This window comes from Nannocystis pusilla (assembly GCF_020073745.1).
Lineage (GTDB): Bacteria > Myxococcota_A > Polyangia > Nannocystales > Nannocystaceae > Nannocystis > Nannocystis radixulma.
This window is the reverse complement of the sequence record NZ_JAIRAU010000023.1, coordinates 115,344-171,697: the sequence shown is the minus strand read 5'-3', so window position 1 is coordinate 171,697 and position 56,354 is coordinate 115,344. Positions and strand designations below refer to the sequence as shown.

Below are 56,354 nucleotides of genomic sequence, written 5' to 3'. Positions count from 1 at the left end.
CACGTGCAGCGGGTGCAGATCCCCGGCGGCGTGTTCGTGATGGGCAACGTGCCCGAGCACTTCAACTCGTCGCCGTCGCGCGAGCTGCCGGCGGTGCGCTGGTCGGGCAACCCGCCGCGGCACGAGATGGTGCGCAGCTTCTGGATGGACCTCCACGAGGTCACCCGCGCCGCCTACGCGGCCTGCGTCGCGGCCGGCGCCTGCACGCCCAGCCAGTGTCCCGAAGGACAGGTCGATCCGGGGCGCGACGTCGAGCCGCACGTGGCCGACTCGCTGCCGCAGACGTGCGTCAGCCACAAGCAGGCCGAGGACTACTGCCGCCACGCCGGCGGCCGCCTGCCGAGCGAGGCCGAGTGGGAGTACGCGGGCCGCGGGCCCGACGCGCGCGTGTGGCCGTGGGGCAACCAGATCAAGGACGACATCCCGCAGGGCCTCTATCCCGCGGGACATGTCCGTGAGGACAGCTCATACTTCGGCCTGCGCGGGATGGGCAGCAACGCGATCGAGTGGACGGCCGACGTGTACGAGGGCGACGCGGCGCTGAAGCCGTTCGTCGCCGAGGCGTTCCGCGCCGCCGACGGGCCGCTGGCGGTCGCGCGGGCGGTGTTCGAGCAGGCGGCGTTCTGCGGCGACAAGCCCGGCTGCGAGGCGCCGAAGGGCGAGCCGCTGCGCCACGTGTACAAGTACGGCAACCTCGGCCAGCGCCGCGGCGCCCGCGAGTCGCGGCCGCCGAGGTTCCCCGGGGTCGAGCTCGAGGGCTGGGACGTCGTCGGCGCCGACCACCGCCTCGGCTTCCGCTGCGCCGCCGACCTGCGCGAGGCGGACAAGCCGCTGCAGGTGCCGGCCGCCGTCGCGCCGATCCCCATCGTCCGCTCCGAGGGCGCGCTCGAGCTGTTCGGCGGGGTGGTCGAGGCGGTCAACCAGGAAGAGGCGCGCCGCTTCTGCGCCGGCCTGCGCGTGCCCTACGGCGCCGAGGCGCTGACCGGCTTCCGCCTGCCGCGGCTGGCCGAGGTCGAGCAGCTGACGGCCGTGTTCCGCGGACCCGGGCCGTTCTGGGCCGAGGACGGCGCCGCCGTCCAGATGGCCGAGACGACGCCGCCCGACCCGGACGAGCCGTGGAGGATGCTGATGGTCGGGTCCGAGACGGCGCTGGCGGCCCGCTGCGTCCGCGACGTGCAGCAGTAGCGCTTTCGGGCATGTCCCTGGGGGCATGCCCTCTGGGGCATGTTCATACGGACATGTCCCATCGAAGGGGCAGGTGAGCCCCAACCTTTAGCGCCGGCGCCGGCGCCAGGGGACGAGCAGGGCGGCGAGGGCGAGGCCGAGGATGTCCGGGCCGGTCGCGCCCGCGGTGCAGCCGCAGCCCTTGTCGCCCTCGAGCGGGTCGCCGGACGAGTCGGGCGCCTCGCCGGTGGTCGAGCCGCTCGAGTCACCGCCGGGCTGCTCGCCGGTCGCGGAGCTGGTCGGGGCCGTGTCGGTCGCGCCGCCGCTCTCGGTCTCGCCCTCGGTCGCGCCGCCCGGGCCCTCGGTCGCGCCGTCCGAGCTCTCGGTCTCGCCGGCGTCGGTGTCGGTCGCCGCGGCGTCGACGACCTCGATGCCGATGACGTCGGACTCGGTGGCGCCGCCGGGGCCCTCGGCCCAGGCGTAGAGCATGTACGTGTCCGGCGACAGGGTGAGCTGGATCGTGCAGGGCGAGGGCCCGGCGGGACACACGTCCTCCTTCACGGTGGTCCACGGGCCGTCGCCGTCGAGCCGGGTCCGGCTGTCGAGGTGGATCTCCTTGCCGTCGAAGATGTCCTCGAACTCGATGGTCACCGAAACGGCGGCGTCGGGCGTCCCCGAGAACACGTCGCCCGTGGCCGGCTCGACGATGGTGATGAGCATCGAGCCTTCGCCGGTGTCGGGGTCCGGGAAGGTGTCGGAGTCGGTCTCGCCGGTGGTGACGGGGATCGAGGCCGCCGCCGCCGGGACGACGCCGAGCAGCGAGATCGTGAGGGCAGAGATGCGCAGGCCGAGCGAGGACATGCCGGTGGAGTAGCAGCGCGCCGGCGGCTGGTCCACCGCGACGAGGCTGTCGCGCTCACGACCGCCGTGTCACGGTGGCCCTTGTTATATTGGACATGTCTTGATGGACATGTCCCGAGCGACGGGCCGACTCAGCCGGTGTACTCGACGAACAGCGCGGTGATGTTGTCGCGGCCGCCGTTGGCGTTGGCGTGGCGCACGGCCTCGCGGGCGGCGGTGGCGAGGTCGGCGGTGAACAGGCGGGCGAGCACGCCGGGCTCGTCGAGGTACTCGTGCAGGCCGTCGCTGCACAGCAGCAGCTTGTCGCCGGGGCTCAGCTCGAGCTGGCGGACGTCGACCTCGACGAATTCGCGGTGGCCGACGGCGCGGGTGATCACGTGCTTGAGGTGCGACAGCTTGGCCGCCTCGGGCGTCAGCCTGCCTTGACGGATCTGCACGTTCACCAGCGTGTGGTCGTCGGTCAGCTGGACGTGCTCGCCGGCGTGCCACAGGTACACCCGCGAGTCGCCGACCCACGCGACGGTGGCGATCGAGCCGGCGACCAATACCACCGAGGCGGTGGTCGACATGCCCCTTCGGTCAGGGTCCATCTCGCCCATGGTGTGGACCATGTAGCAGGCGCTCTGGATCGCCCCGCGCACCAGGCTGGCGAGGCGCTGACGGGCGGCCGAGTCGACGCCGCCGCCGATCCGCGCGATCTCGATGTCGGTCGCGTCGCCCTTGACGAAGTCGACGATGAACTCGACCGTCTCCTGGCTGGCGATCTCGCCGCGAGCCCGGCCGCCGACGCCGTCGCAGACGATGAAGAGGCCGAGGTGGGCGTCGGCGAGGAAGGCGTCCTCGTTGCGGCTGCGCACCCGACCGATGTCGGTGTAGCCGTAGTGCCGCGTCCCCATGGCGGCGGGACAGTAGCACGGGGCTCGCTGGGATCGCGGCGCGGCTTGGCGTATCCTGGCGCGGATCTGACCTGGAGCGCCGATGACCTCGCGTGGATGCAGCCGGATTTTCGCCCTGTCCAGCCTCACCCTCGGCGGCTGCCTCGACCCCACCGCCGGCGGCGACGACGCGTCAGACTCGGCGAACACCGTCGGGACGACCGAGCCCGCGGCGACGGCCGGGCCCACCACCGACACGGCGCCGACGACGACGGGCACGGCGACAACCCCGACGACGACCGGTGATTCGAGCACGAGCGAGGGCACGACCGGCGAGCCGCCCGGCGAGCCGCCCGACCTGTTCTGCCCCGATGGTCCGCAGGGCGGGTGCGAGGCGCAGCCCGGCGCGCCGCTCGAGGCGGGCGCGGCGGTGCTGTCGCTGGTGCCGAACTGCTGGGAGAAGTGGGTCGATGTCGACATGGACAACCGCTGGAAGCCGGCGGACGACATGCTGCTCGACTGCGGCTGCGACCAGAAGTGCCCCGGCGACCCCGGCTACACCGCGCCGGACATGGGCGAGGGCGACGGCGAGCTGCAGCCGCTGTTCATGGCCGGGTTCGGCCACAACCGGCCGGCCCTGGGGGTCCGCGACGCGACGCAGGGGCTCGTGGGCGAGGGCGACGGGCTGTGGGCGCGGGCGATCGGGCTGCGCCAGGGCGAGTCGACGCTGGCGATCGTGGCGATCGACACCGTCGGCTACTTCAACAACGACGTGCAGGTGGTCCGCGACATGCTGGCCGACGAGGGCGTCGAGGTCGACTACCTGATCGTGCACGCGACGCACAACCACGAGGGCCCGGACACGATGGGCCTGTGGGGCGTCGACCTGTTCACGTCGGGCTACGACCCGGGCTACCGCCAGCAGGTGCGCGAGACCATCGTCGCGGCGGTCAAGGGCGCGTTCGCGGACATCCGCGAGGTCGGGTCGATGCGCGTCGGCGAGGTCGACGTGTCGACGTACCACGACAACGGCATGGCCAACGTCCTCCGCGACTCCCGCGACCCGTGGGTGGCCGACGAGACGCTGTCGGCGGCGCACCTGGTCGACACCGAGGGCCTGCCGATCGCCACGCTCGTCAATTACGGCTGTCACCCGGAGACGCTGGCCAACGACAACTTGCTGGTGACGTCGGACTTCGTGCACGCGCTGCGCCGCACGGTCGAGCAGGGCTCGACGTGGCAGACGGCGGCGGGCAAGCCGGGGCTCGGCGGGCCGGCGATCTACATCAACGGGGCCGTCGGCGGGATGATGACGACGCTCGGCGTCAAGGTCGAGAACCCCGACGGCGAGACGCACCAGGCGGCCAGCTTCGAGAAGGCCGACTCGGTCGGACAGATGCTCGGCGAGATGGCGCTCGACGCGGTCGAGCTGGGCGAGGAGATCACGGGCCCGACGCTGCGCTTCGCGGCCAAGCGGTTCCGCGCCCCGGTCACCAACACCAACTTCAAGCTGTTCTTCGACCTCATGGTGCTCGAGCGCGAGGTGTTCAACGCCGACATGCCGGGCAAGGCGGAGATCGAGACCGAGATGGGCCTGGTCGAGCTCGGCCCGATCCAGATGCTGACGGTGCCCGGCGAGCTGCTGCCCGAGCTGCAGGTCGGCGGCTACGACGGCTCGCACATCAACGCCCCGGGGGTGCCGCTGATCAAGCCCGACAACGTCAACCCGCCCGACCTCGACGCGGCGCCGAAGGGGCCGTACATCGAGGACCGCATGGGCCTGCAGTACCGCTGGATCATCGGCCTGGGCAACGACGAGCTCGGCTACATCATCCCCGAGTACGACTTCGTGCTGGCCGACGTGATGCCGTGGGTGACCGAGGCCGAGGGCAATCACTACGAGGAGACCAACTCGCTCGGGCCCGCCATGGCCGGCCTGGTCGATCAGTTCGCCGACCTGCTGATCGCGTGGTCGAAGCAGTAGCGCCGGCTCGGCGGCGGAGCCGGCCTCCCGGCCGCGAGCGCGCCCGACTACGCAAATTGACGCTCGTCGCCGAGGGGGCCCTCCGCACGGTGATCGATGCCGGCGATCGTCGGCCCGGGGTATGGGGTCACGCCATGTCCGAGAGCACCACCGAGCCGACGATCCACCCCCTCCGGCGCGCGGCCAGCGGCGCAGCCGCGGCGCTCCTGCTGCTCGTCACGGCCTGCGGCGACGACGTCGCCGGCAGCGCGACGACGGACGAGACGACGACGACGACCGGCGCGACGACCACCACGGCGACCGAGACGACCGCGGAGCCCACGGCCTCCGGCGACCCCGAGAGCGGGAGCACCAGCACGTCGGCGCCGACCACCTCGATGCCGGTGAGCTCGACGACGGACGACGACACCACCACCGGCACCTCGATGCCGGTGAGCTCGACGACGGGCGACACCACCACCGACACCGCCGACACCACCACCACGAGCGACACCGACGGCGTGTGCGAGCCGGGGGCCAGCGAGGACTGCTACAGCGGCCCGGACGGCACCCGCGACGTCGGCGTGTGCAAGGCGGGGGTTCGCACCTGCGCCGACGACGGCAGCGGCTTCGGGCCCTGTGTCGGCGAGGTGACCCCGAGCCCGGAGGACTGCAGCACGCCGGCCGACGACAATTGCCTCGGCGATGTCCCCGAGTGCGGCGCGGCGCTGTGGGTCGAGCAATTCGGCGGCCCGCTGGAGAACGAGACCAGCAGCCTCGTCGTCGGCCCTGACGACGCCATCGCCATCACCGGCAGGTTCTACGGCGCCCTCGACTTCGGCGGCGGGGCGCTCGTCAGCGCCGGCCTGTACGACGGCTACCTCGCCAGCTTCGACGGCGACGGCCACCATGTCTGGAGCCGTCGCTTCGGCAGCGCCGGCCAGGAGTACGGCCGCGAGGTCGCCTTCGACGCGGCCGGCGGCGTCGTCCTCTCCGCCAACATCGAAGGCGCCGGCGACCTCGGCGGCGGGACGCTCGCCAGCACCGGCGCGCAGGACATCGCCGTCGCTCGCTACGACGCCGGCGGGGCGCACGAGTGGAGCGCGATCTACCACGGTCCCGACAACCAGATCGGTGTGAGCTGCGCGATCGACAGCCACGACGACGTGATCCTCGGCGGGGTCTTCAACGCGAACTTCGAGCTGGGCCCCGCGACCCTGACCAGCGCGGGTGATGTCGACATCTACCTCGCCAGGCTCGACGGCGGCGGCGGGTACCAGTGGGCCGAGAGCTTCGGCAGCGCCGATCATCAGTACGCCCTCACCACGGTCGACGGCGACGACGACCTCCTCCAGGCCGGGTACTTCGTCGGTCAGCTCGACTACGGAGGCGGGCCGATGCTCGCCAACGGCCGCGACGTGTTCCTCGCCAAGCTCGACGGCGACGGCGGGCACGTGTGGAGCCAGCGCTTCGGCGACGCCGGCGATCAGCGGATCCAGACGCTCGCCACCGACGCTGCGGGGCGCGTGCTGGTCGGCGGGCACTTCGACGGCGTCCTCGACTTCGGCGGCGGTCCCCTGATGCACGAGGGCAACTTCGACGGCTTCGTCGCGGTCTTCGCCGCCGACGGCGACCACCTGTGGAGCCGTCGCCTCGGCGGACCGGGCACCTCGCGGATCGACGCCATCACCGCCGACGCCGCGGGCAACGTCATCGTCGGCGGCATCTTCAACCAGACCGTCGACCTCGGCGGCGGCGCCGAACTGACGGCGGGCCCGAACACCTCCGCGTTCCTCGCCAAGTACGATCCCGCCGGCGAGCTCCTCCACGCCGTCAGCCTCGGCGCCGGCGCCGGCTACCACTGGCTCGCGGGCGTCGCCACCGACTCCGCCGATCACGTGGTCGTCCTCGGCTCCTTCAGCGAGAACATCGACATCGCCGGCGAGGTCCTGACGACCGCCGGCAAGACCGACATCTTCCTGGCCAAGCTCGCGCTCTGAGCCCCTCTCGCCAGTCAACCCTCGGCGAGCGCGACGATCGTGCCGTAGTCGCCGAAGCCGACGATGTCGAGGAGGCCGTCGCCGTTGACGTCGGCGAGGACGCGCAGGTGGACGTCGACGCGCCAGCCCTGGGCCTGGCCGAATTCGTCGACCTCGCGCTTCGGCTCGCGGAACGAGTCCTTCTTCGCGGTGGCGACGATCACGCCCTTCTGGCCGAAGCCGACGATGTCGACGCGGTCGTCGTCGTCGACCCTGGCGAGCACGCGCACGTGCCTGTCGACGCGCCAGCCCTGGTCGACGCCGAAGTCGTCGAGGACGCGCTTGGCGCCGGAGAACTTGCCGGACCTGGCCAGCGCCAGCAGGGTGCCCTTGTCGCCGAAGCCGACGATGTCCTCGCGGCCGTCGCCGTCGACGTCGCCGAGCATGCGCACGTGCTTGTCGGCGCGCCAGCCCTGGTCGTAGCCGAAGTCGTCGAGCCACAGCTTGGCCCTGGCGAACGAGCCGTCGCCGGCGCGGGCGACGTAGACGCCGTCGTTGCCGAAGCCGACGATGTCGGCCTTCTTGTCGCCGTCGACGCGGCCGACGAGGCGTGGGGTGCGATCGACGCGCCAGCCCTGGTCGTAGCCGAAGTCGTCGAGCCACAGCTTGGGGCTGGTGAACTTCGTGCCGGTCGACCGCGACACGTACACGCCCGAGGCGCCGAAGCCGACGATGTCGGGCAGCTCGTCGCCGGTGACGTCGACGAGGACGCGCGGGTGCCGGTCCATGCGCCAGCCGGTGGAGATCGAGTAGTCCTTGACCCACAGCTTGGGCGGGCGGAACTTCGAGCCGGTCGACTGCGACACGAACACGCCGTCGTTGCCGAAGCCGACGACGTCCATCTTCCCGTCGCCGTCGACGTCGGCGAGGAAGCGCGGGTGCTTGTCGACCCGCCAGCCGTTGCTGTACGAGTAGTTGTCGACCCACGTCCTCGGCTCGGCGAAGCAGTCCCCGGTCGACAGGGCGACGACGACGCCCTGCTCGCCGAAGCCGACGATGTCGGCCCGGCCGTCGCCGTCGACGTCGGCGAGGAAGCGCGGGTGCCGGTCGAGGCGCCAGCCGCTGCTGACGCCGAAGTCCTCGATCCACATCTCGGGCTCGGAGAAATCGGCGGCCCGCACCTCGGGCGCGCCGGTGAGCGGCATCATCAGGCCGGCGAACATGCCGACCTCGGTCAACTTCGTCATGGCGAGCTCTCCTGGAGGAGGCCGATCGCGCATGTCTCGAGAGACATGTCGGCGAGCGGCAGATCGGGCGATCGTCGGCTTTGTGTGCGCCGGCCCGCGGCCACGCAAGCGGCAGGGCAGGCGGGCCGCAGCGGCGGATCCACGCGGTCGGTCGCGGGCCGGCCGCGTGGATCCGCCCGGGGCCGCGGCGACGGTTGCTCAGGGCGCTCCCCGGCCGCGAGCCGGCGGGCCGGGATGGCGCGCTCGGGGTGTCGCGCGCAGGCCTCGCGACGCGGGCGCTCGCCCGTGTCGCGGGGCCGGCGCGGCGTCGACGTCGCGCTCGCGTGGTCGTGGTAGGGTCCGCTCATGCGCGGCGCTTCACTCCTCGGGATGCTCGTGTTCGTCACCTCGATCGCCCTCGGGGCCTGCGGCGGCCCGCCTCCGCCCGGCCACTGCGCGGGCCCGACGTGCGGCTGCCAGGGCGGCGACAACTGCGTGCTCGACTGCCCGGCCGCCGGCTGCGACGCCGAGTGCTCCAGCGTCAGCAACTGCGACGCCGGCTGCGGCGACATGTGCAACCTGTCGTGCCACGACAACTCGAACTGCGACCTCGAGTGCCTCGACGCCTGCACGGTGCAGTGCGAGTCGGTGAGCAACTGCGATGTCGCGTGCGGGGCCGACTGCGCGGTCGACTGTCGCAACCTGTCGAGCTGCGAGGTGGTGATGATCAGCGGCGAGGTGGTGTGCGAGAGCGTCAGCAGCTGCGATGTCCGCTGCGCCCTGCCCGACGGCCGGACGGAGCCGGCGTCGGACTGCGGCGACGGCCGGCACAGCTGCCCGGTCGGTTCGTGCTAGGGCCGCGATTCATTGCGAGTGGATCCGGCGGAACGCCGTGAACCCGGGCGCGATTGCGCGGTCCCAGGCGACCTGCAACACTCGCGGCCATGCCGCAGACCTCGCGCGTCCTCCCCGTGACCTTCGCCGCGGCCGTCGTCGCCGGCGCGTGCAACTTCCTGTCCTCGGGGGCAGGTCAGACGACGTCCAACCTGGCGAACGTGGCCGGCGGGATCGCCTGCCCGGCGCTGTCGAGCGGCGGCGACGCGCTCGGGGTCCGGTACACCGCCAGGGCCGAGCTCAACGCGAAGGTCGGGGCGTTCGTGCAGGCGGCGAAGGACCTGCAGCGGCTGGCGGTCAAGTGGGACGCGGAGGTCACGTCGGCGTGTCGCAAGATCGGCGCCGACATCGGGGTGGCGGCGGCGGCGATGCAGCCGAACCAGAACGCAACCGCGTCGCAGGCCGCGTGCGGGGCGGTGACGGCCAAGGTGCAGGGGCTGCTCAAGGGCGGGGTGAAGATCGAGGCCGCCTACACGCCGCCGAAGTGCGAGGTCGACGCGTCGGCGCGGGCCCGCTGCGACGGCCGCTGCAAGGTCGAGGTCGAGCCGGCGCAGATCGTGGCCCAGTGCACGCCGGCCAAGCTGTCGGGGCGCTGCCAGGGCACCTGCAAGGGCCAGTGCGACGGCCGCTGCTCGGGCCAGTGCCAGGGCGACTGCGCGGTGAAGGACGCGCAGGGCCGCTGCGCCGGCAAGTGCGACGGCACCTGCCAGGGCCAGTGCGACGCGACCTGCCACGCCTCGTGCGAGGGCACCTGGCAGGCGCCGAAGTGCGAGGGCAAGGTGACGCCGCCGAAGGTCGACGCCGACTGCAAGGCCTCGTGCGAGGCGAGCGTGAAGTTCTCGGCCCAGTGCTCGCGGCCGCAGCTCGAGGTCAAGACGTCGAGCGACGCCCAGGCGCTGGCCAGGCTGGTGACGTCGCTGTCGGCCAACCTGCCGGTCCTCATCGCCGCGCAGGTCAAGCTGGGGCGCGAGATCGCCGGCGAGGTGCAGACGCTGGTGCGCCTCGGCGGCGAGCTGCGCGGCAAGCTCCAGGGCGCCGGCGAGCAGGCGATCGCGTGCGTGACCGCGGCGGCGTCGGCGGTGGCGACGGCGTCGGTCAGCATCAACGTGTCGTTCAAGGCCAGCGCGTCGGTCTCGGGGGCGGTCGGTGCCAGCGGTCGGGCCGGCTGAGGCGATGAGCGCCTGGCACTGGGCCGGCCTGTTCGCCGCCGGCGGCTGCGGCGTGTGCCTGCGCTTCGCCCTCGCGCTCAGGGTCGACCGCTGGGCCGAGGCGACGCTGCCGCACGTCGGCACGCTGGCGGTCAACCTGCTCGGCTGCCTGGCGATCGGGGTGCTGGCGCCGCTGCTGTCCCAGGGGCCAGGTCGCGCGATCGTGGTCGCCGGGCTGCTCGGCGGGTTCACGACCTACAGCACGTTCGCGCTGGTCACCGTCGAGCTGGCCGGCGCCGCCCGCTGGACGCCGCTCGCCGTGCAGCTCGCGCTCCACGTCGGCGGCGGGGCGCTCATGGTGGCGCTCGGCTCGTGGCTGGCAGGCCGCTTCGTCACCCCCTGAGCGCGCTGAAAGCGCGGCGGGAGTGGTTGAAATTTTTCTTGAATTAATCATGTACGTCGTATAGTTTTTACGTCGTACGGGAAATGCGGCGAGGCGCCGTCGGTCCCGCCGACAAGAGGAGTACTGCGTGCAGATCACCGGCTGTGCCGTGTCGCTGACGGTCGACGACGTCGCTGCGTCGAGCGCCTTCTTCATCAAACATCTCGGGTTTCACGAGGCGATGGCGGCCGATGGGTTCGCGTCGCTGAAGCGCGACGACGCCGGCATGAACGTCGTGCTGCTGCGCCGCGGGATCGAGGTGCTGCCGCCGGGCTTCCGCGACCAGCGGGCGGCCGGGGTGATCGTCGCGTTCGTCGTCACCGACCTGGCGGGCGAGGAGCGGCGGCTGCAGGCCGAGGGCGTGGCGATCACGATGCCGCTGCGCGAGGAGCCGTGGGGCGAGCGGCTGTTCCAGATCACCGATCCGAACGGGGTGGTGATCGAGCTGGTCGAGTGGGCCGCGCCGCCGCCGGCGTGAGCGTCACTGCGGCGGCTTCGCCTCGTAGATCGGGGCGCCCTTGTGGTAGGTGGCGAGCGGGCGGATGTCCTTGAGGTCAGCTGTCCGAACGGACAGGGGGTTGCGGTCGAGGATCACGAGGTCGGCGACGCGGCCGACGGTCAGCTCGCCCTTCCTGTCGCCGTCGAACAGCTGATGCGCGCCGCTGCTGGTGAGGCCGCGCAGGCCGTCGAACACGGGGATCCGCTGCGGCGGGCCGAGGACCTTGCCGCCGGCGGTGGTGCGGACCACCGCGGCGGCGAGCAGCTGCATGGGGTCGAGCGGGAGCCGCGGTGCGTCGGTCTGCAGGGTGAACAGGAGGCCGCGGTCGAGCGCGGACCGGGCCGGGTCGAGCCGCGCGGCGCGGGTCGGGCCGAGCGCGGTGTCGCGATAAAAGTCGCCGAGGTGGAAGATCTGCGCGCTGGCGAACGACGGCACCATGCCGAGGTCGCGCATGCGGTCGAGCTGATCCTCGCGCACGGTCTGGGCCCGCAGCAGCACCGGGCGCTGATCCTTGACGCGGCGGCGCTCGAGCACCCGCTCCCAGGCGTCGAGGAGCTGATCGGCCGCGGCGTCGCCGTCGGCGTGGGCGACGACCTGCCACTTCTGATCGAGCGCGAGCTCGAGGATCTGCTCGACCTCGGTCGCCGCCATGACGGCCTCGCCGCGCCAGCCGCGAGGCTTGCCGGGCGGCGGGGTGGCATAGGGCGTGGACAGCCAGGCGGTGCGCGTGTCGAGGGTGCCGTCGAGGTCCAGCTCGATGCCGCCGAGCTTGAGGCCGCGCTCGTAGGCGCCGAAGCGCTGGCCGACCCATTGCTCGGCGTCGGCGACGCTGGTGACGACGGGATAGGCGACGACGTCGACCACGTGCTTGCCGGCGCGCGCGAGCCGGCGCAACGCCTCGAGTTCGTCGGGCGCGGCGGGGCCGTCCTGCACGGTGGTGAAGCCGCGGCGCGCGTACTGGCGCTCGGCCATGATCAGCCGCCGCGCCTGCTCCTCGTCGCCCTGCCGCGGCAACGCGCGGGTGACGAGGAGGACGGCGCTGTCCTCGAGCACGCCGCTGGGCTCGCGCGACCGGGTCTTGCGGCCGATCAGGCCGCCCGGCGGATCGGCGGTGCCGGCGTCGATGCCGAGCAGGCGCAGGGCGGGCGTGTTGACGACCGCGAGCTGACCCGAGCGGTGATAGACGACGATCGGGTGCATGTTCGAGACGGCGTCGAGGTCGGCGCGGGTGAGCTGTCGGGCCCCGGGCAGCCGCGATTCGTCGTAGTTCCAGCCGACCACCCACTGGCCGCCGACGAGCTTGCGCCGCTTGATGTCGGCCCGCAGCGCCCGCTGGAGCGCGGCGGGCGTGCGGATCGTGCCGAGCGGCGGCGGGGCCAGCTGGACTTGCTCGCTGCGCGTGGCGACGGCGCCGAGGTGCCCGTGACCGTCGATGAACCCGGGCAACAAGGCCTTGCCGGCGAGGTCGATCGTCTCGGTGCGCTCGCCGACGAGCGCCATGACGTCGTCCTGCGCGCCGACGGCGACGATCTCGCCGTCGCGGACCGCGAGCGCCTCGGCGACGATCGGGTTGCCCGCGTCGTCGACGCGCATGGTGATCACCGGGCCGCCGTGGAACACGCGGTCGACGTCCGTCGCGCTCGCGCGGGCCGGTCCGACCGGTCGGGTCGGTGGCCGCGGCGTGGTCGTCGGCGGCCGCTTGTCGGGCGCCGGCGGCTGGACCGCGGCCGAGCGCGCGGGCTTGCCGGTGCTGGGCTGCCGCGCGGGCTTGCCGGCGGTCGGCAGGCCGCGGCTCGGCTGATTCGGGGCGCCCGAGCTGTAGCTGTAGCTGCACGAGAGGAGCGCGGCGGTGATCGTGGTGAGCGAGACGAGGCGAATCATCGTGCGTGCGGCCTTGTCCGCGAATCGATAGCACCGGGCCGTCTGCTGTCGAGACGGCCGGACGCACCACCGTCGCGGCCCGCCGGGTGCTCACGAGCCGGCGGGCAGGCGGAAGGTGCTGGCGATCCACGAGGTGCGGTCGCCCTCGAAGCTCAGCTCGGTGGTGGCGGTCATGATCGCCATGTGCGAGCCGTCGGGGCTGGTGAACACGAGGCCGCGGTCGAGGTCGTAATTCCAGATGTACGGACGCAGGCGCACGCCCGGCTCGATCTGCACGGTGGTGTGATCGGGGAGGGTGAGGTCGAGCTTGAAGGCCGCGCCCTTGCCCTCGTAAGCGCGCTCGCGGTCGCCGCCGAGGACCTCGAGGGTGGCGGTGGCGGTCTGGCCCGAGGGCAGGAGGATGGCGTAGGCCTTGACGCCCGGGCGCGGCGCGGCGGCCTCCTGCGGCTCGGCCGGGGTGAGCAAATAGCCGGGCTCGATGGCGTACCTTTCGAGCAGCGCGGTGCGCCGGGGCGCCAGCGCGGCGCGCAGGTCGGGCGGATCGCAGGGCTGCGAGTCGGGCGAATTGTGCCGCACCTCGACGTAGCCGCCGTCGACGAGGATGTTGCTGTCGGTGTCGACGACGAACAGCCGCGCTGCCCCCTCGCACAGGGCCGCGCCGGGCCCGGCGTCGAAGGTCTCGAACGCGAAATAGCGGCCGTCGCGCGACCATCCCCAGACGGTGAGTTGATCGATTTGCTGGCGTGGATCGCCCGCTCGCTCGTACGGAGCGCCGAGCGTCGCGGAGGCCGAACTCCCGGCGGCCGGCGGTGTGGGAGCCGCGGATGCCTCGGTTTGCGGGGTGGCCGGACGGGCGGCGGTGGTGGTGGGGCCATTCGACGCGGTGCAGGCGCTGGCGAGCAGGACGGCGCAGACGAGGCGGGAGCGCATGGGGGAGGGTTTAACAGGGGAGGGGGGCGGGCGCCAGTTCTTGCGGGGGGCGAGGTGTTCGAGCAGGTGCCATGCGGGCAGGCGAGGATGCTCCTGCTCGCACTCGTACGAATCTGCCCGCCGAGGTCGCCGCGCAGACGACCCGAGAGGATGGGGCGGATTCCGGGTGTGTATTCCGATTAGAGCAGGTCGCGCTCCTCGGCGGTGGAATCATCTGTGAATATTGCGTCCGTCGGCGGGCTAGCGATCGATGCGTCGTGCATCGGCGATACCGGCGAGACGGTGTATCGCGGCGTCGACCGGCAGACCGAGCTGAGGGGCGAGCTCGCGGCCGATTTCGGGCGAGATGGACGGGGATGCGAATCACCCGCGCTGGTGGCGGGAGCGGCTGACGCTCATGAGGATGCCGATGCCGAGCATCATCGCCAGGGCGTTGGAGCCGCCGAGGCTGAAGAAGGGGATCGTGATGCCGGTGACGGGGAGGAGCTGGAGGACCATGCCCACGTTGATGATGACGTGGAAGAAGAACAGCGACGAGACGCCGACGCACAGCAATGCGCCGAAGCGGTCGCGGGCCTGGGAGGCGAGGCTGAGGCCCCACAGGACCAGGGCGACGAACATGACGAGGACCATGGCGGCGCCGAGGAAGCCCCACTCCTCGGCGTAGACGGCGAACGGGAAGTCGGTGTCGCCGTAGGGCAGGAAGTCGAGGGTGTTCTGGGTGCCCTGGCGGACGCCGCGGCCGAAGAAGCCGCCGTTGCCGACGCCGATCATGGCCTGGATGGTCTGGTAGCCCTCGTTGTCGGCGTAGGCCTCGGGGTTCAGCCACACGTCGATGCGCGAGCGCTGGTACTTGTGCATGAAGAAGGCCCAGCCGAGCATGAAGAGGGTCACGCCGGTGGTCATCAGCGCGAGGATGCTCTTCAGCGAGAGCTCGGTCAGGGCCAGGATCGTGATGGAGACGAGGCTGCAGATGATGCCGGTGCTGAGGTCGGGCTGATTGACGATCAGCGCCACCGGGATCAAGAACATGATGAACGGGACGATCAGGTGCCGGACCTTGCGCGGGGCCTTGCTCGGCCGGTCGCTGAGGTAGCGCGCGAGGGCGGCGATCAGGAGGATCTTCATCAGCTCCGAGGGCTGGAACTGATAGTCGCCGAGCTCGAGCCAGCGCCGCGCGTCGTTGCGCATGACGCCGATCAGGGGGACGAGCCCCAAAAGGCCGAGGCCGAACACGTAGGCGGCGTAGGCGAGCCGGTGCAGGACCCGGTAGTCGAGCGCGGCGACGATCAGCGCGGCGATCGTGCCGAGGCCGAGCCAGCGGATCTGGACCTGGATCTTGCCGCTCCAGTCGCCGGCGCCGGCGCTGTTGAGGTTGATCAGCGCGAGCGCGACGATGCCGGCGACGAGGGTGACGATCACCCAGTCGATCGACTGCACGGCGCGGCGCACGACCGAGCGCGGACGGCCGATCGCGGTCACGGCAGGTCCTCCAGCGTCCGACTGCGGCCGAGCGCGGTCACGGCAGGACCTCCTGCTTCTTGCTCGCCGGCTTCTTGCTCGCCTGCTTCTTGCTCGCCTGCTTCTTGCTCGGCTTCTTCTTGCCGCCGCGGGGGCCCGGCGAGGGGCTGGTCTTTGCGACATGTCCCGAGGAGCCTGTCTCTTCGGGCTTGGGCGGCGGGGGGCCGAGCGGGCGGTCGCCGGGCAGGCGGGCGCCGGTGAGGGCGACGGCGCGGTCGGGGCCGGGGGCGCTGTCGCCGAGGGGGTCCTTGTTGCGCTGGCCGGGCAGCGGCGGGGGCACGCCGCCGGCGCGGCGCGGCTGGGGGGTCTCGGAGCGGCTGCCGAGGTAGCTCTCGATGACCTTCATGACGATCGGCGCGGCGGCGTCGGCACCGACGCCGCCATGCTCGACGAAGGCGACGACGACGATCTTGGGCGCGTCGGCGGGGGCGTAGCCGGCGAACCAGGCGTGGTCCTGGGTGAAGTCGAAGCCGGGGATCGGGCCGACCTTGGGGGTCCTGGTCTTCTTGTCGAGGGCGCCGACCTGGGCGGTGCCGGTCTTGCCGGCGACGACGACGGTGCCGAGCCGCTCGCTGTAGGCGGTGCCGAGCTCGTTGTTGACGACGCCGGTGAGGCCGGCGTGGATCCGGTCGCGGTCGGCGGGCAGGACCGGCTCGAGGTCGCGGCGCACCTGCGGCTTGTTCTGCAGCACGAGCCGGCGGTCGGGGGTCTCGATGCGGTCGACGATGTACGGGGTCATGACGCGGCCGCCGTTGGCGATCGCGGCGTAGAGCACCGCGACCTGCAGGACGGTGGCGGTGACGTTGCCCTGACCGATGGCGCTGTTGAGGCGGACGCCGCGCTGGTAGGTGCCCTCGCGCGCCTCGAACGCCTCGGTCGGGATGCGCCCCTTGGCCTCGCTGTTGATGCCGATGCCGGTGCGCTCACCGAGGCCGAGCCGGCGCGCGAACAGCTCCATGCGCTCGAGGCTCAGGACGGTGTCGATCGCCAGGGTGTAGAAGTAGACGTTGCACGACTGGACGATCGCCTGCTCGAGGTTGACCGGGCCGTGCTTGTGCGTGCACTTGAAGCGGCGGCCGCCGTAATTGACGTAGCCGTCGCAGGTGATGGTCTTCTCGGGGTCGAAGGTGGGGTCGTCGAGGGCGGCGAGCGCCGAGACGACCTTGTAGGTCGAGCCGGGGAAGTAGTGCTCCTGGACGGTGCGATCGATGAAGGGCTTGAGCGGGCTCTCGCTCCAGGCCTTGTACTGATCGCGGCCGATCGGCTGCTGCCAGCGGTTGGGATCGATCGCGGGCACGCTGAGCATGGCGACGATCCGGCCGGTGTCGGGCTCGATGGCGACGAGCGCCCCGGCGGGCTTGTCGGCGAACGCCTCGGCGGTGACGCGCTGCAGGTCGAGGTCGAGGGTGAGGTAGACGTCCTGGCCGGGGATCGGGTCCTCGTCGGGCGGCAGCGCGGCGAGGGCGTCGCGCGGCGGATCCTTGACCGGGTGGTGGTGGACGTCGACGACGCGCGAGCGCTTGCCGGGGCGGCCGCGCAGGTAGTTCTCCCACTGCCGCTCCATGCCGGTCTTGCCGACGCGGTCGCCCGGGCGGTACGAGCCGCCGGAGTGGGCGAGGCCCTCGGGCGTGATCTCGCCGACGTAGCCGGTGACGAAGGCGGTGAGCTCGCCGGCGGGGTAGAAGCGGCGCGCGGACTCGCGGATCTCCAGCCAGTCGCCGAGGGCGTCCTTGCGGGTCTGGATCCGCGCGAACTCCTGCCAGGTGAGGTTGCCGCGCACGGCGAACGGGTAGATGCCCTCGTCGCGGTCGCGCCGGCGGACGATCGCGGCGACGAACTGCTCGCGGTCGGCGGCGTCGACGAAGTCGACGAGGTCGGCGAGCGCGTCGATCTGGGCGTCGCTCAGCGGGACACGCGAGCCGGTCTGCGAGCGCGCCTTGGGGTCGTCGGTCTCGACGACGACGCGCGGCCGGGCGGTGACGTAGAGGGTGTAGGCCGGGCGGTTGCTGGCCAGCGGGCGGCCCTGGGCGTCGAAGATCCGCCCGCGCAGCGCCGGGGCCTCGATGGTGTCGATGAAGTTGCGCTCGGCCCGGCGCACGTAGTGCTCGCCCTCGAGCACCTGCAGCTGGCACAGGCGGCCGAGCAGGACCAAAAACGCGAGCAGGACCACGACGACCATCGCCTGCAGCCGGGGCCGCAGGGCGCGCAGGTCGTCGGGCTCGCGTAAGCTGGTCATCGGGTCATGTCCACAGGGTCATGTCCAATCGGACTGGCCCTCGCCCTCGAGGGTGGAGCCGCTGCCGCGGGCCTGCAGCGGGGAGCGGCGGGCCGGCCGGGGGCGGCGGCCGAAGGCGCGATCGCCGGCGCCGAGGGCCAGCTCGGCGAGGAGGAACACGCCGGGGGCGGCGAGCACGGTGGCGAGGGCGTGCCAGCGGGCCTGCACGAGGCCGGCGATCAGCGCCTCGCCCTCGACGCCGAGGCGGCGGCGGACGAAGAACAGGATGGCGAAGGTGACGAGGTCGACGAGCGCGGCGGCGACCCCGGCCGCGAGCGCGCGGGCGACCGGACCCTCGACGGCGAGGCGCCGGCTCGACCACACGAGGGCGCAGCAGCACAGGCCGTGGGCCAGCGACAGGAGGCCGGCGGGGGTGCCCTGGTGCATGTCCTCGAGGTAGCCGAGCGCGACGGCGACGAGCAGGCAGGAGGGCAGCGAGAGGTCGCGCCCGAACACGACGTGGGCGACCAGCGCGGCCGAGGTGGCCGGCAGCATGACCGTGAGCCCGAGGGTCTGCCCGAGGCCGCCGACCGCGGCCAGGAGCAGCCATCCGAGGGCGATGTAGATCAGCGGGCGCATGAACCTTGGGACATGTCCTATTGCAGGGGTCCGAGGCCGTGGGCGGCGGCCGGCGGGCGGCCGGAGCCCTCGGGGTCGGGCGCGGGGGCGCTGGCGAGCACGACCCACACCATGTCGAGGCGGTCGAAGCGGGCCGAGGGGACGACGTGGACGCGCTGCTGGGCGCCGACGACGTCGTCGACGCGCACGACCTGGCCGACCGGCTGGCCGCGCGGGAACAGCTCGTCGACGCCGCTGGTCTGCACGAGGTCGCCGACGCTGACGCCGAGGTCGGCGGCGATGTGGACGACGCAGCGGTCCTCGCCGATGCCCTCGAGGATGCCGGGCGCGCGGGTGCTGGCGATCTCGACCGCGACCTTGCTGCGCGGGTCGGTGATCAGCATGACGTCGCTGTGGTCGTCGGCGGCGCGGTCGATGCGGCCGACCACGCCGGCGTCGGCGATCACGGCCATGCCCGGGCGCACGACCCGGTCGCCGCGGTCGAGCCGGAGCTTGACGACGCGGAAGAACGGCGACTGCTCGACGCCCGCGACCTCGGCGGCGATCATGTCCTCGGCGACCTTGTCGCGCATCTGCAGCGAACGCCTGAGCTCGCGGTTCTCTTCCTCGACCTGCTGCAGGCCGCGCAGGTCGAGCCGCAGCTTACGGTTCTCGGCCGCGAGCGCCTCGTTGTCGTCCTGCAGGCGGGCCTGCAGCAGCCAGCGCTCGAAGAACCGGCCGGCGTTGCCGGCGGCGTAGCTGACCCCGGCCTCGAGCGGGGCGCCGACCTTGACGACCACGCGGTCGAAGCCGGACAGGGTGCGCGGGTCCTGCAGGCTGGCGCGCAAGAGCAGCGCCGGGACGCCGAGCAGGAGCGCGACCAGGACCGCGTTCTTGGCGCTGCGGAGGCCGGCCATCCTCCGGGGCTCCCTACTGGAGCGCGACCTCGCGGAGGAGGTCGAGCTCGTCGAGGACCGCGCCGGTGCCGAGCACGACCGCGAACTCGGGCTCGTCGCACACGAAGCACGGCAGACCTGTCTCGTCGGACAGGAGGACGTCGAGGTTGCGCAGCTGCGAGCCGCCGCCGGTGAGGACGATGCCCTTGTCGACGATGTCGGCGCACAGCTCGGGCGGGGCCGCCTCGAGCACCAGGCGCACGGCCTCGACGATCGCCGCCACCGGCTCGCTGACGGCCTCGCGGATCTCCTCGCTGTCGACGACGATCGTCTTGGGGATCCCGCCGACCAGGTCGCGGCCCTTGACCTCCATCGTCATGAAGTTGCGCATCGGCGCGGCGGTGCCGATCTGGATCTTGATGCGCTCGGCGGTCCGCTCGCCGATCAGGAGGTTGTACTTGCGCTTGACGTGCTGGACGATCGCCTCGTCGATCTTGTCGCCGCCGACGCGGATGCTCTTGCACGCGACGATGCCGGCGAGCGAGATCACCGCGACCTCGGCCGTGCCGCCGCCGATGTCGACGACCATGTTGCCGCCCGGCTCGGTGATCGGCAGGCCGGCGCCGATCGCCGCGGCCATCGGCTCCTCGATGAGGAACACCTCGCGGGCCCCGGCCGCCAGCGCCGAGTCCTTGACCGCGCGCTTCTCGACCTCGGTGATGCCCGAGGGCACGCAGATGACGATCCGCGGCTTGACCAGGGTCTGGCGGTTGTGCGCCCGGTTGATGAAGTGCCGCATCATCGCCTCGGTCACCTCGAAGTCGGCGATGACGCCCTCCTTCATCGGCCGGATGGCGGTGATGCTGCCGGGCGTGCGCCCGAGCATCTCCTTGGCCTCCTTGCCGACGGCGACGACCCGCTTGGTGCTGCCCTTCTTCTGCACGGCGACCACGCTGGGCTCGTGGGCGACGATCCCCCTGCCCTTGACGTACGTCAGGGTCGTGGCGGTCCCGAGGTCGATGGCCATGTCGTTGGAGAACAGGCCGTATACCCAGTCAAAGAGCATGCTGCGCGCGGCGTTCGGTGATACCTGCCGGAGCACTCGGCGGCAAGTCAGCGGCGTTGTGCGTGAGGCTTGCGGCTTTTCTCACAATAAACGGCCGGGCGCCGCGACCGGGCCCAGGAGCGCGGAGCGCCGGCTCCGCGGCGGCCAACGCGGCAGCCGCCCCGCATATTCCGCGGGCCCGCAGGCGGGCTGTGGTTTCCCGGGGGCCGTCTTACCGCTAGCTTCGCGGGGACATGACGGACGAGACGGACGCGGCCCCACGGGGCACCGCGATGAAGACCATCGGCGCATGGATCCTGCTCGGGATGCTGGCGCTCGCCTTCGGGCTCAGCTTCGGCCTGCCGAGCGACGCGATCACTTGCGGCCTCGAACCGCTGGCCAAGACCTACGGCAGCAACGTGGTGGACGAGGACTTCCAGTACGAGTTCCGCGCCATCTCGCTGACCACGCGGATCCCCGAGGACGCCAAGTTCCAGGAGATGCTCGGCCTGCGCGAAGAGGTGCTCGACGCGATCGTCGAGCGCCGCGTGCTCGGCGAGATCGGGCGCAGGATGGGCCTCGTCGCCGACCTGAACGACGCCGAGGACCTCACGGCCGACGGCCACCTCATCGTGCTCGGCAAGACGTGGGACTGGCTCGCCGGTCAGGCCTTCAACTACCAGGCGTTCGAGCGCAACTGGCTGCCGCGCTTCGGCGTCGGCGAGCGCCGCTACCTCGAGTACCAGCGCGAGGAGGTGCTCGCGCGCACCGTGCGTGACGTGCTCGCCAGCGTGATCACCGTGTCGGAGGCCGAGGTGCGCGACGCCTACGACCAGCGGCAGAACCAGCTGTCGCTGCGCTACGCCCGCTTCGATGCCGGTCGCTACGCGGATCTCGTCGACCCGTCGAAGGCCGACCTCGAGGCGTACGCGGCCGAGCACAAGGACGAGCTGGCCAAGCAGTTCGAGGCCCAGGGCACGCGCTTCCTCAAGCTGCCGAAGCAGATCCGCCTGCGCTTCATCTCGGTGAGGAAGCCGCAGCCGCCGGCGGTCGACGCCGACAAGGACACGCAGAAGAAGTACGAGGCCGAGCTCGCGGAGGCGAAGGCGAAGATCGGCGAGGCCGCGAAGAAGCTGCAGGCCGGCGAGGACTTCCGCGCGGTCGCGCGGGCGACCTCGGAGGACGCGGACACGTCGCGGCGCGGCGGCGACTACGGGTGGGTGACGCTCGAGGGCACCGGCACGGGGCTCGACCCGGCGGTCGACGAGGCGGCGCGCAAGCTGCAGGTCGGCGAGCGCTCCGAGGTGGTCGAGAGCGACGAGGCGCTCTACATCGTCAAGGTCGAGGGGCAGCGCGAGGGCGACGTGCCGCAGGACGAGGCGATCCTCGAGCTGGCCGAGGAGGCGCTGATGCGCGAGCGCGGCAAGGCGCTGGCCAAGCAGGCCGCCGCCGAGGCGCTGCAGGCGCTCAAGGACGGCGCGACGATGACGCAGCTGTTCCGCTCGCCCGACGCGCTCGCAGGGGCGCCGGGCGCGGGCATCGACCAGCTCGAGGTGCCGACCGAGCCGCCGCCGGCGCCCAAGCCCGGCGACGACAAGCCGGAGCTGCGGGTCACCGGCCTGTTCAGCAAGGAGAAGCCGATCCCCGGGCTCGGCGTGAACCCCGAGATCACCAGGGCCGCGTGGGCCGCCGACCCCAAGGCGGAGTTCATCGACTCGGTGTTCGAGACGCCCGACGGCTTCGTCCTCGCCGCGGTCGAGCGCAAGGAGACCGCCACCGACGAGGGCTTCGCGGCCGCCCGCGCCGACCTCTACCGCGAGCTGTCCGAGGCCAAGGCGGCCAAGGTCACGGCCCGCTTCGCCTACCACACCTGCCTCGGCGACAAGGCCCGCGGCGACATCGTGCCCTACGAGCAGCGCGTGTCGCGGCTGATGACCTACGACACCAAGGAGGCCTTCGACGAGAAGGGCAACCGGGTGCTGCGGCCGTACGTGATGTGCGACCGCGTCGGCAACCGCGGCGGCATGCTCAACCTGGCGGCGCTGACCGGCGGCGGCGGGGGCCAGCGCTGAGCTGAATGAAGGGACAGGTCGCAGGGGCCATGGCGTCGGCGACCGGTCGTGACGGACAGGCGAGCGGCCTCGGCCTCCGCCTCGAGCTGGCCCAGGGGCCCGGCGGCCCGCAGGTCCGGATGCACGCCGGACCCGCCGAGCTGGCCCCGGGCCTGCGCCTGGCCGCGCTGACCGCGGAGCCGATCGGCGCGGCGAGGCCGCGCTCGACGGCCGCGCTGCGCGAGGGCGGCTGGCGCGCGCTCGAGGCGCGGCTCGAGGTCGGCGCCGACGCGCTCGAACGGGCGGCGCAGCCGCTCCGCGGGCTGGCGATCGGCAGCTGGCCGATCGGCCAGGTCGCGGTCGACCTGGCCGGCGCGGCGATCGTGCTGACGCTGACCGGCCCGCGCGACGACGGCTGGCCGGCGCTGGCGCAGCTCGAGCTCGCGGTCGAGATCGCGGCCGGCGCGCTGCAGGTGCGGGCGCGCCGGGTGTGGGCGACGGGCCCGCTGGCGCCCTCGGGGGCGGCGCTGTGGCGAGCGGTCGCGCGCGGGCTGGCCCGCGGGCGCGAGGGCGTGGTGAGCCTCACGGCCGAGGCGCTGCGGGTGACGCCGGAGTGGCTGCTGCGCCGGGCCTTCCGCGCGGCCGGGGCGACCCCGCCGCGCACCCGCGGACTGCAGGCGCGGCGCGTGCGCGCGGAGGGGCGCGGGCTGCGGATCGTGCTTGTCTCCGGGGACATGTCGCAAGAGGAAGGTTTGAAAGGGCATGTCCTGGAGGGCATGTCCGAAGAGCCCGACGATCCGCTGGCCGGGCTGCGGGCGGCCCTGCGCGCGGGCGACCGGGCGGCGGCGCTGACGGCCCTGGCGCGCGCGCCGGCGCCGACGCACCCGGGCGGGCGCCGGCTGACCCGGGCGCTGGCGCAGGTGCGGGCCGAGCTGCTGCGCTTCCGCGACCCCCCGGCGGCGGCCCAGGCGGTGCGGGCGTGGCTGGCGGCGGCCCCCGACGATCCGGAGGCGTGGTGGCGGCTGGTGGTGACGCACGCCCGCGCCGGCGAGGCCGAGGGCCTCACGCGCGGGCTGGCGGCGCTCGCCCGCATGCCGGGCCCGCCGGCGGTGCAGCTGCGCCGCCGCGTGGCCCAGGCGCTGGTCGAGGCGGAGCGCGCGGGGTCGGGCGGCCGGGCACGAGCTGTCCTCGAGGACAGGGCGTGGACCGGCGGCCCGGAGGCGCAGGCGGCGGCATGGCGAGCGCTGGCGATCGCGCAGGCGGGAGATCCCGAGGTCGCGGGCGAGACGGTCGAGGCGACGGTGGCGGCGGCGCTGGCGGCGGCGGCGAAGTGCGAGCGGCGCTGGTGCGAGGACGAGGAGCTGCACGCGCAGGTGGCCGCGGCCGGCCGCCGCTGCGGCCGCGACGTGATCGAGGCCGAACGGGCGGCGACCGAGCTGGCCGAGGCCGCGCTGGCGCTGGCGCGGGCGAGTGAAGCGCAAGGACTGGCGCCGGTGATCGCAGGGCGGACGGGGCGGGTCGATCGCAAGCGCGTGCGCGTCGAGCTGCAGACCCGGGCGGCCCGCTCGCTCGAGCCCGGGGCGCTGCTGGCCCTGGCGGAGATGGTCGAAGAGACAGGTGAGGTCGGGCGCGCGCAGGCGCTGCGCGAGCTGGCGTGGTTCCTGCTGCCGGGGTGCGATCCGGGCGAGGCGAACGCGGCGAGCGAGGGCTGGCGCGCCGGCGCGGCGGAGGCCGTGAGCGACCACGGGCCGTGGAACGACCCCGGTGAGCCGCGGGGTGCCATCCTTGAAACGTTGCGCGCGGTGGTGGCGGAGACGGCGGGGATCCGCGCGGCCTCCGAGCTGGCGCCGGTGGACCCGGGCGAGGCGGCGTCGTTGCTCGCGCTGGTCGAGCCGGAGCTGCCGGGCCTGCGCGCGGCGACCGGGCTGAAATTGCCGGTCCGCGTCGGCCGCGGGGGGCCGGAGGGCGGTGTGGCCGTTCGCAACGAGCGCGAGCCTGCCATCGTGGTGCACCCGGGGCTGGCGCGGCTCGATCGACGCGAGCGCCGGTTCCGGCTGGCCCTGGCGGCGGCGCTGATCCGCGGCGGGCTGGCGATCGTGCTCGACCCCGCGGGCGCGTCGCTGCGCGAATTGCTGGCCGCGCTGGCGTGGCTGGGGGAGCCGTCGCTGGTGCCGACATTGCCGGGGGCGCAGACGATCGTGCGACTGTGGCAGAAGCGGGGTCTGACGCCGCAGCGATTCGCGCAGCCGCAGCGCGCCGCGCTGGCCGAGCAGCTGCAGGCGTGGCGCGCCGACCCGGCCCGGGTGGCTCGCCTGGCGGCGCTGCTGCGCGGCGATCACTGCCTGCTGGCGACCCGCTGGACGGGCGCGCTGAGCGGGGCGCTGCTGGCGATCGGCCGCGACGCCCGCTTGCCGGCGGTCGTCGACGAGGCCAGCGCGCGGCGGGTGTGCGCCAGCGAAGAGGCGCGCCGGCTGCTCCGCGGCGTCGGGCTGTTCCTCGACCGGGGTCAAGAACATGACTGAAGAGACAGGTTGTTTCATCCGCACCGGGCGCCTGCAGATCCGTAAGTTCCGCCCCGACGACGCGCCGGTCCTGGCCGCCTACCGCAGCGACCCCGAGGTGGCCCGCTACCAGGGATGGACGGAGTTCGACGAGGCCAAGGCGCGCGAGTTCATCGCCGGGCTGCAGGCGGCCCGGCCGGGGGTGCCGGGCGAGTGGTATCAGTTCGCGCTGGCGCTGCTGTCCGAAGGGACATTGATCGGAGACATCGGATTGCGCGTCCACGCGGACGACCCGGCCGCGGCCGACATCGGCTACACGTTGATGACGAGCCAGCAGGGCCGCGGGCTGGCCAGCGAGGCGGTGCGCGCGGTCAGCGAGTACGCGTTCTCGCGGCTCGGGGTGCGGCGGATCCAGGCGACGATCGACGACCGCAACCTGCCCTCCCTGGCGCTGGCGCGGCGACTGGGGATGGTCGAGGAGGCCGCGGTCGAGACGGTGTGGCGCGGCGAGCCGTGCGTCGACCGGATCTTCGTGCTCCGGCGCTGAGCCGACGCGGCGCTCGGGGAACACGCGAGGCGCGAGCAATCACCGGCTCCCGGGACTGGACGGCTCGGCTCCTGCACGGGCGGGAGGTCGACCTGGCCGGCGACGCTTGCTCACGGTGCGCGCGCTGTTCGGGGCGCATCTTGCGAGCGGGTGGGGCGTTACGATGCCGATTCACGCCATGCCCATTCGCGTCCGAGAGCTGCTGCGCGCGTTCGTCTGGTCATCGCTGCTCGGTTGCAGCGCCGCACCCGCTTCGCAGGCCGCGCGAGCGACGGTGCCGCCGGGCGCCGGGGCGGCGGAGGAAGTGCGGGGCGGCTCGACGGTCGTCGCCACGGGCTCGTCGGAGAGGCTCCCGCGACTCGCCGACCCGGCGCGGCCCCGGGCCGGCGAGGTCGTGCTCGAGCGCGGCACCGTGCGCGACGAGACCGGCGCGGAGGTGGCGTACGAGATCGGCACGCTGTACGTGCCGGAGAATCGGCGCAAGAGCGACAGTCGTTTGATCGGCGTCGGCTTCGCGCGCATCCATTCAGCCCGCCCGACCGGCGCGCCGCCGGTGTTCTGGCTGCCGGGCGGCCCCGGGCTGAGCGTGCTCGGGGCGTTCGCCACGAACGACATGGGCAGGTTGCGGACGTGGCTGGGCTTGAGCGCCGTCGGTGACCTGGTCGTGCTCGAGCAGCGCGGCTACACCGCGCGCGGCGAGATGCTCACGGTCAGGAGAGAGGCGCGGCCGCTGGACAAGCCCGCCTCGGTGCGCGCCGACGCGGAGGCGATGCGCGCGCAGGCCAGAGCGGCGGTGGTCGCGAATCCCGACAAGGACCTGTCCGGCTACGACATCGCCGAGTTCGCCGCCGACGTCGACGACCTGCGCCGGGCGCTCGGCTACGACAAGATCAGCCTGTTCGGCGGCAGCTTCGGCTCGCAATGGAGCCTGGCGGTGATGCGACTCCACCCGCAGATCGTCGCGCGCGCGGTGCTGTCGTCGGTGGAGCCGCTCGACAACGGCTACGACATGCCTTCGCACATCCACGCGTCGCTGCAGCGGATCGCTCACGACGCCGACCGCGACCCGGGGCTCATGCCGTATCTGCCGCCGGGAGGGGTGATGGCGGCCGTACGCGCCCTGAACGCGCGCTTTGCCAGGGGGCCGGTGAGGGCGCCGGTGCGCGACGAGAGCGGCCGCACTCGCACGGTGGTGCTCGGCGCGGAGGATCTGCAGCAGGCGTTGCTGTCACACACGCAGGAGGGCGAGCGCTGGCCGGCCTTCATCCTGTCGCTCTACCACGGGCACTACGACGAATGGGCGCGCGAGACGCTCGCCGAGCGGCAGGCGGACGAGACGATCTTGATCGGCCCGCTGGTGGACAGCAGCCTCGGCGTGAGCGCCGAGCGCGAGCACCTGCTGCGGACCGACCCGGCGGTGGCGACGCTCGGCACCTGGAACTTCGCGGCGAACATCGCCTCGGCGCCCGACTGGCCCACCCGCGACATGGGCGACGAGCTGCGCAAGCCGGTCCCGAGCGACATCCCGGTGGTCTTCGTGCACGGCGACTGGGACACCTCGACGCCGATCAACAACTCCCTCGGCCTGCTGCCGTACTTCCGCGACGGGCACCTGATCCAGGTCCACCGCGGCGGGCACGACGGCGCGTTCTACCAGCTCAGGACCGAGCCGGCCGCGAAACAGGCGATCTACGAGTTCCTGAGGAGCGGTCGCCGGGAGGGGCTGCCGATCGAGGTGGTCCTGCCGGTGCCGCGATTCGAGCTGCCTGCCTTCCCGCCGCCGCGACCGGCGCGCTGACATGTCCCTGGGGACATGTCACGCTATTCGAAGGCGTACCACCACAGCGGGACGTGGTCGCCCTCGCTGAACGTGTAATAGCCGGAGCGGTCGTGGGCGATCGTGAGGGTCTCGCCCTGGGGCTCGATGGCGAGCGGCAGGGTGCACGGCTCGCCGGCGAGGGCGTCGGCGAGGCTGGTGCCGGGCGGGCGCAGCCACAGGAACGCCTGGGCGTAGGTGCGGACGGCGATGAAGTCGCCGGTCGGCGAGATGTCGCCGCCGGTCGCCACGGTCGCGGGGAACTGGATCGGCGCGATCTCCTCGAGCGTGTAGGGGCCGCCGGCGGCGACGGGCCCGGGGGCGCGGAAGATCCGGGTCGGATCGCCCTTCGCCACGATCACCAGATCGCCGGTCTGCGGGTCGACCATCAGGGTCTCGGCGTTGTGCGGCTCGTCGGGGTAGACGAGTTCGATCGCCTCGACGGCGCTGATGACGACGAGGTCGTCGGCGGCGGCGGCGACGTCGGGCTCGGGCACGCGGTAGACGGTGATGAACGGTCGCGTCTCGCTGTTGTCGCCGATGTCGCCGAAGTAGAGCCACTCGCCCGCGGTCGGACCTGGTCCCGCGGACATGTCCTCCCAGTCGATGGCGACGGCGCCGTCGACCTCGAAGCTGCCGAGCAGCGCGCCGGCGGCGTCGAAGGCGAAGAAGCGCGGCTCGTCGCCGGAGTCGTTGTGCACCCAGAACACGCCGGGCTGGCTGCGGCTCTCGACCAGGCCCGAGGCCTCGTGGACCTCGTCGAGGTCGACGATCGTGACCTGCGCGGGCGGGCCGACCAGCGGACATTCGAGGAGGGCGCCGGTGTCGCTGTCGTCGCCGGTGGTCGTGGTGGTCGTCGTCGTCGAGCTGTCGCCGGTGGTGGGGCCGCCGGTGGCGGTGCCGCCGGTGGTGTCGGGCGCGCCGGTGGTGACGGGATCGCCGGCGCTGGTCGAGGTCGAGGTCGAGGTCGAGGTCGCGTCGCCGGTGCTGCTGGCGGAGGCGCCGGCGGGTCCGGCGTCGTTGCAGGCGATCACGAGGCAGGCGGCGGCGAGGACGAGGCGAGGTGCAGCCATTCGCTCGAAGATAACATCACCGATCGAATTCCTCGCGACGTGGCCGTCACACGCGTGGGTGGACCTTTCGGCGGAAAGACCCTACGCACGCGGCAATGGTGCCGGGATTTTCCCGTCACGCGGTGTCCGCCGGGATGCTGCCGTGACCGGGCTGGATCGGCGCGCTCGCAGCGAGGAGCGGCGCGCGGACTTCGTGCCGCCGTCGCCGCCGATCCACCCGTATCGCGGCGGGGAATCTCTCCGCCCCGATCGCCCTCACAGGGGAGCTCGATCGCGTCGAGGTCGGGACGGTGATGGCGGAGCTCGCGGGCGCGCTGCCGACAAGCTGGCGCGCGAGCCGGCGCTGCGGCCTCTGCGCTGAGGGGACGAGTCTCCACCCGGACTGGAGGGTCGGGCGCGGGCCGGGGTGCGGGGTCACCAGGCGACCGCGTGGTGTCGCGGCATTGCAGCTGGCGCGCGGCTTGGAAGGGGGTGGGCATGCATGCCTTCATCGCCAGCGCGCACACGTTCGTCGGTCGTCGCAAGCACAATGAGGACGCCTACCTGCTCGACCCGGAGGAGGGGGTGTTCGCGGTCGCCGACGGGATGGGCGGCTACGCCGGCGGCGAGGTGGCGAGCCGGCTGGCCGTCGAGTCGCTGGCGGAGTTTTTCCAGCACGTCACGGCCGACGCCGACGCGACCTGGCCGTACGGGCTCGACCCGGCGCTGAGTCTGGCGGAGAACCGGGTCGACGCGGCGGTCCGGCTGGCGAACCGGCGGATCTGCCAGGGCCGCCAGGGAGAGCTGCGCGACATGGGTTCGACGATCGCGCTGGTGTCGCTGCTCGGCAGCTCGGCGATCGTGGCCCACCTCGGCGACAGCCGGGTGTACCGCCTGCGCGAAGGGACAGATGGTCCGGCGCTCGAGCAGCTGACCCGCGATCACTCGCTGTACGAACAGCTGCGCGCCGGCGGGGTGGCGATGCCGCCGCTGGCGGAGTTTTCATATGCCAACGTGATCACGCGCGCGCTCGGGCCGCAGGAGGAGGAGCGGCCGGAGCTGCACCGGATCGAGCTGCGCGCGGGCGACCGCCTGCTGCTGTGCACCGACGGGCTGACCGGTCCGCTGGCGCCCGAGACGATCGCGGCGCTGCTCGCCGCCGGGCCGGTCGAGGAGGTGTGCGAGCGGCTGGTGCACGAGGCGTTCCTCGCCGGGTCGCGCGACAACATCACGGCGATCGTGGTCGCGGTGGTGGATTGAGATGGCCGAATGGACATGTCCTGATAGACACTTTGATGAGTGCATCTCGGGACATGTCCTGAGGTTCAGGGTGCGGCGGCACGGACGGTAGATGTCTCTTCGGACATGTCCTGAGTCGTCAGCCGTCGTCGCCGTCGGGCACGAGGCCGTGCTTGCGCAGCAGGGTGCGCAGGTGCTTGCGATCGACCTCGGCGGTGCGGGCGGCGGCGGAGATGTTGCCGTCGCTGCGGGCCATCAGGTCGCGCAGGTAGCTGCGCTCGAACGCGTGCAGCAGCCGCTGCTTGGCCTCGGCGTAGGGGAGGTCGGCGCGGACGGACAGCTCGTCGTCGGCGGTCGAGCTGTCCCCGGGGACATCCAGGCGCAGGTCGGCGAAGGTGCGCGCGCCGGGCGAGAGGGCGACGGCGCGGTCGAGGGTGTTGCGCAGCTCGCGGACGTTGCCGGGCCAGTCGTGGGCGGCGAGGCGGGCGAGGCCCGGTCCGTCGATCTCGCCGACGTCGAGGCCGCGGGCGGTCAGGAGGGCGCGGGCGGTGATCGACAGGTCCTCCCGGCGGGCGCGCAGCGGCGGGAGGGCGACGCGGAGGACGCTGAGCCGATAGTAAAGGTCGGGCCGGAAGGTGCCCGCGGCGACGGCGGCCGCGAGGTCGCGCTGGCTGGCCGCGACGACCCGGACGTCGACGGCGACCTCGTCGTCACCGCCGACGGGACGGACGGTGCGGGCCTCGAGCGCCCGCAACAGGCGCGACTGCAGGGCCAGCGGCAAACTGTCGAGCTCGTCGAGGAACAGGGTGCCGCCGTGGGCGCGGGCGAAGGCGCCGCGGCGGGCCTGCATCGCCCCGGTGAAGGCGCCCTTGACGTGGCCGAACAGCTCGCTCTCGACGAGCGACTCGGGCAGGGCGCCGCAGTCGAGGGCGACGAAGGGGGCGCGGGCGCGCCCGCTGGCGCCGTGGATCGCCCGCGCGGCGACCTCCTTGCCGGTGCCGGTCTCGCCCTCGAGCAAGATGGCGACGTCGCTGGCGGCGGCCAGCTCGAGCACCGCGAACACCTCGCGCATCACCAGGCTCTCGCCGACCAGCTCGCCGAAGCGGCGGCTGCGGCTGGGCTCGATCGCCAGCGCCGCCGGCTCCGGCTGGATCCGCAGGGTCGTGTGGCCGAGCCGCAGCACCCCGCCCGCGGGGACCGCGAGCTGGCCGAGCGCGGCGCCCTGGTAGAGGGTGCCGTTCTTGCTGCCGAGGTCGACGATCGTGAACTGTCCTTCGGGACCTGTCTCGATGCGCAGGTGCTTGCGCGACACCCGGGGGTCGCGCAGCACGAGGTCGCAGGTCGGGTCGGTGCCGACGAGCACCGGCGCGCCGGCGATCGCGGCGGCGCGGCCCATGTCGGGGCCGTCGACGACGACGATCTGACAGCGCGCGCGGCGGGCGTCGCCGGCCGGGAAGTCGGGGTGGCCGAGGGCGACGGTGGCGACGGTCGAGCTCACCGCGGCAGCATAGCGGGGTCCGGGCGGCCAGTGCCGCGACCGGGTCATTTCGAGTAGTCCTCGCGCCGCGCTCCGGACAGGCTGGCAAGGCGCGAGGCGGGAGCATATCGGACCCGGAGACAGGGCGCGCGAGTTCGCGTAGGCTGCTTTCTCGTGAGCGAGCCGCTCCCCGCGACCCTCGGGCCGTATCGCGTCGTGCGCCGGCTCGGCCAGGGCGGGATGGCGGAGGTGCTGCTCGGCCTGCGCTACGGGGCGAGCGGGTTCGAGAAGCAGGTGGCGCTCAAGCTGCTGCGCCCGGAGCACCGCGGCCGCGGGGAGATCGAGCGCCTGCTGATCGCGGAGGCGAAGATCGGGGCGCGCTTCAGCCACCCGGGGCTGGTCCACGTGCACGACCTCGGGCTGCACGACGGGGCCTACTTCGTGGTCATGGACTACGTCGACGGCGCCGACCTGGCGGCGCTTCTGGCCCGCCGGCCGTTGCCGCTGGCGCTGGCGCTGGCGCTGGCGGAGCAGGTCGCGCACGCGCTGGCCCACGTGCACGCGTTGACCGACGAGCTCGGCCGGCCGCTGGGGCTCGTGCACCGCGACGTCAGCCCGGGCAACATCCTGGTCTCGAGGACAGGTGACATCAAGCTCGCCGACTTCGGGATCGCCAAGGCGACGGCGCTGCGTGACATCACCTGGGGGCGCATGGTCAAGGGCAAGTTCGCGTACATGTCGCCCGAGCAGGTCGCCGGCGAGGCCGTGACCGCGGCGTCGGACCAGTTCGCGCTCGGCGTGACGCTCCACGAGCTGCTGCTCGGCCGGCGCCCGTTCGACGGCGCCGGGCCGCTGGCGACGATGGAGAACATCCGCCGCATGCCGCTGCCCGACGACCCCGAGCTGGCGGCGCTGCCGGGGCCGCTGCCGCAACTGCTGCGCCGCAGCATGGCCAAACAGCCAGCCGAGCGGTTCGTCGACCTGGCGGCGCTGTCCTTGCAACTGCACGAAGCACGTCGCGGACTTGTACCCGTGAGCCCGGGCGACGTCGGACGCTGGGTGCGCGAGGCCCTGGTCGCTCCGGGCACGCCCGAGACATCGGCCGGCGGACCGCCGACAGTGGGACTCGACACACAAGGTTGAGTCTGTCGCAGTGACTTTCCCCTGTCGTTGTCGCCAGGGGGTCCGACCATGGACATGACGACCTGGCTCGTCTGACATCAATCGTCGCCGACCTCGTTGTGACGTCGATCGCATGCGGTGCAGCCGGCGGTCTCGCGCGCCGCAACGCGTTGGATTAGCGTCCAGACACTTCCATGAGAAAGCCAAGAGTCATCGTCGTCGGCGCTGGTCCTGCGGGAGGCGCCTGTTCTCTGTCGCTCGCTCGCTCCGGCGCGTTCGAGGTGCTCGTGCTCGACAAGTCGCATTACCCGCGGGTCAAGGTGTGCGGCAGCGGGCTGTCGCCGCACGCGCTCGACGTGCTCGATCGACTCAAGCTGCGCGAGCGGTTCAGGCCGCTCCACGGCGTGATCGACACGATGGTGGTCCGCGGGCCCGAGGGCGGCGAGCAGAACCTGCACGCGGGGATCGAGGCGTGGGTGGTGCCCCGCGTCGAGCTCGACCACGGGATCGTGCGCGCGGCGATCGAGCACGGGGCGGAGCTCCGCGAGGGCGTGAAGGTGCTGGAGCTGCTGCGCGACCCGGCCGGCGAGGTCCGCGGGGTCAAGACCGAGGCCGGCGAGTTCGAGGCCGACCTCGTGGTCTGCGCCGACGGCTCGCCGTCGCGGTTCTCCCGCGACGAGCAGCCGAAGACGACGATCCGCACGATCATGGGCTGGTGGCGCGGCACACCCTACAATGGCCGCACAGCCCACATGATCTGGGACCGCCGGCTGGCCGGGTACTACGCGTGGATGTTCCCCGAGCCCGGCGACGTGGTGAACATCGGCCTCACGATCCCCGAGACCGCGCCCGAGGCCGGACGGCTCAAGGGGCTGTTCCAGGACCTGCTCGACGAGCACTGGGCCGAGGGCGTCCGCGACGCCGAGCAGGTCGGCAAGTGGATGGGGCACCCGGCGGTGATCACCAACCGCGTCGGACCGGTCGCCGAGGCGCACGCGATGTGGGTCGGCGAGGCGGCGCGGCTGGTCTCGCCCGGGACGGTCGAGGGCATCGGCTTCGCGCTCGAGAGCGGCAGCATCGCCGCCGACGTGGTCGTGCGCCACTTCCAGCGCGATCGCGGGCTGTCGATGCTGGCCAGCGGCAGCTACCGCGCGCGCCTGGCCGCGGCGATGCTGCCGAAGTTCTGGGCCGGCGAGGCGTTCGCGCGCGGGGTGCAGATCCCGCGGCTGCGCCGGCTCGCCGATCGACTGGTGCACGGGCCCGCGGGCGCGTGGCTCGATCGCACGATCTCGACGGTGCTCGGCGACAACCGCCGCGAGGTGAATGCCGCGCGCCAGGCGAGCTGACGCGACCCAAGAGCGACGCCCGCGAGCCAGGTGGCGCGCGGGCGTCGGGTGAGAGCACGGCGGCGATCAGGGGGGACGAACGCCGCGCGTGCGGTTGGAAAAAAATTCAGCCTCACTCGGTCTTCGCGACCGCGAAGGTGCGCAGCACCTCACGGTGGAGCCGGTTGCTCTCGATCCGGTCGCGAACCTCGCTGGTCGCGGCGGCGACGGCGGGAAGGATGAGGCCGAAGAGGGCGATAAAGGCGAGTGCGTCCATGACAGGGCTCCTTCTTACTTGTTGACTCTTCGACTAGCGAAGCATGTGCCAGGTTTCGCGACCGGCAACGTTTCGAAATTACATGTGTTGTGACGAGCGGCAGGAGAGGTGGCTACTCGAGTTGCTGGCGACCGCTACGGCCGTGGCCAGACGCGACAACCAGCAGGTTTGCCACGTGTCGCACGCCTGAGCCGCGGCGAGCGCCGACGTTCAAGCCGCCGAAGATGGATCGGGCGCGGGCGCCGGCAACCCCCGAATGTGCGCGGCGGTGCGATTCGAACGACACGACGATCGAGGCCAGCGCGTGGTTTCATCGACCTGTCCGAAGGGGCAGTCGACGGGGCCGCCGAGGTGCGTGGCGCGAGGCGATCGGGAGCGAGTCGCCGGCGCGAGGCGGACGCCGTCGGCGTGCCGGGGCCGAAGTGAAGTGCGCCGGGCGGGGCGACTCGAGTAACCCCGCTTGCCACGCGCTCTTGCACGCGGCCGGCGGGACCTGGAGCGACCGGCTGGCCGCGACGGGCTGCAGGTCCTGGTTTTCTCGCGAATCCGCGCAGAAATCGCGGCCTGGGCCGGGCCGGGCGCCGGGGCTCCGGCGGTTTCGCGGCTGCGATCGGGGACCTCGTGGGGACGGTAGCGCCGGCTCGTGGTCGGCGATCCTCGCCGAGGAGCCCTTGCTCGGGCCCGGGGCAGGGACTGGAGAAATTTCGCGCGCCGCGGGCTTGTGATAAAAGGCAGGGATGCTCTCCCGCCTGCATACCTCCTTGCTTTCCTCGTTGATCCTCGCCGGGGCCGCGTGCGGTGACAACGGCAACAACACCAGCGCGACCGAGTCGACGTCGAGCACCACGGACGCGGCGACGGCGACCGAACCGACGACGTCGACGACGACCTCGGGCACGCCGACGACCTCGACGACCTCGCCGGACGAGACGACGACCACTTCCACGGAAGAGCCGACGACCTCCACCACGAGTACGACGACGGGGGTGACGCCGGGTGACTGTGCGGCGCCGGCGGACGACGCCGACGAGGACGGCGACAGCATCGCCAACAAGGACGACAACTGTCGCTGCGACGCGAACCCGAACCAGCTCGACTTCGACGGCAACAGCGTCGGCAACGTGTGCGACGCGCCGCTCGTGTTCTCCATCGCCGACGGCGCGCCGCCGGAGTTCAACAAGCTCGACTCGGAGGCGAGCGCGAGCATGGGCCCGATCGGGTGCCAGTTCCCGGTCAGCCTGATCGGGACCGGCGGCGACGTCGAGGTCATGCTGGACGACGAGGGCACCGGCAAGGTCTACGCGGCCACCGTCAACATCGCCGACACCCCGCAGCTCGAGTGCAACATCCTGGCCATCGTCAACGTCAAGCTGGTGATCAAGAACCTGGTGATCACCGGGCCGGACGCGTTCACGGTCGGCTTCCCGTTCACCGTCGCCGACCACAACAGCGGCACGGTCACGGGCATGATGGACATGATCCACAACATCGTCGTCAACGGCGTCATCGACGTGCAGGAGTCGTCGAACGAGCAGCTGGCGATGACGGGCGAGTCGCCGCTGGAGGACGTGCCGGGCTCGTTCCCGGTCGGCACGGTCACGGTGGTCAACGACGGCGGCCAGGTCACGCTCGACTTCGACAACGACAACCACGTGGTTTTCATGCAGACCACCATGGGCGGGCTCGAGGTCAAGCTGACCGGCCTCACGGGCAAGCTCCGCCTGCGCCAGTGAGCCGCGTCGCGCGGTCTGCGGCGGGCAGACCGCACGAGCGACGTCCCAGGCTGCGCCGCTCATGGCCCGGTCGCGGCGCCCTGCGCTCGTGATCCAGCCGCCCGCGGGCGCCAGCGAGCTCCCGCCGAACAGCGCGTCACACCCGTCGAGCGGCTTCGACGGGCGTTCTCGCCAGTGTGCCTCGTCGACCTGTCGCGTATCGGTCGCCACCGTTCTCTTCAGGCGCCGTGCGAGGTGATATCCTGGATCCCCCGTGACGCGAGCAGCCGCACCAACTCGAACGGGACGGGGCGCACGCGGCCTCGGCGATCCGGCTACCACACTCATCACGCTCGGCGTCGGGCTCGCGGGCTGCTTCTTTCAACCGCAGGGCTCGCTCTCAGCGGACTCGGCGACCACCGAAGCGCCGGGCACCTCCGCCAGCAGCGCGACCGAGTCGACGGCGAGCACCACGGACGCGGCGACGGCGACCGAACCGATGACGTCGACGACGACCTCGGGCACGCCGACGACCTCGGCGACCTCGCCGGACGAGGCGTCGACCACTTCCACGGAAGCGCCGACGACCTCCACCACGGGTACGACGACGGGGGCGACGCCGGGTGACTGTGCGGCGCCGGCGGACGACGCCGACGAGGACGGCGACGGCATCGCCAACAAGGACGACAACTGTCGCTGCGACGCGAACCCGAACCAGCTCGACTTCGACGGCAACAGCGTCGGCAACGTGTGCGACGCGCCGCTCGTGTTCTCCATCGCCGACGGCGCGCCGCCGGAGTTCAACAAGCTCGACTCGCAGGCGAGCGCGGGCATGGGTCCGATCGAGTGCCAGTTCCCGGTCAGCCTCGTCGTCACCAGCGGCGGCGTCGCGGTGATGCTGGACGACGCGGGCACCGGCAAGGTCTACGCGGCCACCGTCAACGTCGCCGACACCCCGCAGCTCGAGTGTGACATCGCGCTCATCGTCACCTTCAAGCTGGTGATCAAGAACCTGATGATCACCGGGCCGGACGCGTTCACGGTCGGCTTCCCGTTCACCCTCGCCGACCACGACAGCGGCACGGTCACGGGCGTGATGGACACGATCCACAACATCATCGTCAACGGCGTCATCGACGTGCAGGAGTCGACGAACGAGCAGCTGGCGATGCCGGGCGAGTCGCCGCTGGCGGACGTGCCGGGCTCGTTCCCGGTGGGCACGGTCACCGTGGCCAACGACGCCGGCCAGATCACGCTCGACTTCAACAACGACAACCACGTGGTTTTCACGCAGACCACCATGGGCGGGTTCGAGATCAAGCTGACCGGCCTCACGGGCAAGCTCCGCCTGCGCCAGTGAGCCGCGTCGCGCGGTCTGCGGCGGGCAGACCGCACGAGCGACGTGCTAGGCTGCGCCGCTCATGGCCCAGCCGCCGCGCCCTGCGCTCGTGATCCAGCCGCCCGCGGGCGCCAGCGAGCTCCCCGTCGAACAGCGCATCAAGCCCGTCGAGCGGCTTCGACGGGTGTTCTCGTACACGCGCCCGTACACCGGCCGGCTGATCGCCGCGCTGGTGTGCCTCGTGATCGCGTCGGGGCTGGGGCTCGTGTACCCGTATTACTTCGGCGCGCTGGCCGAGGCCGCGTTCACCAACGCGTCCACGGCCGACACCGAGGCCGCCTACCGCGAGCTCGGCGACAGCACGGTGCTGCTGCTGGCGGTGTTCCTGGCGCAGGCGGTGTTCGTGTTCTTCCGCCACTACTTGATGACCTGGCTCGGCGAGCGGGTCGTCGCCGACCTGCGGGTCGCGCTGTACCGCCACCTGGCGCGGATGCCCCAGAGCTTCTTCCACCGCACGCGCACCGGCGAGCTGCTGTCGCGCCTGTCCGACGACGTCACGCGCCTGCAGAGCACCGTCGGCCAGGACCTCAGCATCTTCCTGCGCAACGTGCTGACGCTGGTCGGCGGGATCGCGGTGCTGTTCTGGATGAACTGGAAGCTGACGGCGGCGATGCTGGCGGTGGTGCCGGCGCTGATGATCGCCGCCAACTATTGGAGCGTGATCATCCGCGAGCTCAGCCGCAAGGCCCAGGACCAGCTGGCGACCGCGAGCGGGGCGCTGCAGGAGGGCCTGGCGGCGATCGAGACGGTGCAGGCGTTCACGCGCGAGGACCACGAGGTGGGCCGCTACGGCGGCGCGATCGAGTCGACCTTCGTGCTGTTCATCAAGCGGGCGATCGCCCGCAGCTGGTTCGCGGCGGTGATGAGCTTCTTCGCCTTCGCCGCGATCGCCGGGCTGTTCTGGCTCGGCGGCAGCATGGTGATCGAGGGCGAGATCACGGCGGCGGAGCTGACCAGCTTCATCTTCTACACGCTGATGGTGGCCGGCGCGGTCGGCGGGCTGGCCGAGCTGCTCGGCGGCTTGCAGTCGACCTTCGGCGCGACCGCGCGGATCTTCGAGATCCTCGACACGCCGCCCGAGATCGCCGATCCGCCGGCGCCGGTCGTCGAGCCGGCGCTGCGCGGGGAGATCCGCTTCGTCGGCGTGTCCTTCAGCTACGGCGACCGCGACGTCGCGGTCGTCCGCGACATCGACCTGCATGTTCGGCCAGGTGAAGTGTGCGCCCTGGTCGGCTCGTCGGGCTCGGGCAAGACAACGCTCGGGCGGCTGGTGCTGCGCTTCTGGGACCCGACGGCGGGGTCGATCCTGCTCGACGGCCACGACCTGCGGACGCTGCGGCTGGCCGACCTGCGCGGGGCGATGGCGATGGTGTCGCAGGACCCGGTGCTGTTCAGCGGCACGGTCCGCGAGAACATCCGCTACGGGCGGCTCGAGGCCAGCGACGCGGAGATCGAGGCGGCGGCGCGGGCGGCCAACGCCGACGGGTTCATCCGCGAGTTCCCTCTCGGCTACGACACGGTGGTCGGCGAGCGCGGGGTCAAGTTGTCGGGCGGCCAGCGCCAGCGGGTGTCGATCGCGCGCGCGCTGCTGCGCGACCCCAAGGTGCTGATCCTCGACGAGGCGACGTCGGCGCTCGACGCCGAGAGCGAGCACCTGGTCCAGGGGGCGCTGGAGGTGCTGCAGCGCGGGCGCACGACGCTGGTGATCGCCCACCGCTTGAGCACGATCCGCGACGCCGACCGGATCGTCGTTCTCGACCACGGCAAGATCGCCGAGACGGGCCGTCACGCCGAGCTGCTGGCCCGGGGCGGCGCCTACGCCAGGTTGGTCGCGCGTCAGGCCGCCGCCCCCGCGGAGGGCCGCGTCGAGCCCCTGGCCGGGCCGTAGCGCCGGGCCGGAGCGGTGTGCTACACCTCGCGGCCGCCATGGACGACAGCCAAAAGCCGGACCTGATGGACAAGATCGTGTCGCTCTGCAAGCGACGGGGCTTCGTGTTCCAGAGCTCCGAGATCTACGGCGGCCTGCGCTCCGCCTACGACTACGGGCCGATGGGCGCGGAGCTGAAGCGCAACTTGATGAGCGAGTGGTGGCGCTTCATGGTCCACAGCCGCGAGGACGTGGTCGGCATCGACGCGTCGATCATCATGCGGCCCGAGGTGTGGCAGTCGAGCGGGCACCTCGCCAACTTCTCCGACCCGCTGGTCGACTGCAAGGTCTGCGGCGAGCGCTTCCGGGCCGACAAGGCCCCGCGCAAGGCCGAAGGCGAGGACGCGCCTATCAGCCTCGGCGACAAGGGCCGGGCCAAGGCGGCGCAGGAGAAGCTGACCGAGGCCGGCGTCAAGCTGCAGCGCGACGGCAGCACGCTGACGGGGGCCAAGGCCGGCGCGGCCGGCTACGTGTGCCCGAACTGCGGCTCGCCGTTCCTCAGCGACGAGCGCCGCTTCAACCTGATGTTCCGCACCAGCCTCGGCCCGGTCGACCCGATCGGCGACGTGGTCGACATCGTCCGCAAGGCCATGGCCGAAGGGGCCGACGACAAGACGCTGCGGGCCAAGGTCGAGGGCGCGCTGGCGGCGTCGTCGGTGTACCTGCGGCCCGAGACGGCGCAGGCGATGTTCGTGCAGTTCCTGAACGTGCAGCAGAGCCTGTCGCTCAAGGTCCCGTTCGGCATCGCCCAGATGGGCAAGAGCTTCCGCAACGAGGTGACCGTCGAGCACTTCATCTTCCGCTCGTGCGAGTTCGAGCAGATGGAGTGCGAGTACTTCGTGCCGCCCGGCGAGGGCCCCAAGTACCTCGATTACTGGATGAACGAGCGCATGAAGTGGTGGCGGTCGATCGGCCTCAAGACCGACAACCTGCGCTTCCGCAAGCACGACGACGACGAGCTCGCCCACTACTCGGACGGCTGCTACGACGTCGAGTACAAGTTCCCGTGGGGCTGGGACGAGCTCGAAGGCATCGCCAGCCGCACCGACTACGACCTCAAGGCCCACGCGGCCGGCTCGGGCAAGAAGCTGACCTACTTCGACCCCGAGGCCGTCGACCCCGAGACCGGCAAGCCCGGCCGCCACTACGTGCCGCACGTGGTCGAGCCGGCCGCCGGGGCCACGCGCGGGGTCCTGGCCGCGCTGTGCGACGCCTACGACGAGGAGCCCGGCGACGCCGAGGGCAAGGGCGCGCGCACGGTGCTGCGCCTGCACCCGCGCCTGTCGCCGATCAAGGTCGGCGTGCTGCCGCTGGTCAAGAAGGACGGGATGCCCGAGGTCGCGCGCAAGGTCGTGGAGGCGTTCTTCGGCGCCGGCGTCAACGCCAAGTACGACGAACAGCACGCGATCGGCCGCCGCTACGCCCGCCACGACGAGGTCGGCACGCCCTACTGCCTGACCGTCGACACCCAGACCCTGCAAGACGAGACGGTCACCATCCGCTACCGCGACGACCGCCGGCAGGAGCGCATCAAGATCGCCGACGCCGTCGACACCGTCCGCAAGGCCCTCACGGAGACGCCATGAACACGCCCCGCACCGTCCACTGCAAGAAGCTCCAGCAGGACCTGCCGGCCCTGCCGTTCAAGCCGTTCCCCAACGAGTTCGGCCAGCTGCTCTACGACAACATCAGCCTCCAGGCGTGGCAGATGTGGATCCGCGAGTCGCCGAAGTTCATCAACACGTACCGCCTCGACCTGCAGTCGAAGGAGGGCCGCGAGTTCCTCGAGAAGCAGATGCGGATCTTCTTCGGCTTCGAAGAGGGCGACCTGGCCGACACGGCCTTCGTCCCGCGCGAGGGCTGAGGCGCGTGGTCGCGAGCGTCGTGGCCACGGCGCTCGCTCGAGCGCCGCGCGGCGATCGATTGCCTCGACCTGCAGGTGAGGGAGCGCCCGGTCGCGTCGTCGTCGACGACCGGCTACGCTGAAGCGATGAGGCTCCGCGCCCCGGCTGCGTTCACCGATTCCGGCGAGCTCGTCGGTCGCGTGCGCGAGGCCTGCACCGGGTTCGCAGGAGACACCAGCGTATGAAACTCACCCGCACCGATCACGACGACGAGACCACGATTCAGGTGAGCGGCGCCCTGGATGGCAACAGCGCGCCGGCGTTCCACCAGCTGGCCGACACGCTGATGATCGACAGCTCGGGCGTCGCAGCCATCATCGGTCTTTACAAGCGCACCCGTGAGGCCGGCAGAGACGTTCGCATCGCCGGGATCCGCGACCAGCCGCTGGCGATCTTCAAGCTGCTGCGGTTCGACAAGGCGTCCGACCTGTGACGCCGGTGCGGCTCTGCAGGCAGATCGTGATGCTCGTCGAGAAGGACGGGCAGACGTTCGTCGCCCACTGGATCGAGTATCCGCTGAAGCACGGGACCCGCACGCACCTCGCGGTCCATGCTCACGAGCGGACCGTGCTGCCCCGCACCGGGATCGGCGTGCGGCTGCAGGAGTCGCGCTACGACGTGCCGCAGGCGGCCGTGCGGGGCTGGCTGGAGACGTGGGGCTACCGCGTCGCCGGCGAGCTCGCGGCGGAGTCGTGAGAGGCTCGCGGTCGGTCGCCGGTCGTCGGCCGCGCCGGTGCGGGGTGGACGACGAGTGCGGCTCGGTCCGCTGATTCGCCCGAGTTGGGCGGACAGCGGAGACGGCAATTATCGTGGGTGTCGCGCCCGGTCGTTGCGCGGACGCGGACTCGCCGTAGCGTTGCCGCGTCATGATGCGGAGCTCGATCGCGGTCGCTGTCCTGGTCCTGCCGCTCGCTTGCGCCGACGTCGATCGGGACACCGACGCGCCGGCCAGCGCGGACACCACGGGCGTCGTCGGCACGACGGGCGGGGAGACGGAGGGCGCGGGGGTGTTGACGCCGGCGGGCTTCGCCGACCGCTTCGGGCGGGCGACCTGCGCCCGCGTGTTCGCCTGCTGCTCACCGGTGGATCGGCGGGGGATGTTCTCGACGTTTCCCGAGCCGGCGGTCACCGACGAGGAGGGCTGTGTGGAGTTCTTCGCGCGCCGGTTCGGCCGCTGGCTCCGCCTCGTGGCGGCCTCGGAGGTGACGGGGCGCGCCGAGTGGGATCGGGAGGCGGCGGCGGCGTGCGTCGAGCGCGTGAATGCGATGAGCTGTGAGGCGTATTCGGCGGAGCTGGCGGCCGGGAGATCGGGGGCCGTCGATTGTCCGCTGCTCATCGCCAAGGTCGGCGAATACGCGGCCTGTCGCCACGACTGGGAGTGCGCCACCGGGCATTGCCGCGACGCGCAGCAGTGGTACGACGGCACCTGCGCGGACCGGCCGGCCGTCGGCGAGCCGTGCCCGGACAACGTCTGCGAGGACGGGGCGTGGTGCGATCAGTCGCGCGAGCGGCCGGTCTGCGCGGCCCTGAAGGCGGATGGGGCGGCGTGCCGCGTCGCCGGCGAGTGCCGGTCGAACGGCTGTACCGCGGAGGTGTTCGCGGAGGGCGTGTGCGGCGAGCCGCGGGTGTGCGACGGCGATCCCGCCGACGACGAGGACATCGTGGCGACCTGCGCCCTGGAGCGCGGACAATCGCGGGTCGAGTGCAAGATCGGCAGCGTCGGCGGCTGGAATTGCAACTGCCGCGAACAGGGCCGGCAGGTGGCGACGTGTTCGCCGGAGACGGCGGCGGCCAATGTCGACGTGTGCGCGGGGCTCGGGTGCTGCGCGAAGTGAGGTGGTGCGGACGACGCGAGCCGCTGTCGTGAATCGCGGACTCAGCGCTCGGGCGGCGGGGTGGGCCTTACGGGGCTCTCGCGGGCGGGCGGCAGGCTGGTCCGCTCCGGCGTGGCGCTCGCGCTGCGATCGAGCGCTCGCCGGGTGTGCGGGAGCAGGGCGAGCGCGAGCGAGCCGCCGGCGGCCGCGGCGACCAGCATGACGCCGCGGAGCTCCAGGGTGGCGAGCGCGAGCAGGACGGCGCAGGTGACTCCCACCACCACGGGCACGGCGCGGGCGACGGGCGGCGGGGGGCTCGTGTTCGCGGGCAGCAGCGCAGCGCGGTCGGCGAGGCGCCGGCGGATGTGACGCTCGACGAGGCCCATCAGCAGGAATGGATAGAGGACGACGAGCAGCAGCAGCGGCGAGGACAGCGCCGGGAATCGTAGGACCAGGAGCTGGACGGCGACGGTGAGCGGGACGGCGGCGGCGAGGATGAGCGGGATCACCAGCCACTGGCGGTCGGCGTCGTTCCAGAACCACAACGTCGGCAGCACGCCGAGCCGCTGCGGGCGGTCGAGCAGGGAGCGCGGGGCGGGGAGGTGAGCGTCGGTCATGACTTGCCGTCGCCGGAGCAGTCGCTCTTCCAGCACTTGAAGGCCGCGAGACACTTGGCGCCGGCGGCGATGCATGCGCCGGTGAGCGGCTTCCAGAAGTAGGCGACGGCGCAGATCCCGATGGTGGCGCCGCAGTCTTTCTTGAGGCCGCCCTTGTCGACGTCGTGCGCGGTCATCGGCGGCAGCGCCAGGCTCAGCGCGACGTGCAGCGCGTCCTCGTCGCGTTCGAGGCCGCTGTCCCACACGCCGGTGAGGGCGTGGACGAGGAAGTTGGCGTCGGCCCAGACCGTCGAGGCGCCGAGCACCGGCTCGAACAGCGCGTTCAGATCGTCGGGGTCGCCGTCGGCGCTCCAGCTTCCGGTGGCAGGATCGAACTCGACGGTCGCCGCGGCGGCGCCGGCCTCGGCCTTGTGGAGGCTGCGCGTGTCGTCGGTCCAGCTCTGGGTGACGCGGCCGACATCGGGGAATTCGCCGCGCAGCTCGAGCGCGGCGGCGGTCCACTGCACGTGGACCTGCGTGGCGTCGGGGGCGGTGAACACGAGCGCGGCGCGGTCAGCCGCGCAGCTGGCTTGCAGCGCGCTCTGGGCCTCGTCGACGCCGGTGAGACCGGCGGCGCTGGTGGTGAGGACATAGCCGCGCGCGGCGGCGAGGTCGGCCGTACGGGCGAGCCAATCGCTGCACGGATCGGCGGATGCGGCGGACGCGGCGGACGCGTGCGGGATCGCGACGGGGAGGACGGCCAGGCCCATCACCGCGGGTATCGCTGCAGTCGGGCGGCGAGGCGGCCGCCTGTCTCGAGGACCAGATGCGTCGACCATGCCTCGAAGCTAGTCGGGTCGCGCAGTCCCGCCACGCGCGACCGGGCGGCGGCGCAGGCGACGGGCGTGGAGGGCCGTGCGAGCGGCGAAATCGGCCCGCAGCGGCCTTGCGGCCCGGCGAGCCGGTCGGGCGAGGGGGCCGCGCCGGTCCGGGGACGAATCGTGCGATGCGCGGGGAACGGTGTGGGAGCGACTGTGATGATTCTGCCGGTGAGCCTCCACGAGATCGCCGGACTCGACGGCCGGCGCGGAACACCCGGCGACGTGGCGAGCGCGTGCAGCAGTGGCTCCGCGGCGCGAGGCGCCCGTCCGCGCCGCTCGGCTGGACGGTCGCAAGGGGGAATCATGGCAGTCGGGCTGCGATGATTCGTCGGACTACGGGCAGTTCTGCGAGGTGACCATCTCGCCGGTGTCGGGGACGCCGTCGCCGGGGACGTCGGCGAACACGACGGGGATCGACTGGCAGAAGCCGCCGCCGCAGTTCTCCTGGCGGGCGACGTGGGCGTGCGGGCCGGTCGACCAGCCGGTGGAGCCGGTCAGGCCGACGACGGTGCCGCGCGGGACGACCTGGCCGAGGCTGACCTGGACGGCGCTCAGATGTGCGTACACCGAGCCGGTCCCGTCGCCGTGCAGCAGGGTGACGTAATTGGTGTACGGGTTGCATTCCTGGCCGCCGCCGTTGTAGCAGGGGTCGCCCGGCTTGACGTCGGCGTAGAGGTTGGAGACCGTGCCGTCGGCGATCGCCACCAGCGGGGTGCCCATCGCCAGCGAGAAGTCGAACGCGTAGGCCGAGTTGCCCATGTGGCTGAAGTCGCCGTTGTTGCCCTGGGTGATCGTGGTGGTGGTGCCGCACTGGAGCGGGAGGAAGAAGCCGTCGTCGCCCGGAGGCTCATCCTGCGTGCATTCGACGAAGCCGCCGAACACGTAGCCCTCGGGCCAGTTGCCGGCGATCTGGTACCACGTGTCGTCGCCGTCGATGAGCTCGCCCTGGACGATGGCCAGCACGTCGACGATGATGCCGTCGCCGAGCGTGCCGACCGGCGCCATCGCCGTCGACGGGGTCGGCCGGACGTTGAGCACGTCGCCGGGGACGACCGTGCGGACGCGCGGGCACGGATCGACCGGCTCGCCGGTGGTCCCGCTGGTGGTGGTCAGGTCGGGACCGGTCGTCTGCGGGCCGGTCGGGTCGAAGCTCGTGCTCGTCGCGGGGTCGTCGGTGTCGCCCGTGACCGTGGCGGTGGTGGTGGGCTCGGGCTCGCCCGTGGTGATCGTGGCGCCGGGATCGAGGTCGGTGGTGCTCCCGTCGTTGCTCGCGTTGGTGAACACCGGCGAGGTCAACGAGTCGGTCGCCTCGGGCTCGCCGCCGCTGGCGCAGCCGGAGGTGAGGACGACGAGCGCGAGCCAATTGCGCGGACGGGCGAGCATGAGACGGAGGTACCGGAAAGCCGGCGCGAGATCAAGCGCACCCGCCCGCACTCGCAGACATGTCTTGAAGGACAGGGCGAGGGCGCGCTGCGAGAGGTCTTCGAGACATGTCCTTACAAACATGGTCGAAGGAACGAGAGGATGGCACGCCGCAGCTCGTCGGCGACGCTGGGGTAGGCGGGGATCGGGGCGAGGGCGACGACGTGGAAGGTGTGCAGGCCGACGACGTAGATCGCACCGATCCGGGAGAACATGGCCCAAGGGCCAGCTTGATGCGCAGCGGCGAAGGATCGCCGCCGCCGCTCGTGGTCATGACATTCGCCGCGAGATGCGGGTCGAGAATCGGGGCAGGGGCGTTTTCGCGCTCCGGGGCTGGACGCCCGCAGGCGCGGGCGAGCGGCCAGCTGGCCCGGCGGGGCGGGCGCGAAAACTTGCTTGACGGCCTACTACACCTGTAGTACTACGGCTGTCGTTCATGAGCGAGTCACACCAACTCAGCGATCTGCAGCTCGGCCTGCTGCGGATCTTGTGGGACCGCGGCGAGGCGACCGCGGCCGACGTGCACACGGCGTTGCTCGAGCAGGATCGCGAGCTCGCGCCGACGACGGTGTCGACGATGCTGTCGCGCCTGGAGAAGAAGGGCACGGTGACGCACCGCGTCGAGGGGCGGCAGTTCATCTACCGCGCGCTCGTCTCCGAGGAGGAGGTGCGGCGCTCGATGCTGTCGCGCGTGACCGACTACTTCTTCGGCGGCGACGTGTCGGCGCTCGTCAGCCACCTCGTCGAGGACAGGGACGTCGACCCGGACGACGTCGCGCGCCTCAAGCAGCTGTTGGCCCAGAGATCCGGCGAAGAGGAGGAAGACGACGATGCTTGATCCTTCGGCCTCTCTCGCCGGCCCCGCGGTCCACACCGTGGTGAGCTGGCTCGGCACGTACTTCGTCCACAGTACGGTGCTGGTCGGCGGCGTGTGGGCGTTCACCCGCTTCCTCCCGCTCGACTCGCTGACGCGCAGCCTGTTGTGGAAGATGTCGCTGGTCGGCGGCCTGTTCACGGCGACGCTGCAGACCGGGCTCGGCGTCCAGCCGCTGTTCGGCAGCGTGAGCGTGGAGGCCGGCTCGACGGTGCAGAAGTCGCTGCCGCCGCCGCCGACGCCGCCGCTGGCGACGGTCGCCGCGCCGCCGCCTCCGCAGGTGCGCGAGTCCTCGGCGCCGGTCCTCGTGCAGCACACGCACGGGTGCGTCGGCTGTGAACCAAAGGTGTTGGTGGTGTCCGACGAGGGCTTGACGGCGGTGTTCGCCGCGCCGGCGCACGTGCGGGTCGAGCACGCGGCGATCGTCGAGGCGCCGGCGATGTTCGTCCCCGCGGCCCTGCCGGCGCCGCCGAGCCCCCCGCTCGCCGCGGCGGCGCCGGCGGTGCCGCCGGTCCAGGAGGCCGGCGCGGCGGTGTGGCTGCTCGCGGGCCTGTTCCTGCTCGGCGCCACCGCGTCGCTCGGCCGGCTGGGAGCGACGGCGGTGCGGCTGCGTCGCGGCCTCCGCGGGCGCACGCCGCTGCGCCAGGGCCCGCTGCGCGAGCGCCTGGCCCGCCTGCTCACGCACGCACGTGTCCCTCAGGACAGTGTCCGATTGACCATGTCCGAACGGGTAGGTTCGCCGATCGCCCTGGCCAGCCGCGAGATCGTGGTGCCCGCGCGGGTCCACGCGCTGGCGCCGCGGCAGCAGGAGGCGATGCTGGCCCACGAGCTGGCCCACGTGCTGCGCCGCGACCCGGCCTGGCAGGTGCTGGCGTCGGTGCTCGAGGCGGTGCTGTTCTTCCAGCCGCTGAACCGGGTGGCCCGGCGCGGGATGCAGGAGGCGGCCGAGGAGCTGTGTGACGACTGGGCGGTCCGCCACACCGGCTCGGGGCTGCACCTGGCCCGCTGCCTGACCGAGGTCGCGGGCTGGCCTGGTCGATCGGACATGTCTCATGATTTCGCGAGCCCGATGGCCGGCAAGAGCTCGCTGCTGGTGCGCCGGGTCCAGCGCCTGCTCGACGCCGAGACGCGCGAGCGCGGCCGCTGGGCCCGTCGCTGGCGGGGGCTGCTGGGCGCGGCGCTGCTGGCGATGGTCGGCCTCGGCGCGCCGGGGCTGTCGCTGTCGGTCGCGCGGGCCGACGACCCCGAGCCGCCGGTCGCGCCCGAGCTCCCCGACGATCCGCCGCTGATGCCCGAGCCGGTGTTCGAGCCGCCGCCGCCGCCGCAGCCGTCGATGCTGGGGTTCGTGCCGCCGCTGCCGCCGCAACCGGCGCTGCTCGAGATGCCCGCGATCGCTCCGACCGCGCCGGTGCTGGCGGTGGCGCCCGTGACCGCGAGCGGCGAGGAGGCGGCGCCGGCTCGCCAGCGCCGCGCGCAACGCCGGGCGGAGCGGCTCGAGCGCAAGGCCGAGCCGCTGCGTACGACGCACTCCCCAGTGCCGCCGGCGACGCCGCCGGCTCCGCCGCGCGCACCGCTGCCGCCGACCCCGCCGTCGCCGCCGGACTACGCGTTCGCGTACGGCGGCGACACGGTGGTCTATCACGACCACGACGACTGCTCCGACGATCACGACGCGTCGCCCCCGACGAAGGTCGTGGTGGTGCCGCGCAACGCGGAGCGGCTGGTGCGAGACGCCCGCGATCTGGCGGTGCGGGCCAAGGTCATCGACGCGAAGCAGCTCCGCGACCTCGAGCGCGCGGCGGCGGCGATCGCCAAGCAGGCGAGCAAGCTCGACGCGGCCAAGATCGAGGCGCTCAAGGCCCGCGCGGAGGGGCTGGCCCGCCGCGCGTCGCACCTCAGCCCGGAGCAGCTCAAGGAGCTCTCGGATCGGGCCGAGAAGATCGCCGCCGACGTCGAGAAGAGGGTCTCGAACCTCGACCTCAGCGGCCTCGCCGACGCGCTCGAGGACCTCGACCTCGACGACATCGCCGACGACGTCGAACGCGAGGTCGAACGCTCGCTGCGGGCCTCGGGCCACGTCGCGGGGTCGCCCGCGGGGGGTTGGGAGCTGCGTCGCATCGAGCGCGAGCACAAGCTGGCGGCCAACGAGGCGCGGCGTCAGGTGCAGCAGGAGAGCCGCCGCGTCGAACGCGAACGCGCCCGCGCCGAGGCCGACGCCCGCCGCGCCGCCAACGATCAGGCGAAGAAGGCCAATCAGGCCCGGGTCCGCGCGGGCGAGGCGGTCCGCCGCGAGGTCGAGCGAGCGCTGCGCGACAACGTGATCGACGCCGACGAGCAGCGCCGCATCGAAGAGGCGGCCCGCAAGGCCGGCGAGGTCAAGTAGTTCGAGGCGACGGGGTCGGGCGCCGCGCAGGGCGCCCGGCACCGCGTCGGCGGTGCGCGGGCAAGCGGTCGCTCGCGGGTCCGCGGACGCCGCGGGGGCACTATTTTTTCGCGCCGCAATTGTTGGCGCGTTGGCGGTCACTGCTCGGGCATGAAGCGTCACCATGACATCTCGGGCCGCTCCGCCGGCGCCTCCGTCTCCTCCCCCTCGACCGCGCGTCGGCGTGTATCTGCCTCCCTCGTCTGGGCCCTGGGCGCGCTGCTCGTGCCCGCGGCGGCCTGTGACGAGGAGGCCGTGACGGACGAGGAGGCCCAGGCCGCGGAGGGTTCGGAGCTGCGGGTGGCGCCCGAGATGCAGTTCCTCGCGCCGATCGAGATCGTGCCGGTGCCGGACGACTACGAGTATCACCCCGTGATCGTCGACGCCGATCCGCAGCAGCGCCTGGCGGACCGCGACCCGCTCTTGAATCAGTACGACGATGCCGCGTCGGGCCGGTTCGGCGTCATCTACGTCGATTACGAGGAGAGCGCCGAGTACCTCGCGTCGTACGACCTGGCGGCGGTGCAGGAGGCGGCGCAGGAGCTCGCGCGCCTCGGGTTCGCCGACGCGAGCCCGGGCTCGGACGAGGACGCGGAGCTCGATTCGATCGTCACGCCGCGCGGGTGGTCACACGACGTCGACAACCGGATCTCGCTCGAGGACATCTCGCTGACCCACTCGACGTTCCGCAAGTTCGGCCGGGTCGGCGGCGGCTGCACCGGCGCGCTGTTCGGCAACCGACTGGTGCTGACCGCGGCGCACTGCATCTTCGACGCCAGCGGCAATTACAGCGCGAATCACTACTTCCGGGCCCGCCGCAACGGCTCCGAGCTGCCGTACGGCACCGTCATCTCGCAGGGCGCGGTCTACCCGATCTCGTTCACCAACGACGGCTGCCAGACGACCTACACCGCCTCGTGCGTGAAGAACGACTGGGCGATCCTGATCCTGCCGGCCAACCCGTGGGCGACCAGCCCGAACGGCGCGCCCGGCTACTTCGGCGTCGCCGCGGCCGACGACGCGACGGTGGCGACCTGGGGGACCAGCAACGTCGGCTACCCCGACTGCAGCGATTCGCTGGCGCCGTCGCCCTGCACGAGCCACGTCGCCTACGGCGACTTCTCGTGCGCCGGCGTCGCTCCGGCCGTGTCGGATCCGGACTCGCGGTGGCCGCTCTACGGCACCAACGGCAAGCTGCGCACCGGCTGCGACTCCAGCGCGGGCCACAGCGGCGGCGCGCTCTACAGCACCAGCCCCGGGGTGAGCGGGCCGTACATCATCGGCAACACCGTGTGGAATCAGTGCAACGCGAGCACCTGCGACGCGAATTCGCTGTACTCGTCGGCGGGGATCCGGATCTCGACGTCGCTGCGCGATTACATGCTGAACCTGCGCGCGACGTACCCGTGATGCGCGGCGCAGAGGCGCGCTGACGAGGCGCGGGCGACCCTCGAAGGTTCGCGGTGCCCGTGCTCGGGCTCCTGCTCGCCGTGTGCGGGTCGGACGCGAACACGGGCATCGACCTTGGGCCGTCGCGGCCGCGGGCGGGCGAGACGAGCGGCTGTGGGGCCTTGCGCGGGTCGGGCGCGTGTGTTACACATTTTAACACACTTGCCTGGTTTCGTGTAACATGTCCTTCTTGGCCCGCCACGACGTGTCGCTCAACGAGCTGCTGGTCGCCCCCTTGGTGTTCCGCGCGACCTGGCCGGGGCTGGCCGAGCAGCCGCACGCGACGGCGGCGGGGATGCGCGACCTGGCCGAGTTCGGCGGGCACGGGGCGGGGGCGATCCGCACGGCGATGTCGCGGCTGCGCAGCAGCGGGCAGATCGAGTCGTTCGAGTGCGACGGGGTGACGCGCTACCGGCTGGGGGCGTGGGGCAGCTCGATCGGCGCGACGGTGATGCGGCGGTTCGAGCGGCCCGAGGGGTACGTGCTGGCGATCTTCTCGTTCGAGGCCGGCGATGCGCGCGAGCGGCAGCTCGTGCGCGACGCGCTGCGGAGCTACGGGTTCCAGAAGCTGGCGCAGAACGTGTACATCAACGGGCAGATCGACACCGCGGGGGTCGAGGCGGTGGTGCAGGAGCACGGGCTGGCGCAGCACCTGTTCCTGTTCCGCTGCCCGGACCAGGCTGACCCGGCGCTGGACCGGCGGCTGGTCGAGCTGTTCGACGTCAAGGCGCGGGCGCGCGTGCTGGCGCGGTTCGAGCGCGAGCTGCACGACTATCTCCACGGGCCGGGCGTGAGCGGCGACGAGTTCGTGCGCCGCTACTTCGCGGCCGGGCCGGCGCACTATCGGGTGACCTTCGTCGACGAGCCGGCCCTGCCGGCGCGCTGCCTGCCGCCCGACTACCCGCTGGAGCGGCTCGTCCCGTACGCGGAGCCGACCGCCAGGCAGGCGCGCGCGATCGTCGACTACTGGCGGAGGATCCACGCATGACACTCGGTGAGACGATGGTCGGCCGCGCGATCGCGGCGGTGTGTCGCCGGTGGTTGCTGCCGCTGGCGTTGCTGCTCACGGCGGCGTTGACGATCGGCACGGTCGCCGGCGGCTGGTCGCGGGCCGTGGTGCTGGGAGAGACGGCGACGTGGTTTCTGCTCGGGCTGACGGCGCTCGAGCTGTGCGCCGGCCGCTGGCGCCCGCGCCTGTGCGAGCTGCCGCGCAACCTGCTGTTTATCGCCGTCGGCGGGCTGCTCGACACGGGCGGGACCTTCCTGGCCGCGCAGCTGGCCCTGCTGCTCGGCGGCGAGGGCTTCGGGCCGGTCGGGGCGCTGCCGTTCGCGCTGGCGGTTCCGCTCGGGTTCGTCGTCGCCGACGGCGTGGCCTATGCGATCCACCGCGCGTCGCACGAGCACCCGCTGCTGTGGCGCATGCACGCGCTGCACCACTACCCGCGCGAGCTCTACGTGCTGATGTCGCCGGTCAACGCGCCGGTGCTGGTGTTCTTGTTCCGCGCGCTGCCGGTCCTCGCGCTGGTGGCCGCCGGGTTCACCGCCGACGTGATCTTCGCCTACGCGATGTTCGACACGGCGCTCGGGCTGTCGTCGCACGTCGGGGTCGATACCCACAATCCGTGGCTGTCGCGTGTGTTCAACACGCCGGAGGTGCACCGCCTGCACCACAGCGCCGACCCGGCGCACTTCGGCAATCACTCGCTGCTGCTGACGCTGTGGGACCGTCTGTGCGGGACCTACGTCGCGCCCGGGGAGGCGGTGCCGACGCCAGGTCTGACGGAGCCCGCGGCCATGCCGCGGACCTGGCTGGGGCTGTTGCTGCTGCGCCGGGCGTGAATCGAAGCTGTCCCGGGGGACGGCTTCGATCCGCGGCGCGTCGATCAGGACACCAGGGTCACGCCCTTCTTCAGCGACCTGCCGCCCACGGTGACGCCGCCGGCCGAGACCTTCGCGGCGCCGGCGGGGACGTCGTAGAAGCGGTACTCGCCCTTCGCGTCGGCGCGGGTGCGCAGGGTGGTGCCGCCGACCTCGAGGTCGACGGCGGCGCCGGGGGCGGCCTGGCCGCTGACGTCCGGGCCCTGGCTCGGGAACGCGAACATGAAGGTGTTGTAGACGGTGTCCCAGTAGACCTGCACGTCGACCGGGCCCGCGTAGCCGTGGGACGGGCCGCCGACCTCGAGGGTCGCCGACTGCGTCTTGCTGCTGCTGGTCCCGAAGGTGTTGCTGTTGGTCATCGTCAGCGAGGTGGTGGTCTCCACGCTCCAGATGTCGGGCATGCCGGCGGTGAAGCTCGCCGACACGCTGTACTGGACCTCGGAGGTGCGCGACTCGCTGCGCTCGATGGTGTTCTCGTGCTGATACGTCTGGACGATCGGCGCCGAATTCTCGTCGTAGGGCGGGACGTAGGGGAAGCTCTGGCCCGTCCGCATGAAGCGGTTCGGGTCGATGGCGGTGGCGCCGGCGACGAACGGGTTGTGGGCGAGGATCGCGGCGTAGTCGGCGGTGGTCAGGCCGGCGGCGTCGAGCGCCTTCCTGGTGCCGACGGGCATCTTGCTCGGGTCCTTGAGCCAGCCGGCGTAGACGTACTGGATCGTCATCACCGAGCCGTCGACGCCGAACTCCCAGGTCGCGTCGCCCAGCTGGTCGACCGTCACGGTGTAGAGCGGGTTCAGGCACACGTGGAAGGCGTCGTGGTCGTGATCGATCCCGTCGACGTCGGGGCCCTTGACGGTGATCGTGAGCGACTCGCGCTTGGTGATGTTCAGGGTCGAGGTGTCGCTGGTGGTGTTCGAGGTGCCGAAGCTCGCGCCGGCGCCGACCGAGTCGCTGCCGACCTTGGCGACGACCTCGACGCTCGTCTGCACCGAGCTGCTGATCGAGCTGGTGGTGCCGGCGGCGCTCGAGCTGGTGTAGGCGACCGAGGACGAGCTGTCGCCGCCGCTGGTGCCGGGCGGCGCGTAGACCACGGTGAGCACCTGGTACTTCGGCCGGATGGTGCCCTTCGTGAGCTCGAGGGCGAACAGGGCCGGCGCGCGCTTGCTGGTCTCGCCGGTCTTCGTGTTGTCCGACCAGCCGGTGCTGCCCTCGCGCGAGCTGCAGACCAGCACGTCCTGCTTCGAGTTGTTGCTGACGAACGCGACGTACAGCCGGTCGCCGACGGCCGCGAGCGACGGGGCGAACTTGCTCGCCTGGCCGATCTTGGCGTTCTTCGTCCACCCGTTGCCGTCCGACGAGCAGATCAGCAGGTTCTCGGAGCTGTCGTTGGCGACGAAGGCGAGCCACATCCGATTGTTGAACACGCACAGCGACGGGGCCTGCTTGGTCGACTCGTTGACCCTGCTGTTGCCCGACCAGCGCTGGCCGTCGCTCGAGTTGCAGATCAGGAGCTCGCGCGAGCTGTTGCCGGCGACGAAGGCGAGCCACAGCCGGTCCTTGTAGGCGCACAGGGTCGGGGCGAACGCGCTGGTCTGCCCGACCTTGACGTTGCCGGTCCAGTTGACGCCGTCCTCCGTCGAGCACACGAGGATGTTGCGCGAGCTGTTGTCGGCGATGAAGGCGATATACATCCGACCCTTGAACACGCACAGGCTCGGCGCGATCTCGCTGCGCTGCCCGATCTTGGCGTTCGGCGACCACGTCTTGCCGTCCGGCGAGGAGCACACCAGCAGCTCGTCGGCCTTGTTGTCGGAGACGAAGGCCGCCCAGAACTTGCCGCGGAATCGACACACCGCCGGGGTCTCCGAGCTGGCCTCGTCGGCCTTGACGTTGCCCGACCAGCGCGCGGCGTCGGCAGAGGAGCAGGTCAAGATCTCGTTCGAGCTGTTGTTGGCGATGAAGGCGATGCCGAGGTCGGTCGCCAATGTCGCGGTGTTCATCGTGCTGCCCATGATCGAACCCTCCAATACGCGATACTCGTTGCACTTGGAATGTGCACAGTCCGGGCGGCGCGCCGCGGACGGCTCATTCGACGGCTCGTAACGTAGGCGGCCGGGATTGGCGCGTCAATGTCCGAAAAACGGCCAATCGCTGGCCGGGGGTGGCCAGGGATGGCCACGGTTGGCCAGCTCGTGGCGCCGGCGCGGCCAGGCGCGAGCGACGGGGGCGCTCACGGCGTGGCTTCGGGCGCGGCCGTGATCAGCTCCAGGCGCAGACCGATCCCGTGGAGGGATGGCGGATTCACGGCGCCGACAACTTGTGCTCGATCTGGGCGAACAGCGCGTGCCACTGCTCGTATTCGCCGTCCTGGCCGGTCATCGTCCACACCGGGCCGGCCGAGATGTCGCGGTCGCCGTCGTACTGGCGCGGCGTGGCGATCACGCGGGTGTGGCCGGGGTCGACGCGGACGAATCGCAGGTCGTACTGGCGGTACAGCGTCGAGGTCACCGTGCCGCCGAATTCGACGCCGGCGCGCACGCCGTAGGGCCGCTTGGTGGTGGTGATCCGGCCCTGCGGCGCGCTGGCGAAGTCGAGGTCGTAGCCGAGGAGCGGCAGGGCGTCGCGCGCGGCGACGAAGGTGGCGTCGTAGTCGGCGGCGAAGGTGCGGGTGCCGAACGACTCTTGCGCGGCCGCGGTGACGTGGGTGCCGCGGCTGATGCAGGCGAGCGGCAGCGCGGCGAGCATCAGCGGCAGGACGCGAGCGAGGAGCGAGGCGGGCACGCGGGGAGGGTCGCACAGCGGCCGCGGGGCGGCCAGGGGTTCAGCCGGCGCCGACGGCCGCGGACAGGTTGTGCATCAGCTTGGACAGGACGCGCTTGGTCTCCGACTGGATGATGGCCTCGGGGACGGCGACGTTGGGCAGCGTGCGGGTCCGGAAGGTGATCGACGTGCCGCCGCCGGCGGCGTCCTCGACGACCCATTCGTTCCAGTACTCGACGAAGTGGTCGGAGGCGACGAGGGTCTCTTTCCAGCCGTGGGCGGTGGGGCAGCGGCGGGTCTCGAGCTCGAAGGGCGAGAACAGGCCGCGGGTCTTGAGCTTGACGCGCTCGCAGGTGCCGTCGGGGGTGGCCTTGGCCGAGACGGTGGAGGGGGCCAGGCCGTGCGAGCGTTCGGCGCTGCCGAGGACCTGGCGCACCGCGGCCGCCGTGACCCCCAGCGTGATGGTGGCGACGACCTCGCCCTTGGCGGTGATCTTGGTCGCGACCTTCGGCGCCTCGGCGGTCGCGTCGGTCGTCGCGGCGACGATCGCGGCGGCGGCGAGGCCGGACAGCGCCCAGCGAGAGACGGAGAGGAGCGTGGCGCGGGCTAGGGTCATCGAGCCCAAACTATAGCGCCGAATCATTATTCCAGGGCGAGGCCGTGTGGCCGGGATCGTGAGCGGCGCGGATCTGCGCGGCCCCGCGGGCCGGGCTCAGCGGGGCGGCGGGGGCGGCCGGCCGCGAATCACGGGGAATCGGACCTGTCTCAAAGTTCCGATCGACGTCGGGCCCCGGCGCGCTCAGCGGTCCGCGGCCAGGCGCTGCCGGAGAGCGCGCAGGTGGTGCCGGCGCCAGGCGTAGGCCTCGCCCCCGGCCGCGTACCAGCGGTCGGCCTCGTCGAGGTTGTGCAGGGCCCGCTCGCGCAGGACGGGGTCCCCGGGCGCGGCGCGGGCCAGATCGGCGTGGGCGACACGGGCGCGGGCCAGCTGCTGGTCGCTGAAGACGCTGCTCGAGGTGGCGGCGGCGGCCACGAACTCGTCGATCGCGGCCTCGAAGGCGGCCCGGGCCCCGGGAATGTCGCCGAGCGCACGCAGGTGGAGGCCGAGCAGCAGGTGCACGCCGGCGCGGCGCTCGCGGACCCACCAGTCGTCGCCCGGGAGGTCGCCGAGAGCGGCGCGCAGGTCGGTGACCGCGGGCTGGTGGACGCCGCGCGCGAGGTCCGAGTGGGCGCGCAGGAGGATCCGCTCGGTGGTGCGGGTGTGCGGGTCGTCGCCGAGCGCGAGGGCGGCGGCGCGGAGGGCGATCGCGGCCTGGTCGGCGCCGGCCTCGTCAGCGTGGTGGGCCAGGTACAACAAGCAGCGCGTGCGCGCCGGCGAGGCGCCGGGGGAGAAGCGGGCCAGCGCGTCACAACCCGGGCGCAGGATCGCGTGGGCGGCCCGCGGATCGAGGGTGTACACGCTGACGAGGATCCGGAGATCGACGGTCTTCCCGTGCGCCGGCCCGAACTCGCGCTCGAGCACGATCAGGGCCTCGCGCAGCAGCGCCTCGCGGCGCGCGGGGTCCTCGGTGAGGAGCGCGAGGTTGGTCAGCGTATAGGCGACCTCGACCCGGCCCGGTCCGGGCGCGGCTCGCTGGATCCGCAGCGCCTCGTCGAGCAGTCGGCGGGCGCGCTCGAAGTCGCCGGCGGTGCGGGCGACGACGGCCGAATTGTTGAGCAGGAGGCCGCGCAGGCGGTCGTGGGGCGGCAGGCGAG

The 56,354-nt window shown here is 72.2% G+C and carries 49 protein-coding genes (2 of these 49 cut by a window edge); 27 read left to right on the top strand and 22 right to left on the bottom strand.

The window, feature by feature from the left end; all coding sequences use genetic code 11:
* On the top strand, window positions 1–1,185 hold the 3' portion of the coding sequence (locus K7C98_RS17680; RefSeq protein WP_224192851.1) for a formylglycine-generating enzyme family protein. Its footprint begins 261 nt before the window's first position; the window shows 1,185 of its 1,446 coding nt (coding positions 262–1,446); its start codon lies beyond the left edge, outside the window; its stop codon occupies window positions 1,183–1,185.
* Between the two features lie 87 nt (window positions 1,186–1,272).
* Here the strand turns inward: K7C98_RS17680 and K7C98_RS17675 are convergent, their stop codons facing one another.
* Together K7C98_RS17675 and K7C98_RS17670 are read right to left on the bottom strand one after the other, a co-directional pair.
* On the bottom strand, window positions 1,273–2,025 hold the full coding sequence (locus K7C98_RS17675) for an MYXO-CTERM sorting domain-containing protein (RefSeq protein ID WP_224192850.1): 753 nt from the start codon (window positions 2,023–2,025) through the stop codon (window positions 1,273–1,275).
* A gap of 131 nt (window positions 2,026–2,156) precedes the next feature.
* On the bottom strand, window positions 2,157–2,921 hold the full coding sequence (locus K7C98_RS17670; RefSeq protein WP_224192849.1) for a PP2C family protein-serine/threonine phosphatase: 765 nt from the start codon (window positions 2,919–2,921) through the stop codon (window positions 2,157–2,159).
* An 82-nt stretch (window positions 2,922–3,003) separates the two neighbouring features.
* Between K7C98_RS17670 and K7C98_RS17665 the strand changes: the two genes are divergently transcribed.
* On the top strand, window positions 3,004–4,884 hold the full coding sequence (locus K7C98_RS17665) for a hypothetical protein (RefSeq protein WP_224192848.1): 1,881 nt from the start codon (window positions 3,004–3,006) through the stop codon (window positions 4,882–4,884).
* Window positions 4,885–5,018: 134 nt separating this feature from the next.
* Window positions 5,019–6,863 carry a hypothetical protein gene (locus tag K7C98_RS17660; protein ID WP_224192847.1) on the top strand — a complete coding sequence of 615 codons (1,845 nt, stop codon included), beginning with the start codon at window positions 5,019–5,021 and terminating at the stop codon, window positions 6,861–6,863.
* Window positions 6,864–6,877: 14 nt separating this feature from the next.
* On the opposite strand, the gene K7C98_RS17655 is transcribed toward K7C98_RS17660, so the two are convergent.
* Window positions 6,878–8,089 carry an FG-GAP repeat domain-containing protein gene (locus tag K7C98_RS17655; protein ID WP_224192846.1) on the bottom strand — a complete coding sequence of 404 codons (1,212 nt, stop codon included), beginning with the start codon at window positions 8,087–8,089 and terminating at the stop codon, window positions 6,878–6,880.
* Between the two features lie 345 nt (window positions 8,090–8,434).
* Here K7C98_RS17655 and K7C98_RS17650 point away from each other — a divergent pair, with 345 nt between their 5' ends.
* The 4 genes from K7C98_RS17650 (at window position 8,435) to K7C98_RS17635 (ending at window position 11,030) form a co-directional block, all read left to right on the top strand.
* On the top strand, window positions 8,435–8,923 hold the full coding sequence (locus K7C98_RS17650) for a hypothetical protein (protein ID WP_224192845.1): 489 nt from the start codon (window positions 8,435–8,437) through the stop codon (window positions 8,921–8,923).
* A gap of 89 nt (window positions 8,924–9,012) precedes the next feature.
* Window positions 9,013–10,131: a hypothetical protein gene (locus K7C98_RS17645; protein ID WP_224192844.1), complete on the top strand. Its 1,119-nt coding sequence runs from the start codon at window positions 9,013–9,015 to the stop codon at window positions 10,129–10,131.
* Window positions 10,132–10,135: 4 nt separating this feature from the next.
* Entirely contained in the window at window positions 10,136–10,513 is a 378-nt protein-coding gene (locus K7C98_RS17640) for a fluoride efflux transporter FluC (protein ID WP_224192843.1), read from the top strand.
* Between the two features lie 127 nt (window positions 10,514–10,640).
* On the top strand, window positions 10,641–11,030 hold the full coding sequence (locus tag K7C98_RS17635; protein WP_224192842.1) for a VOC family protein: 390 nt from the start codon (window positions 10,641–10,643) through the stop codon (window positions 11,028–11,030).
* Window positions 11,031–11,033: 3 nt separating this feature from the next.
* On the opposite strand, the gene K7C98_RS17630 is transcribed toward K7C98_RS17635, so the two are convergent.
* From K7C98_RS17630 to K7C98_RS17600, 7 genes are all read right to left on the bottom strand, one after another.
* A complete protein-coding gene (locus tag K7C98_RS17630; RefSeq protein WP_224192841.1) occupies window positions 11,034–12,932 on the bottom strand; it encodes an amidohydrolase in 1,899 nt (632 codons plus the stop codon).
* 90 nt (window positions 12,933–13,022) lie between these two features.
* Window positions 13,023–13,862: a DUF2259 domain-containing protein gene (locus tag K7C98_RS17625; protein WP_224192840.1), complete on the bottom strand. Its 840-nt coding sequence runs from the start codon at window positions 13,860–13,862 to the stop codon at window positions 13,023–13,025.
* A gap of 363 nt (window positions 13,863–14,225) precedes the next feature.
* On the bottom strand, window positions 14,226–15,344 hold the full coding sequence (gene rodA / locus K7C98_RS17620) for a rod shape-determining protein RodA (protein WP_224192839.1): 1,119 nt from the start codon (window positions 15,342–15,344) through the stop codon (window positions 14,226–14,228).
* A gap of 37 nt (window positions 15,345–15,381) precedes the next feature.
* Window positions 15,382–17,619, bottom strand: coding sequence for a penicillin-binding protein 2 (gene mrdA, locus K7C98_RS17615; RefSeq protein ID WP_224192838.1), 2,238 nt, complete (start codon window positions 17,617–17,619; stop codon window positions 15,382–15,384).
* Window positions 17,620–17,637: 18 nt separating this feature from the next.
* Entirely contained in the window at window positions 17,638–18,237 is a 600-nt protein-coding gene (locus K7C98_RS17610) for a hypothetical protein (RefSeq protein WP_224192837.1), read from the bottom strand.
* 17 nt (window positions 18,238–18,254) lie between these two features.
* On the bottom strand, window positions 18,255–19,133 hold the full coding sequence (gene mreC, locus K7C98_RS17605) for a rod shape-determining protein MreC (protein WP_224192835.1): 879 nt from the start codon (window positions 19,131–19,133) through the stop codon (window positions 18,255–18,257).
* Window positions 19,134–19,146: 13 nt separating this feature from the next.
* Window positions 19,147–20,178 carry a rod shape-determining protein gene (locus tag K7C98_RS17600; protein WP_224192834.1) on the bottom strand — a complete coding sequence of 344 codons (1,032 nt, stop codon included), beginning with the start codon at window positions 20,176–20,178 and terminating at the stop codon, window positions 19,147–19,149.
* A gap of 233 nt (window positions 20,179–20,411) precedes the next feature.
* Between K7C98_RS17600 and K7C98_RS17595 the strand changes: the two genes are divergently transcribed.
* The 4 genes from K7C98_RS17595 to K7C98_RS17580 all read left to right on the top strand — a co-directional run bounded on the left by K7C98_RS17595 (window position 20,412) and on the right by K7C98_RS17580 (window position 27,054).
* On the top strand, window positions 20,412–22,229 hold the full coding sequence (locus tag K7C98_RS17595) for a peptidylprolyl isomerase (RefSeq protein WP_224192833.1): 1,818 nt from the start codon (window positions 20,412–20,414) through the stop codon (window positions 22,227–22,229).
* Between the two features lie 29 nt (window positions 22,230–22,258).
* Window positions 22,259–24,730 (top strand): hypothetical protein, encoded by a 2,472-nt coding sequence (locus tag K7C98_RS17590; RefSeq protein ID WP_224192832.1) that lies wholly within the window; start codon window positions 22,259–22,261, stop codon window positions 24,728–24,730.
* Window positions 24,723–25,256 (top strand): GNAT family N-acetyltransferase, encoded by a 534-nt coding sequence (locus K7C98_RS17585; protein WP_224192831.1) that lies wholly within the window; start codon window positions 24,723–24,725, stop codon window positions 25,254–25,256. Before K7C98_RS17590 ends, K7C98_RS17585 begins: the two co-directional genes overlap by 8 nt.
* 178 nt (window positions 25,257–25,434) lie before the next feature.
* Window positions 25,435–27,054 (top strand): alpha/beta hydrolase, encoded by a 1,620-nt coding sequence (locus tag K7C98_RS17580; RefSeq protein ID WP_224192830.1) that lies wholly within the window; start codon window positions 25,435–25,437, stop codon window positions 27,052–27,054.
* A 23-nt stretch (window positions 27,055–27,077) separates the two neighbouring features.
* Here the strand turns inward: K7C98_RS17580 and K7C98_RS17575 are convergent, their stop codons facing one another.
* Window positions 27,078–28,145 (bottom strand): hypothetical protein, encoded by a 1,068-nt coding sequence (locus tag K7C98_RS17575; RefSeq protein WP_224192829.1) that lies wholly within the window; start codon window positions 28,143–28,145, stop codon window positions 27,078–27,080.
* A 477-nt stretch (window positions 28,146–28,622) separates the two neighbouring features.
* Between K7C98_RS17575 and K7C98_RS17570 the strand changes: the two genes are divergently transcribed.
* Window positions 28,623–29,384, top strand: coding sequence for a PP2C family protein-serine/threonine phosphatase (locus tag K7C98_RS17570; protein WP_224192828.1), 762 nt, complete (start codon window positions 28,623–28,625; stop codon window positions 29,382–29,384).
* Between the two features lie 118 nt (window positions 29,385–29,502).
* Here the strand turns inward: K7C98_RS17570 and K7C98_RS17565 are convergent, their stop codons facing one another.
* On the bottom strand, window positions 29,503–30,861 hold the full coding sequence (locus tag K7C98_RS17565; protein ID WP_224192827.1) for a sigma 54-interacting transcriptional regulator: 1,359 nt from the start codon (window positions 30,859–30,861) through the stop codon (window positions 29,503–29,505).
* Window positions 30,862–31,014: 153 nt separating this feature from the next.
* Here K7C98_RS17565 and K7C98_RS17560 point away from each other — a divergent pair, with 153 nt between their 5' ends.
* Window positions 31,015–31,983, top strand: a complete 969-nt coding sequence (locus K7C98_RS17560; RefSeq protein ID WP_224192826.1) for a serine/threonine-protein kinase — start codon at window positions 31,015–31,017, stop codon at window positions 31,981–31,983.
* A 173-nt stretch (window positions 31,984–32,156) separates the two neighbouring features.
* Window positions 32,157–33,308 (top strand): NAD(P)/FAD-dependent oxidoreductase, encoded by a 1,152-nt coding sequence (locus K7C98_RS17555; protein ID WP_224192825.1) that lies wholly within the window; start codon window positions 32,157–32,159, stop codon window positions 33,306–33,308.
* Window positions 33,309–33,420: 112 nt separating this feature from the next.
* Here the strand turns inward: K7C98_RS17555 and K7C98_RS17550 are convergent, their stop codons facing one another.
* On the bottom strand, window positions 33,421–33,564 hold the full coding sequence (locus K7C98_RS17550; RefSeq protein WP_224192824.1) for a hypothetical protein: 144 nt from the start codon (window positions 33,562–33,564) through the stop codon (window positions 33,421–33,423).
* A 761-nt stretch (window positions 33,565–34,325) separates the two neighbouring features.
* On the opposite strand from K7C98_RS17550, the gene K7C98_RS17545 reads away from it, so the two are divergent.
* Entirely contained in the window at window positions 34,326–35,297 is a 972-nt protein-coding gene (locus tag K7C98_RS17545) for a hypothetical protein (RefSeq protein ID WP_224192823.1), read from the top strand.
* Window positions 35,298–35,657: 360 nt separating this feature from the next.
* On the opposite strand, the gene K7C98_RS17540 is transcribed toward K7C98_RS17545, so the two are convergent.
* Entirely contained in the window at window positions 35,658–35,801 is a 144-nt protein-coding gene (locus K7C98_RS17540) for a hypothetical protein (protein WP_224192822.1), read from the bottom strand.
* Here K7C98_RS17540 and K7C98_RS17535 point away from each other — a divergent pair.
* The 7 genes from K7C98_RS17535 (at window position 35,776) to K7C98_RS17505 (ending at window position 42,341) form a co-directional block, all read left to right on the top strand.
* Window positions 35,776–36,636: a hypothetical protein gene (locus K7C98_RS17535; protein ID WP_224192821.1), complete on the top strand. Its 861-nt coding sequence runs from the start codon at window positions 35,776–35,778 to the stop codon at window positions 36,634–36,636. The two genes, K7C98_RS17540 and K7C98_RS17535, sit on opposite strands and share 26 nt — an antisense overlap.
* A 61-nt stretch (window positions 36,637–36,697) precedes the next feature.
* The gene (locus K7C98_RS17530; protein WP_224192820.1) at window positions 36,698–38,563 is read left to right on the top strand and encodes an ABC transporter ATP-binding protein; all 1,866 of its coding nucleotides are present in this window, start codon (window positions 36,698–36,700) and stop codon (window positions 38,561–38,563) included.
* 38 nt (window positions 38,564–38,601) lie between these two features.
* The gene (locus K7C98_RS17525; RefSeq protein ID WP_224192819.1) at window positions 38,602–40,188 is read left to right on the top strand and encodes a glycine--tRNA ligase; all 1,587 of its coding nucleotides are present in this window, start codon (window positions 38,602–38,604) and stop codon (window positions 40,186–40,188) included.
* Complete coding sequence (locus K7C98_RS17520; RefSeq protein ID WP_224192818.1) at window positions 40,185–40,466, top strand: oxidative damage protection protein; 282 nt, start codon at window positions 40,185–40,187, stop codon at window positions 40,464–40,466. Before K7C98_RS17525 ends, K7C98_RS17520 begins: the two co-directional genes overlap by 4 nt.
* A 221-nt stretch (window positions 40,467–40,687) precedes the next feature.
* Window positions 40,688–40,939 carry an STAS domain-containing protein gene (locus K7C98_RS17515; protein ID WP_224192817.1) on the top strand — a complete coding sequence of 84 codons (252 nt, stop codon included), beginning with the start codon at window positions 40,688–40,690 and terminating at the stop codon, window positions 40,937–40,939.
* 29 nt (window positions 40,940–40,968) lie between these two features.
* The gene (locus K7C98_RS17510; protein WP_224192816.1) at window positions 40,969–41,202 is read left to right on the top strand and encodes a hypothetical protein; all 234 of its coding nucleotides are present in this window, start codon (window positions 40,969–40,971) and stop codon (window positions 41,200–41,202) included.
* Between the two features lie 173 nt (window positions 41,203–41,375).
* Window positions 41,376–42,341 (top strand): hypothetical protein, encoded by a 966-nt coding sequence (locus K7C98_RS17505; protein ID WP_224192815.1) that lies wholly within the window; start codon window positions 41,376–41,378, stop codon window positions 42,339–42,341.
* A gap of 41 nt (window positions 42,342–42,382) precedes the next feature.
* Here the strand turns inward: K7C98_RS17505 and K7C98_RS17500 are convergent, their stop codons facing one another.
* The 4 genes from K7C98_RS17500 to K7C98_RS17485 form a co-directional block, all read right to left on the bottom strand.
* Complete coding sequence (locus tag K7C98_RS17500) at window positions 42,383–42,937, bottom strand: hypothetical protein (protein WP_224192814.1); 555 nt, start codon at window positions 42,935–42,937, stop codon at window positions 42,383–42,385.
* Entirely contained in the window at window positions 42,934–43,686 is a 753-nt protein-coding gene (locus tag K7C98_RS17495) for a hypothetical protein (protein WP_224192813.1), read from the bottom strand. Before K7C98_RS17495 ends, K7C98_RS17500 begins: the two co-directional genes overlap by 4 nt.
* A 444-nt stretch (window positions 43,687–44,130) precedes the next feature.
* Window positions 44,131–45,180 (bottom strand): M23 family metallopeptidase, encoded by a 1,050-nt coding sequence (locus K7C98_RS17490; RefSeq protein WP_224192812.1) that lies wholly within the window; start codon window positions 45,178–45,180, stop codon window positions 44,131–44,133.
* Between the two features lie 113 nt (window positions 45,181–45,293).
* On the bottom strand, window positions 45,294–45,434 hold the full coding sequence (locus K7C98_RS17485) for a hypothetical protein (RefSeq protein ID WP_224192811.1): 141 nt from the start codon (window positions 45,432–45,434) through the stop codon (window positions 45,294–45,296).
* Window positions 45,435–45,655: 221 nt separating this feature from the next.
* On the opposite strand from K7C98_RS17485, the gene K7C98_RS17480 reads away from it, so the two are divergent.
* The 5 genes from K7C98_RS17480 (at window position 45,656) to K7C98_RS17460 (ending at window position 51,803) form a co-directional block, all read left to right on the top strand.
* The gene (locus tag K7C98_RS17480; protein WP_224192810.1) at window positions 45,656–46,057 is read left to right on the top strand and encodes a BlaI/MecI/CopY family transcriptional regulator; all 402 of its coding nucleotides are present in this window, start codon (window positions 45,656–45,658) and stop codon (window positions 46,055–46,057) included.
* On the top strand, window positions 46,050–48,476 hold the full coding sequence (locus tag K7C98_RS17475) for a M56 family metallopeptidase (RefSeq protein WP_224192809.1): 2,427 nt from the start codon (window positions 46,050–46,052) through the stop codon (window positions 48,474–48,476). Before K7C98_RS17480 ends, K7C98_RS17475 begins: the two co-directional genes overlap by 8 nt.
* Window positions 48,477–48,626: 150 nt before the next feature.
* The gene (locus tag K7C98_RS17470; RefSeq protein ID WP_224192808.1) at window positions 48,627–49,925 is read left to right on the top strand and encodes a trypsin-like serine peptidase; all 1,299 of its coding nucleotides are present in this window, start codon (window positions 48,627–48,629) and stop codon (window positions 49,923–49,925) included.
* Window positions 49,926–50,145: 220 nt separating this feature from the next.
* Complete coding sequence (locus K7C98_RS17465; protein ID WP_224192807.1) at window positions 50,146–50,952, top strand: hypothetical protein; 807 nt, start codon at window positions 50,146–50,148, stop codon at window positions 50,950–50,952.
* A complete protein-coding gene (locus tag K7C98_RS17460) occupies window positions 50,949–51,803 on the top strand; it encodes a sterol desaturase family protein (protein ID WP_224192806.1) in 855 nt (284 codons plus the stop codon). The genes K7C98_RS17465 and K7C98_RS17460 overlap by 4 nt, the downstream gene beginning before the upstream one ends.
* A gap of 44 nt (window positions 51,804–51,847) precedes the next feature.
* On the opposite strand, the gene K7C98_RS17455 is transcribed toward K7C98_RS17460, so the two are convergent.
* The 4 genes from K7C98_RS17455 to K7C98_RS17440 form a co-directional block, all read right to left on the bottom strand.
* Window positions 51,848–53,842 (bottom strand): hypothetical protein, encoded by a 1,995-nt coding sequence (locus tag K7C98_RS17455; RefSeq protein WP_224192805.1) that lies wholly within the window; start codon window positions 53,840–53,842, stop codon window positions 51,848–51,850.
* A gap of 301 nt (window positions 53,843–54,143) precedes the next feature.
* Complete coding sequence (locus K7C98_RS17450; RefSeq protein WP_224192804.1) at window positions 54,144–54,623, bottom strand: hypothetical protein; 480 nt, start codon at window positions 54,621–54,623, stop codon at window positions 54,144–54,146.
* Between the two features lie 40 nt (window positions 54,624–54,663).
* Entirely contained in the window at window positions 54,664–55,218 is a 555-nt protein-coding gene (locus K7C98_RS17445; protein ID WP_224192803.1) for a hypothetical protein, read from the bottom strand.
* 183 nt (window positions 55,219–55,401) lie between these two features.
* On the bottom strand, window positions 55,402–56,354 hold the 3' portion of the coding sequence (locus tag K7C98_RS17440; RefSeq protein ID WP_224192802.1) for a serine/threonine-protein kinase. 1,951 nt of this gene lie beyond the right edge of the window; only the last 953 of its 2,904 coding nucleotides appear in the window; the start codon falls outside the window, past its right edge; it ends in the stop codon at window positions 55,402–55,404.

Excerpts from the sequence above, each read along its gene's own strand:
- K7C98_RS17555 (WP_224192825.1), top strand. The coding sequence starts at position 32,157 with ATGAGAAAGCCAAGAGTCATCGTCGTCGGCGCTGGTCCTGCGGGAGGC.
- K7C98_RS17520 (WP_224192818.1), top strand. The coding sequence starts at position 40,185 with ATGAACACGCCCCGCACCGTCCACTGCAAGAAGCTCCAGCAGGACCTG.
- K7C98_RS17445 (WP_224192803.1), bottom strand. The coding sequence starts at position 55,218 with ATGACCCTAGCCCGCGCCACGCTCCTCTCCGTCTCTCGCTGGGCGCTG.
- mrdA (WP_224192838.1), bottom strand. The coding sequence starts at position 17,619 with ATGACCAGCTTACGCGAGCCCGACGACCTGCGCGCCCTGCGGCCCCGG.
- K7C98_RS17515 (WP_224192817.1), top strand. The coding sequence starts at position 40,688 with ATGAAACTCACCCGCACCGATCACGACGACGAGACCACGATTCAGGTG.
- K7C98_RS17670 (WP_224192849.1), bottom strand. The coding sequence starts at position 2,921 with ATGGGGACGCGGCACTACGGCTACACCGACATCGGTCGGGTGCGCAGC.
- K7C98_RS17655 (WP_224192846.1), bottom strand. The coding sequence starts at position 8,089 with ATGACGAAGTTGACCGAGGTCGGCATGTTCGCCGGCCTGATGATGCCG.
- K7C98_RS17570 (WP_224192828.1), top strand. The coding sequence starts at position 28,623 with ATGCATGCCTTCATCGCCAGCGCGCACACGTTCGTCGGTCGTCGCAAG.
- K7C98_RS17530 (WP_224192820.1), top strand. The coding sequence starts at position 36,698 with ATGGCCCAGCCGCCGCGCCCTGCGCTCGTGATCCAGCCGCCCGCGGGC.
- K7C98_RS17580 (WP_224192830.1), top strand. The coding sequence starts at position 25,435 with ATGCCCATTCGCGTCCGAGAGCTGCTGCGCGCGTTCGTCTGGTCATCG.
- K7C98_RS17490 (WP_224192812.1), bottom strand. The coding sequence starts at position 45,180 with ATGCTCGCCCGTCCGCGCAATTGGCTCGCGCTCGTCGTCCTCACCTCC.
- K7C98_RS17660 (WP_224192847.1), top strand. The coding sequence starts at position 5,019 with ATGTCCGAGAGCACCACCGAGCCGACGATCCACCCCCTCCGGCGCGCG.
- K7C98_RS17585 (WP_224192831.1), top strand. The coding sequence starts at position 24,723 with ATGACTGAAGAGACAGGTTGTTTCATCCGCACCGGGCGCCTGCAGATC.
- K7C98_RS17480 (WP_224192810.1), top strand. The coding sequence starts at position 45,656 with ATGAGCGAGTCACACCAACTCAGCGATCTGCAGCTCGGCCTGCTGCGG.
- K7C98_RS17525 (WP_224192819.1), top strand. The coding sequence starts at position 38,602 with ATGGACGACAGCCAAAAGCCGGACCTGATGGACAAGATCGTGTCGCTC.
- K7C98_RS17665 (WP_224192848.1), top strand. The coding sequence starts at position 3,004 with ATGACCTCGCGTGGATGCAGCCGGATTTTCGCCCTGTCCAGCCTCACC.
- K7C98_RS17460 (WP_224192806.1), top strand. The coding sequence starts at position 50,949 with ATGACACTCGGTGAGACGATGGTCGGCCGCGCGATCGCGGCGGTGTGT.
- K7C98_RS17575 (WP_224192829.1), bottom strand. The coding sequence starts at position 28,145 with ATGGCTGCACCTCGCCTCGTCCTCGCCGCCGCCTGCCTCGTGATCGCC.
- K7C98_RS17675 (WP_224192850.1), bottom strand. The coding sequence starts at position 2,025 with ATGTCCTCGCTCGGCCTGCGCATCTCTGCCCTCACGATCTCGCTGCTC.
- K7C98_RS17455 (WP_224192805.1), bottom strand. The coding sequence starts at position 53,842 with ATGAACACCGCGACATTGGCGACCGACCTCGGCATCGCCTTCATCGCC.
- K7C98_RS17470 (WP_224192808.1), top strand. The coding sequence starts at position 48,627 with ATGAAGCGTCACCATGACATCTCGGGCCGCTCCGCCGGCGCCTCCGTC.
- K7C98_RS17590 (WP_224192832.1), top strand. The coding sequence starts at position 22,259 with ATGGCGTCGGCGACCGGTCGTGACGGACAGGCGAGCGGCCTCGGCCTC.
- K7C98_RS17625 (WP_224192840.1), bottom strand. The coding sequence starts at position 13,862 with ATGCGCTCCCGCCTCGTCTGCGCCGTCCTGCTCGCCAGCGCCTGCACC.
- K7C98_RS17595 (WP_224192833.1), top strand. The coding sequence starts at position 20,412 with ATGACGGACGAGACGGACGCGGCCCCACGGGGCACCGCGATGAAGACC.
- K7C98_RS17650 (WP_224192845.1), top strand. The coding sequence starts at position 8,435 with ATGCGCGGCGCTTCACTCCTCGGGATGCTCGTGTTCGTCACCTCGATC.
- K7C98_RS17640 (WP_224192843.1), top strand. The coding sequence starts at position 10,136 with ATGAGCGCCTGGCACTGGGCCGGCCTGTTCGCCGCCGGCGGCTGCGGC.
- K7C98_RS17475 (WP_224192809.1), top strand. The coding sequence starts at position 46,050 with ATGCTTGATCCTTCGGCCTCTCTCGCCGGCCCCGCGGTCCACACCGTG.
- K7C98_RS17535 (WP_224192821.1), top strand. The coding sequence starts at position 35,776 with ATGACGTCGACGACGACCTCGGGCACGCCGACGACCTCGGCGACCTCG.
- mreC (WP_224192835.1), bottom strand. The coding sequence starts at position 19,133 with ATGGCCGGCCTCCGCAGCGCCAAGAACGCGGTCCTGGTCGCGCTCCTG.
- K7C98_RS17610 (WP_224192837.1), bottom strand. The coding sequence starts at position 18,237 with ATGCGCCCGCTGATCTACATCGCCCTCGGATGGCTGCTCCTGGCCGCG.
- K7C98_RS17485 (WP_224192811.1), bottom strand. The coding sequence starts at position 45,434 with ATGTTCTCCCGGATCGGTGCGATCTACGTCGTCGGCCTGCACACCTTC.
- K7C98_RS17600 (WP_224192834.1), bottom strand. The coding sequence starts at position 20,178 with ATGCTCTTTGACTGGGTATACGGCCTGTTCTCCAACGACATGGCCATC.
- K7C98_RS17495 (WP_224192813.1), bottom strand. The coding sequence starts at position 43,686 with ATGGGCCTGGCCGTCCTCCCCGTCGCGATCCCGCACGCGTCCGCCGCG.
- K7C98_RS17465 (WP_224192807.1), top strand. The coding sequence starts at position 50,146 with ATGTCCTTCTTGGCCCGCCACGACGTGTCGCTCAACGAGCTGCTGGTC.
- K7C98_RS17550 (WP_224192824.1), bottom strand. The coding sequence starts at position 33,564 with ATGGACGCACTCGCCTTTATCGCCCTCTTCGGCCTCATCCTTCCCGCC.
- K7C98_RS17630 (WP_224192841.1), bottom strand. The coding sequence starts at position 12,932 with ATGATTCGCCTCGTCTCGCTCACCACGATCACCGCCGCGCTCCTCTCG.
- K7C98_RS17510 (WP_224192816.1), top strand. The coding sequence starts at position 40,969 with ATGCTCGTCGAGAAGGACGGGCAGACGTTCGTCGCCCACTGGATCGAG.
- K7C98_RS17645 (WP_224192844.1), top strand. The coding sequence starts at position 9,013 with ATGCCGCAGACCTCGCGCGTCCTCCCCGTGACCTTCGCCGCGGCCGTC.
- K7C98_RS17505 (WP_224192815.1), top strand. The coding sequence starts at position 41,376 with ATGCGGAGCTCGATCGCGGTCGCTGTCCTGGTCCTGCCGCTCGCTTGC.
- K7C98_RS17500 (WP_224192814.1), bottom strand. The coding sequence starts at position 42,937 with ATGACCGACGCTCACCTCCCCGCCCCGCGCTCCCTGCTCGACCGCCCG.